This window comes from Serratia sp. 3ACOL1 (assembly GCF_003668775.1).
Classification (GTDB): Bacteria; Pseudomonadota; Gammaproteobacteria; order Enterobacterales; family Enterobacteriaceae; genus Chania; species Chania fonticola.
Genome location: NZ_CP033055.1, coordinates 57672 through 115342, shown reverse-complemented (window position 1 = coordinate 115342; position 57671 = coordinate 57672). Strand labels below are relative to the sequence as shown.

Annotated in this window: 55 protein-coding genes, 1 other RNA gene and 1 other annotated feature (2 of these 57 cut by a window edge); of the genes, 23 read left to right on the top strand and 33 right to left on the bottom strand. The window is 54.5% G+C overall.

Annotated elements, in window-relative coordinates:
• From D9980_RS00555 to D9980_RS00530, 6 genes are all read right to left on the bottom strand, one after another.
• Window positions 1–521, bottom strand: partial view of a putative allantoin permease gene (locus D9980_RS00555; protein ID WP_121606082.1) — the start only. It extends 934 nt beyond the left edge of the window; the window shows 521 of its 1455 coding nt (coding positions 1–521); it begins with the start codon at window positions 519–521; its stop codon lies beyond the left edge, outside the window.
• A 204-nt stretch (window positions 522–725) separates the two neighbouring features.
• Window positions 726–1607, bottom strand: a complete 882-nt coding sequence (gene glxR / locus D9980_RS00550) for a 2-hydroxy-3-oxopropionate reductase (protein WP_121606081.1) — start codon at window positions 1605–1607, stop codon at window positions 726–728.
• A gap of 10 nt (window positions 1608–1617) precedes the next feature.
• Window positions 1618–2397, bottom strand: a complete 780-nt coding sequence (hyi, locus tag D9980_RS00545; protein WP_021180091.1) for a hydroxypyruvate isomerase — start codon at window positions 2395–2397, stop codon at window positions 1618–1620.
• Window positions 2398–2408: 11 nt separating this feature from the next.
• On the bottom strand, window positions 2409–4190 hold the full coding sequence (gene gcl, locus D9980_RS00540) for a glyoxylate carboligase (protein WP_121606080.1): 1782 nt from the start codon (window positions 4188–4190) through the stop codon (window positions 2409–2411).
• 134 nt (window positions 4191–4324) lie between these two features.
• Window positions 4325–5140 carry an HTH-type transcriptional repressor AllR gene (gene allR, locus D9980_RS00535; protein WP_121606079.1) on the bottom strand — a complete coding sequence of 272 codons (816 nt, stop codon included), beginning with the start codon at window positions 5138–5140 and terminating at the stop codon, window positions 4325–4327.
• Window positions 5141–5208: 68 nt separating this feature from the next.
• Window positions 5209–5700 (bottom strand): ureidoglycolate lyase, encoded by a 492-nt coding sequence (locus D9980_RS00530; protein ID WP_121608920.1) that lies wholly within the window; start codon window positions 5698–5700, stop codon window positions 5209–5211.
• 352 nt (window positions 5701–6052) lie between these two features.
• Between D9980_RS00530 and allS the strand changes: the two genes are divergently transcribed.
• On the top strand, window positions 6053–6976 hold the full coding sequence (allS, locus tag D9980_RS00525; protein ID WP_121606078.1) for an HTH-type transcriptional activator AllS: 924 nt from the start codon (window positions 6053–6055) through the stop codon (window positions 6974–6976).
• Window positions 6977–6985: 9 nt separating this feature from the next.
• Here allS and D9980_RS00520 read toward each other — a convergent pair whose 3' ends face one another.
• On the bottom strand, window positions 6986–7327 hold the full coding sequence (locus D9980_RS00520) for a hypothetical protein (RefSeq protein ID WP_121606077.1): 342 nt from the start codon (window positions 7325–7327) through the stop codon (window positions 6986–6988).
• A 350-nt stretch (window positions 7328–7677) separates the two neighbouring features.
• Here D9980_RS00520 and D9980_RS00515 point away from each other — a divergent pair, with 350 nt between their 5' ends.
• The 4 genes from D9980_RS00515 (at window position 7678) to D9980_RS00500 (ending at window position 9841) form a co-directional block, all read left to right on the top strand.
• The gene (locus D9980_RS00515; protein ID WP_121606076.1) at window positions 7678–8103 is read left to right on the top strand and encodes a hypothetical protein; all 426 of its coding nucleotides are present in this window, start codon (window positions 7678–7680) and stop codon (window positions 8101–8103) included.
• 5 nt (window positions 8104–8108) lie between these two features.
• Window positions 8109–8324 carry a hypothetical protein gene (locus tag D9980_RS00510; protein ID WP_121606075.1) on the top strand — a complete coding sequence of 72 codons (216 nt, stop codon included), beginning with the start codon at window positions 8109–8111 and terminating at the stop codon, window positions 8322–8324.
• Window positions 8325–8474: 150 nt separating this feature from the next.
• The gene (locus D9980_RS00505) at window positions 8475–9380 is read left to right on the top strand and encodes an SPFH domain-containing protein (RefSeq protein ID WP_021180096.1); all 906 of its coding nucleotides are present in this window, start codon (window positions 8475–8477) and stop codon (window positions 9378–9380) included.
• 2 nt (window positions 9381–9382) lie between these two features.
• Window positions 9383–9841: an NfeD family protein gene (locus D9980_RS00500; RefSeq protein ID WP_024484422.1), complete on the top strand. Its 459-nt coding sequence runs from the start codon at window positions 9383–9385 to the stop codon at window positions 9839–9841.
• Here the strand turns inward: D9980_RS00500 and cueR are convergent.
• Window positions 9838–10239, bottom strand: coding sequence for a Cu(I)-responsive transcriptional regulator (cueR, locus tag D9980_RS00495; RefSeq protein WP_121606074.1), 402 nt, complete (start codon window positions 10237–10239; stop codon window positions 9838–9840). The genes D9980_RS00500 and cueR overlap by 4 nt on opposite strands.
• A 398-nt stretch (window positions 10240–10637) precedes the next feature.
• On the opposite strand from cueR, the gene D9980_RS00490 reads away from it, so the two are divergent.
• From D9980_RS00490 to ybaK, 4 genes are all read left to right on the top strand, one after another.
• A complete protein-coding gene (locus D9980_RS00490; RefSeq protein ID WP_121606073.1) occupies window positions 10638–11201 on the top strand; it encodes a DUF1440 domain-containing protein in 564 nt (187 codons plus the stop codon).
• A 235-nt stretch (window positions 11202–11436) separates the two neighbouring features.
• Window positions 11437–14148 carry a copper-exporting P-type ATPase CopA gene (gene copA / locus D9980_RS00485; RefSeq protein ID WP_121606072.1) on the top strand — a complete coding sequence of 904 codons (2712 nt, stop codon included), beginning with the start codon at window positions 11437–11439 and terminating at the stop codon, window positions 14146–14148.
• Between the two features lie 148 nt (window positions 14149–14296).
• On the top strand, window positions 14297–15100 hold the full coding sequence (locus tag D9980_RS00480; protein ID WP_121606071.1) for a TraB/GumN family protein: 804 nt from the start codon (window positions 14297–14299) through the stop codon (window positions 15098–15100).
• Window positions 15101–15321: 221 nt separating this feature from the next.
• Entirely contained in the window at window positions 15322–15801 is a 480-nt protein-coding gene (gene ybaK / locus D9980_RS00475) for a Cys-tRNA(Pro)/Cys-tRNA(Cys) deacylase YbaK (RefSeq protein ID WP_021805445.1), read from the top strand.
• 43 nt (window positions 15802–15844) lie between these two features.
• On the opposite strand, the gene ushA is transcribed toward ybaK, so the two are convergent.
• Window positions 15845–17497 (bottom strand): bifunctional UDP-sugar hydrolase/5'-nucleotidase UshA, encoded by a 1653-nt coding sequence (gene ushA, locus D9980_RS00470; RefSeq protein WP_121606070.1) that lies wholly within the window; start codon window positions 17495–17497, stop codon window positions 15845–15847.
• 251 nt (window positions 17498–17748) lie between these two features.
• Between ushA and D9980_RS00465 the strand changes: the two genes are divergently transcribed.
• Window positions 17749–18969, top strand: coding sequence for an MFS transporter (locus D9980_RS00465; protein ID WP_121606069.1), 1221 nt, complete (start codon window positions 17749–17751; stop codon window positions 18967–18969).
• Between the two features lie 225 nt (window positions 18970–19194).
• Window positions 19195–20886, top strand: coding sequence for a YbaL family putative K(+) efflux transporter (ybaL, locus tag D9980_RS00460; RefSeq protein WP_024484415.1), 1692 nt, complete (start codon window positions 19195–19197; stop codon window positions 20884–20886).
• Window positions 20887–20936: 50 nt separating this feature from the next.
• On the opposite strand, the gene D9980_RS00455 is transcribed toward ybaL, so the two are convergent.
• The 12 genes from D9980_RS00455 to D9980_RS00400 all read right to left on the bottom strand — a co-directional run bounded on the left by D9980_RS00455 (window position 20937) and on the right by D9980_RS00400 (window position 34405).
• Window positions 20937–22241, bottom strand: coding sequence for an inosine/guanosine kinase (locus D9980_RS00455; protein WP_121606068.1), 1305 nt, complete (start codon window positions 22239–22241; stop codon window positions 20937–20939).
• Window positions 22242–22410: 169 nt separating this feature from the next.
• Window positions 22411–23373 (bottom strand): ferrochelatase, encoded by a 963-nt coding sequence (hemH, locus tag D9980_RS00450; RefSeq protein ID WP_121606067.1) that lies wholly within the window; start codon window positions 23371–23373, stop codon window positions 22411–22413.
• 127 nt (window positions 23374–23500) lie between these two features.
• Window positions 23501–24649, bottom strand: coding sequence for a glycerate kinase (locus D9980_RS00445; RefSeq protein WP_121606066.1), 1149 nt, complete (start codon window positions 24647–24649; stop codon window positions 23501–23503).
• A 135-nt stretch (window positions 24650–24784) separates the two neighbouring features.
• Window positions 24785–25918, bottom strand: a complete 1134-nt coding sequence (locus D9980_RS00440; RefSeq protein WP_024484411.1) for a sugar diacid recognition domain-containing protein — start codon at window positions 25916–25918, stop codon at window positions 24785–24787.
• Between the two features lie 112 nt (window positions 25919–26030).
• Entirely contained in the window at window positions 26031–26675 is a 645-nt protein-coding gene (gene adk, locus D9980_RS00435) for an adenylate kinase (protein WP_021805452.1), read from the bottom strand.
• A 247-nt stretch (window positions 26676–26922) separates the two neighbouring features.
• Window positions 26923–28788 carry a molecular chaperone HtpG gene (gene htpG, locus D9980_RS00430; protein ID WP_037375256.1) on the bottom strand — a complete coding sequence of 622 codons (1866 nt, stop codon included), beginning with the start codon at window positions 28786–28788 and terminating at the stop codon, window positions 26923–26925.
• Between the two features lie 143 nt (window positions 28789–28931).
• Entirely contained in the window at window positions 28932–29537 is a 606-nt protein-coding gene (recR, locus tag D9980_RS00425; protein ID WP_121606065.1) for a recombination mediator RecR, read from the bottom strand.
• Complete coding sequence (locus tag D9980_RS00420) at window positions 29537–29866, bottom strand: YbaB/EbfC family nucleoid-associated protein (protein ID WP_021180123.1); 330 nt, start codon at window positions 29864–29866, stop codon at window positions 29537–29539. Before D9980_RS00420 ends, recR begins: the two co-directional genes overlap by 1 nt.
• Before the next feature lie 40 nt (window positions 29867–29906).
• Complete coding sequence (dnaX, locus tag D9980_RS00415; protein ID WP_121606064.1) at window positions 29907–31859, bottom strand: DNA polymerase III subunit gamma/tau; 1953 nt, start codon at window positions 31857–31859, stop codon at window positions 29907–29909.
• Window positions 30510–30574 (bottom strand) — a sequence feature (DnaX frameshifting element). It overlaps the preceding gene by 65 nt.
• A gap of 325 nt (window positions 31860–32184) precedes the next feature.
• Complete coding sequence (locus D9980_RS00410) at window positions 32185–33135, bottom strand: Rpn family recombination-promoting nuclease/putative transposase (RefSeq protein WP_121606063.1); 951 nt, start codon at window positions 33133–33135, stop codon at window positions 32185–32187.
• Window positions 33136–33325: 190 nt separating this feature from the next.
• Window positions 33326–33877, bottom strand: a complete 552-nt coding sequence (gene apt, locus D9980_RS00405; protein WP_021180126.1) for an adenine phosphoribosyltransferase — start codon at window positions 33875–33877, stop codon at window positions 33326–33328.
• A gap of 147 nt (window positions 33878–34024) precedes the next feature.
• Window positions 34025–34405, bottom strand: coding sequence for a DUF454 family protein (locus D9980_RS00400; protein WP_059200032.1), 381 nt, complete (start codon window positions 34403–34405; stop codon window positions 34025–34027).
• 147 nt (window positions 34406–34552) lie between these two features.
• Here D9980_RS00400 and priC point away from each other — a divergent pair, with 147 nt between their 5' ends.
• A complete protein-coding gene (gene priC / locus D9980_RS00395; protein WP_024484404.1) occupies window positions 34553–35089 on the top strand; it encodes a primosomal replication protein PriC in 537 nt (178 codons plus the stop codon).
• Between the two features lie 132 nt (window positions 35090–35221).
• The gene (gene rsmS, locus D9980_RS00390; protein ID WP_121606062.1) at window positions 35222–35401 is read left to right on the top strand and encodes a pleiotropic regulatory protein RsmS; all 180 of its coding nucleotides are present in this window, start codon (window positions 35222–35224) and stop codon (window positions 35399–35401) included.
• A 30-nt stretch (window positions 35402–35431) separates the two neighbouring features.
• Here the strand turns inward: rsmS and mscK are convergent, their stop codons facing one another.
• The 3 genes from mscK to acrR all read right to left on the bottom strand — a co-directional run bounded on the left by mscK (window position 35432) and on the right by acrR (window position 39943).
• Complete coding sequence (mscK, locus tag D9980_RS00385) at window positions 35432–38824, bottom strand: mechanosensitive channel MscK (protein WP_121606061.1); 3393 nt, start codon at window positions 38822–38824, stop codon at window positions 35432–35434.
• 96 nt (window positions 38825–38920) lie between these two features.
• A complete protein-coding gene (locus D9980_RS00380; protein ID WP_024484402.1) occupies window positions 38921–39274 on the bottom strand; it encodes a DsrE/DsrF/TusD sulfur relay family protein in 354 nt (117 codons plus the stop codon).
• Window positions 39275–39295: 21 nt separating this feature from the next.
• Window positions 39296–39943, bottom strand: a complete 648-nt coding sequence (acrR, locus tag D9980_RS00375; RefSeq protein ID WP_024484401.1) for a multidrug efflux transporter transcriptional repressor AcrR — start codon at window positions 39941–39943, stop codon at window positions 39296–39298.
• Between the two features lie 142 nt (window positions 39944–40085).
• Here acrR and sdeX point away from each other — a divergent pair, with 142 nt between their 5' ends.
• From sdeX to ykgO, 4 genes are all read left to right on the top strand, one after another.
• Window positions 40086–41267: a multidrug efflux RND transporter periplasmic adaptor subunit SdeX gene (gene sdeX / locus D9980_RS00370; protein WP_121606060.1), complete on the top strand. Its 1182-nt coding sequence runs from the start codon at window positions 40086–40088 to the stop codon at window positions 41265–41267.
• Window positions 41268–41284: 17 nt separating this feature from the next.
• Window positions 41285–44431 (top strand): multidrug efflux RND transporter permease subunit AcrB, encoded by a 3147-nt coding sequence (acrB, locus tag D9980_RS00365; RefSeq protein WP_121606059.1) that lies wholly within the window; start codon window positions 41285–41287, stop codon window positions 44429–44431.
• 159 nt (window positions 44432–44590) lie between these two features.
• A complete protein-coding gene (locus D9980_RS00360) occupies window positions 44591–44848 on the top strand; it encodes a type B 50S ribosomal protein L31 (protein ID WP_024484398.1) in 258 nt (85 codons plus the stop codon).
• Between the two features lie 12 nt (window positions 44849–44860).
• Window positions 44861–45001 carry a type B 50S ribosomal protein L36 gene (gene ykgO / locus D9980_RS00355; RefSeq protein ID WP_071784952.1) on the top strand — a complete coding sequence of 47 codons (141 nt, stop codon included), beginning with the start codon at window positions 44861–44863 and terminating at the stop codon, window positions 44999–45001.
• Between the two features lie 109 nt (window positions 45002–45110).
• Here ykgO and D9980_RS00350 read toward each other — a convergent pair whose 3' ends face one another.
• From D9980_RS00350 to D9980_RS00340, 3 genes are read right to left on the bottom strand one after another with little or no spacing between them, the layout of a single operon-like run.
• Window positions 45111–45989 (bottom strand): metal ABC transporter substrate-binding protein, encoded by an 879-nt coding sequence (locus D9980_RS00350; RefSeq protein ID WP_121606058.1) that lies wholly within the window; start codon window positions 45987–45989, stop codon window positions 45111–45113.
• Between the two features lie 25 nt (window positions 45990–46014).
• Window positions 46015–46872, bottom strand: a complete 858-nt coding sequence (locus D9980_RS00345; RefSeq protein ID WP_121606057.1) for a metal ABC transporter permease — start codon at window positions 46870–46872, stop codon at window positions 46015–46017.
• The gene (locus tag D9980_RS00340; protein ID WP_121606056.1) at window positions 46872–47564 is read right to left on the bottom strand and encodes a metal ABC transporter ATP-binding protein; all 693 of its coding nucleotides are present in this window, start codon (window positions 47562–47564) and stop codon (window positions 46872–46874) included. The genes D9980_RS00345 and D9980_RS00340 overlap by 1 nt, the downstream gene beginning before the upstream one ends.
• Before the next feature lie 379 nt (window positions 47565–47943).
• On the opposite strand from D9980_RS00340, the gene D9980_RS00335 reads away from it, so the two are divergent.
• From D9980_RS00335 to D9980_RS00325, 3 genes are all read left to right on the top strand, one after another.
• Window positions 47944–48297 (top strand): hypothetical protein, encoded by a 354-nt coding sequence (locus D9980_RS00335; protein WP_121608919.1) that lies wholly within the window; start codon window positions 47944–47946, stop codon window positions 48295–48297.
• 157 nt (window positions 48298–48454) lie between these two features.
• Complete coding sequence (gene tomB / locus D9980_RS00330; protein WP_021180141.1) at window positions 48455–48823, top strand: Hha toxicity modulator TomB; 369 nt, start codon at window positions 48455–48457, stop codon at window positions 48821–48823.
• 50 nt (window positions 48824–48873) lie between these two features.
• Window positions 48874–49077 carry an HHA domain-containing protein gene (locus tag D9980_RS00325; RefSeq protein ID WP_021180142.1) on the top strand — a complete coding sequence of 68 codons (204 nt, stop codon included), beginning with the start codon at window positions 48874–48876 and terminating at the stop codon, window positions 49075–49077.
• Window positions 49078–49158: 81 nt separating this feature from the next.
• Here D9980_RS00325 and D9980_RS00320 read toward each other — a convergent pair whose 3' ends face one another.
• Window positions 49159–50085, bottom strand: coding sequence for a LysR family transcriptional regulator (locus D9980_RS00320; protein ID WP_024484393.1), 927 nt, complete (start codon window positions 50083–50085; stop codon window positions 49159–49161).
• A gap of 136 nt (window positions 50086–50221) precedes the next feature.
• Here D9980_RS00320 and D9980_RS00315 point away from each other — a divergent pair, with 136 nt between their 5' ends.
• The gene (locus tag D9980_RS00315) at window positions 50222–52009 is read left to right on the top strand and encodes an adenine deaminase (RefSeq protein WP_121606055.1); all 1788 of its coding nucleotides are present in this window, start codon (window positions 50222–50224) and stop codon (window positions 52007–52009) included.
• A 72-nt stretch (window positions 52010–52081) separates the two neighbouring features.
• Here D9980_RS00315 and ffs read toward each other — a convergent pair.
• Window positions 52082–52178, bottom strand: an RNA gene (ffs, locus tag D9980_RS00310) — signal recognition particle sRNA small type.
• 232 nt (window positions 52179–52410) lie between these two features.
• Here ffs and D9980_RS00305 point away from each other — a divergent pair.
• Window positions 52411–52725 carry an MGMT family protein gene (locus tag D9980_RS00305; RefSeq protein WP_024484391.1) on the top strand — a complete coding sequence of 105 codons (315 nt, stop codon included), beginning with the start codon at window positions 52411–52413 and terminating at the stop codon, window positions 52723–52725.
• 51 nt (window positions 52726–52776) lie between these two features.
• Here the strand turns inward: D9980_RS00305 and D9980_RS00300 are convergent, their stop codons facing one another.
• Window positions 52777–53265: a YbaY family lipoprotein gene (locus D9980_RS00300; RefSeq protein ID WP_121606054.1), complete on the bottom strand. Its 489-nt coding sequence runs from the start codon at window positions 53263–53265 to the stop codon at window positions 52777–52779.
• Between the two features lie 234 nt (window positions 53266–53499).
• Here D9980_RS00300 and tesB point away from each other — a divergent pair, with 234 nt between their 5' ends.
• Window positions 53500–54363 (top strand): acyl-CoA thioesterase II, encoded by an 864-nt coding sequence (gene tesB, locus D9980_RS00295; protein ID WP_024484389.1) that lies wholly within the window; start codon window positions 53500–53502, stop codon window positions 54361–54363.
• A 53-nt stretch (window positions 54364–54416) separates the two neighbouring features.
• On the opposite strand, the gene amtB is transcribed toward tesB, so the two are convergent.
• The 3 genes from amtB to D9980_RS00280 all read right to left on the bottom strand — a co-directional run.
• Window positions 54417–55703 carry an ammonium transporter AmtB gene (gene amtB, locus D9980_RS00290; RefSeq protein WP_121606053.1) on the bottom strand — a complete coding sequence of 429 codons (1287 nt, stop codon included), beginning with the start codon at window positions 55701–55703 and terminating at the stop codon, window positions 54417–54419.
• Between the two features lie 37 nt (window positions 55704–55740).
• Window positions 55741–56079, bottom strand: coding sequence for a P-II family nitrogen regulator (gene glnK, locus D9980_RS00285; protein WP_004949337.1), 339 nt, complete (start codon window positions 56077–56079; stop codon window positions 55741–55743).
• A gap of 273 nt (window positions 56080–56352) precedes the next feature.
• Window positions 56353–57671 carry the 3' portion of a SmdB family multidrug efflux ABC transporter permease/ATP-binding protein gene (locus D9980_RS00280; protein WP_121606052.1) on the bottom strand. It continues 460 nt past the right edge of the window, so the window shows 1319 of its 1779 coding nt (coding positions 461–1779); its start codon lies beyond the right edge, outside the window; it ends in the stop codon at window positions 56353–56355.

Genomic DNA, 57671 nt, shown 5'->3' with positions numbered 1-57671 from the left:
ACGTTCACCGCCCAGAAGATCAGGAAGGCAATCAGCCCAGGCAGGCCGATCCCCAACAGGTTGAAATCCCCACCCAAGGTCAGAAACTGTGGCCACAGTTTGCCAATCAGGATCAGGAAGGCCAGCGAGCCTGCGTAACACTGCAAGCCAAACCACATGATGGCGGCCACGCAGCCTCTAAGGATCCCTGGAAACAACGCGCCACGCACGCCATAGGAGGCACGTAAGATCATGGCAAAAGGAATACCGTATTTCGAACCGGCAGCGCCGTTCATCACCATCACAAAGGCAATAATAAAGGCACTGAGAATAATGGCGGCCATAATGCTTAAGGTGGAAAGCCCCAGAATAAAGAAGCCCCCGACGGCGACATAGTTGGGAACGTTATGTACCGATCCCATCCACAAGGTAAAATAGTTAATTCCCTTCCAGGTTTTCTTATCTGCTTCTTTGGGTAATAGATCCTCATGATAGCCGCGCCGTTGGTAAATCTCTCTCTGTTTATTGCTAATAGATTCCATGACAGGTCCTTCTTATATTAAATAAGAAAATAGCGTAGAGTGTTTTTGCTTATTATCTTTACAACAAACTGATGTGCTAATCTTTCTATTAGTCAAATACCAATACGGCCAAGACAGACAGGAATATAACCATTAAACAACTATACGATAACCAGAATTCAAGTTGCAGGCGGAAAGCACCTGCAACTTGTTATGCCTTACTCTTTAGCCAGCCACTTTATGGTTAGCCATAATTTCCAACGCCTGTACCAACGCGGAATGGTCGAGATCTTTGGCCCCATTGGCCGCACAGAGGTTGAATAGCTCTTGGCAAGTGGCAGTATTAGGCAAACTGAGCGCTAACGACTTCGCCCCCTGCAGCGCCAGATTAAGATCCTTTTGATGCAGGGAGATACGGAAGCCCGGCTCAAACGTCCGTTTGATCATCCGCTCGCCGTGCACTTCCAGAATGCGCGATGAGGCAAAACCGCCCATCAGCGCTTCACGGACCCGTGCCGGATCGGCACCCGCTTTGGAAGCAAATATCAGCGCTTCGGAAACCGCTTCAATCGTCAGGGCCACAATAATCTGGTTGGCAACCTTGCAGGTCTGACCGTCGCCATTGCCGCCGACCAGCGTAATGTTTTTCCCCATCAGGGCCAGCAACGGTTTTACACGCCCAAATACGCCTTCGTCACCGCCGACCATAATGGTCAAGCTGCCCTGCTTGGCCCCCACTTCACCACCGGATACCGGCGCATCCAGATAATCGGCACCCAGTTGGTTGATGCGTTTGGCAAACTCCTTGGTCTCCAGCGGCGAAATAGAACTCATATCCACCAGGATCTTGTTTTTGAGCGGTGCTTCGGCACAGCCATTGGCGGCAAACAACACCTCTTCCACCTGAGGCGTATCTGGCACCATAATAAAAATAACGTCAGCCTGCTCGGCCACCTGCTTGGGAGTAGCACAGGCGATGGCCCCTTTTTCCACCAGCTCCGGCGGAACCTTATTCAAGGTGTTGGCATACAGTTGATGGCCGCCTGCGATCAGCTTTTCAGCCATTGGCGTGCCCATGATCCCTAAACCAATAAAGCCTACTTTCATGATATGTCCCTCAATGTTGATATTGCTTAATCCATGACAGGCCGGCAGCCGTCGTTGTCGCAGGTTTGTATTCACAGCCGATCCAACCGCGATAGCCCATCTTGTCCAGCGCGCGGAACAGATAGTCGTAATTGATTTCCCCAGTGCCTGGTTCATGGCGCCCCGGATTATCGGCAACCTGGATATGCGCGATTTTCTGCAACAGCGTTTCCATGGTTTGGGCCAGTTCGCCCTCCATGCGCTGCATGTGATAGATATCGTATTGAATAAACAGGTTAGGGCTCGCGACCCAATCCATCAGCTCCAACGCCTGACGAGTGGTTTGCAGATAGAAGGCGGGCATATCGTATTTATTGATCGGTTCAACCAACAGACGGATATTGGCCTTGGCCAACTCCCTTGCTGCATAGCTAAGGTTAGCGACCACGATCTCATCGGTCTTATGCTGTGCGACGGATTTATCCGGGTTACCGATCAGGCAGTTGATCTGCGCACAGCCCAGCGCACGGGCATATTCCACCGCCAGACCTACGCCATCACGAAACTCAGACTCGCGCCCAGGCAAGCAAGCGATGCCACGCTCACCCGCGGCCCAATCCCCGGCAGGCAGGTTTTGTAATACCTGCGTGAGTTGATTCTCTTCCAGAGCGCCCCTCAAGGCCTGCACGGAATAATCGTAGGGAAACATATATTCAATCGCGGTGAATCCCTGCTCTTTGGCACAGCGAAACCGCTGCATAAAATCGACTTCATTAAACAACATCGATAAGTTGGCTGAAAACTTCGGCATGAGCCTGCTCCTTACTGATAGTTGAAGTAGCTGACCGAGGTCGGCGCATCTTCTGGCGACTCGGCAACGGGTTCGAATTCAGTGACGTTATCCAGCTCAGTCCCCATCGAGATATTGGTGACCCGCTCGAGGATAATCTCCACCACCACCGGAACCTGATGCAGACGCATCAACTCTTGTGCCTGTTGGAAGGCCGGAGCGATATCCTCAGGCTTGACTACACGGATCGCTTTACATCCCATCCCTTCGACCACCTTGACGTGATCGACACCGTATTCGCCCCCTTCCGGGTTGTTGATGTTTTCATAGGACAGTTGGACGCAGTAATCCATATCGAAACCGCGCTGCGACTGGCGGATCAGCCCCAGGTAGGCGTTGTTGACCACCACGTGGATATACGGCAGCTTGAACTGCGCGCCAACGGCCAACTCTTCGATCATGAACTGGAAGTCGTAGTCACCCGACAGCGCGATCACTTTGCGCTGCGGATCGGCGGCACACACGCCCAAAGCAGAAGGAAGAGTCCAACCTAATGGGCCAGCCTGCCCGGCATTAATCCAATGGCGCGGTTTGAACACGTGCAGCATCTGTGCCGCTGCAATCTGCGAAAGCCCGATGGTGGTGACGTAGCAGGCATCACGCCCGAACGCTCGGTTCATCTCTTCGTAAACGCGCTGAGGTTTGATTGGCGCGTTATCGAAATGCGTTTTACGCAGCAGAGTTTGTTTGCGCTGGAGGCAGGTTTCCACCCACTGTGAGCGATCTGGCAGCGTCCCTTGATCCGCACGTTCACGAGCTCTTGCCACTAACATTTGCAGGGCGATTTTGGCATCGGAAACAATGCCCAGATCCGGGCAGATCACGCGGCCAAGCTGGGTTGGTTCGATATCGATGTGGATCACCTTACGCCCGGCGGTGTATTTATCTACCGAACCGGTATGGCGGTTAGCCCAACGGTTACCGATGCCAAACACCAGATCCGAATCCAGCAGGTTGGCATTACCGTAACGATGTGAGGTTTGTAACCCGGCCATCCCTGCCATCAACGGGTGATCGTCCGGGATACAGCCCCAGCCCATCAGCGTTGGGATCACCGGTACATTGCAGGTCTCCGCCAGCTCTTGCAGCAGGTCAGCCGCGTCCGCGTTGAAGATCCCGCCACCGGCGATGAACAACGGTTTGCTTGCGGCACACAGCATGTCCAGGGCTTTGTCGATCTGCGCTTCTGTGGCCGCCGGTTTGTAAGCCCCCAGCGAGGAATAGGTGTCCGGATCAAACTCAATCTCGGCCATCTGCACGTCATAAGGCAAATCGATCAGCACCGGGCCAGGGCGGCCAGAGCGCATCAAGTGGAATGCCTGCTGCAACACGCGTGGCACCAGCGCCGGTTCCATGACCGTCACCGCCATTTTGGTGACCGGCTTGGCGATCGATTCAATATCTACCGCCTGAAAATCTTCCTTATGCAAACGCGCCCGAGGAGCCTGGCCGGTGATGCACAAAATGGGAATGGAATCGGCAGAGGCGGAGTAAAGCGCGGTGATCATGTCCGTTCCCGCAGGCCCCGAAGTCCCGAGACACACCCCGATATTGCCGGGTTTGGCCCTGGTGTAACCTTCCGCCATGTGGGAAGCGCCTTCAACATGACGCGCCAGATAGTGTTTGATGCCGCCGTGTTGACGCATCGCGTTATAGAAAGGGTTGATCGCCGCGCCAGGCACGCCGAATGCGGTATTCACGCCTTCCTTCGCCAACACGTACATTGCCGCATCTACTGCTCGCATAATAGCCATCTAAACGTTCTCCTAAATATTGGAAAAATTTTCCAAACTTAAAATGAGTTCAAAAAAACCCGTTTAGGTGATAAACGGGGAGGTAACCTCATCCTGCAGCCGCGATCGCAACCACAGGCTTTACTTTAAACGTACTATTTCTTGCTGCGCGACTCACCTAGCGCGGTACTGATGTCGTTGGCTACGTCACGCACCAACTCCCCCAGTTCCTTGAAACGATCGCTGCTAACGCGCGAACTAGGCCCTGAAATAGAGATGGCCGCAATGACGTTGTTGCTACGGTCAAAAATCGCCGAAGCCAGGCAATTCAGGCCAAGAGCGTGCTCTTCAGCATCAACGGTATAGCCCTGCGCCTGCGATTGCGCTAAATCCTTACGTAATAAATTTACGCTGGTCAGGGTCTTCGGGGTAAACGAGTGCAGCCCCGAACGTACGAACAAATCCAGCATCTCCTCTTCCGCCAGCGGATACAGCAGCGCTTTCCCAGCCCCGGAGGCGTGCAGCGGTAAGCGGCTGCCAAGTGGCGCACACATCCGCACCATGGCCTGGCACTCACATTGACGGATCAGCACGGCGTCAAAGTTATTCCTGATGGCCAGATTGGCGGTTTCGCCTGATAGCAACATCAGCCGCCGCATATAAGGGCCCGCCACCGAGACCACGTCCCTGTCATTCATATAAGCCGCACCGACGGTAAACGACTGGATGCCGATATGCCACCAGCCAAGCTGCGGATCCTGAAAAACGAATTCCGATTTTTCTAATACTTTCAATAATCTGAAAGTCGTTGATAGCGGTAACTCCAACTTTTCGGATAGCACGGAAACGGACGAGCTTCCTCCGGCATTGGCCAGAAATTGCAGGATCTCCAACCCACGATCCAACGCCTGCGCGCCTTTCGTCGCCCCTGCTTCTGTCGTTGGTCTTCCCTTTCTGCGTACTTCGTTCATTCAGGCTTTCCTTATTTAGCTCAAGGTTTCTCCGCTATAATAAACAGCCTATGCGCTTGGGGACAGCGCTATCCAAGCACAACCCGGTAAGTCTCCGGCAATGTTTTGACGATACAGTTGTCGGCACCGCCACGATCGACCGTGAAGAAGTCGGTGATCGCGCCATAAGCAAACAGCGGGTGGTGCCAAACATTGCGGTGGTAGTTCACCCCTTGCTTACCGTTGGTGATAAAGGCGCGCAAAGTATGTAACGGAATTTCTTCCCCTTCCCCGGGTTCAGCAACAATCACCACGAAGCGTTCCCCCTTCATTGGCATAAAAGCCTGCGAGGACAACGGATGTTTCTCCAACACGGAGAACTCCAACGGCAGATCGCAAGGCTCAGATCGGTTGATGCTGACCAGCACCCGATGATCATCGGCCACTTCTACATTGGCAAGATCATGATATCGTTCTGTTTTACCACCATTAATATGGAAAAAGGGCGCCCCCTCGATCTGCAATACATTCCCATAGGGTGCAAAGGCTTCAGGCGTTAACTCAACGGCAATCAGGTCCATCAGTTTCTCCAGGATCGTTTCAAAAAGGAACATTACCGAATGGGTTCACTCTAGACAGGTCGCCTGAAATTTAAAAGTTAATATTGGAAAAATTTTCCACAACACGATCTACTGCACATTTTTTGTGCCGAGTTGAAAACATTTAATTAATAATCAAGGCATTAAAAAACAAACCGCAGCGATACAGTTCGTTAACAGAGTTGTCACTTTCAGCGGTGTGCAGCAGAGGAAGGGCAATAAAACGTGAGCGAGATCACGGGAAGCGGCTTTATGACTAACCCAAGGCAACTAAGGTAAGTAAATTCTTTTGCAACACTAGGAACACGATGGCCGCACCGGTTAAGGAATCGATATGCTGGATCACGAAACAATTCGATCGTTTATCAAAGTCGCGGAATGCCAGAGCTTTTCCCGCGCCGCCGAATTACTGCACAAGACCACTGCTACCATCAGTTACCGCATCAAAACGTTGGAAGAAAGCATCGGCACCCAACTGTTTATCCGCACCACCCGCAGCGTAAACCTGACCCCTGCCGGTGAATACCTGCTGGAACGTTGCCGCCAATGGCACAACTGGCTCGACTCCATGCCCGATGAGCTACGCCAGATCAACGACGGCGTGGAGCATCAGGTCAATATCGTGATCAACAACCTGCTGTACAACCCGCTAAGCGTCGCCCGGTTGTTGGCCTACCTGCAACAGCGTTATCCCTTCACGCAGTTTCATATCTCGCGTCAGGTGTATATGGGAGTATGGGATTCGTTGTTGCACGGGGATTTTCAGCTGGCCATTGGCACCACCGGATCTGAATCACTGGCTAATGACGTCAGCGTCTTGAAATTGGGGGGGATTAGTTGGGCTTTTGTGGTTACACCAGATCATCCGCTCGCGGCCTGCCAGGACATGGCACTGCATGAAGATCGGCTGCGCAGCTACCCGGCGATCAACGTGGAAGATACTTCGCGCAACCTGACCAAACGCGTTGCCTGGCTGCTGCCCGGCCAAAAAGAGATCAAGGTGCCAGACCTGCGCAGTAAACTCGAATGCCACCTGCAGGGGCTGGGCGTAGGGTTCTTGCCGAAAAATCTGTGCCAGCCCTATCTGGATAGCGGCCAGTTGATCACCCGTGAAGTGGTCAATCAGCGGCAACCGTCACCGCTCTCCCTGGCCTGGCGTAACGACTGTGGTAAAGCCGTGGAAGAAATTGTCACGCTGTTCCAACGGCGCGATGAACGCATCGCCGGCTTTCTTCAAAGTATTGATTTACCGGTTTAACACGCGATTTTATCGCTTCTGGGCCGCCACCTGGGCCCGGAGTTTCTTAATCGGCGGTGACGGCTCCCGCTTCAGAACGTGCAGGAATTCATACGCCTTGTCATTGGTCGCGTACTCTGCTGGCACGCCAAAGTCCTGGATCATCATCCAGCGCTGGAACAGCTGCGGATCGGACTCTCTGATAAACCACAGCATTTTGACCGCAGTCGTGGCGATGGCCGGGATTGCGGTTACCGTGCCATTCACCCATTTATTCAGGGTGCTGCGCTGCACCCCCAAGAGTATGCACAGTGCAGGCTGCTCAATGCCTAATCGTTCCAGATAGCTTTTAAACTCTGCTTGATTATCCACCCTGCGATTTCCTCTTGCTCTCTACAGACATGCCGCAGTTTAGCACATTAATTCCGTCCCCCACAGCTACGCAAATTCCGACACAGAGTTAATTTAACTCAAATTAAGGAGCTAATAGCTACATATAAATGGTTTTTGAGATCTGTTCTCAGTAGCTGACAAAAATTGACATTGGTCAACAGAATGGTTAAAACGTGATGCTTGTCTAAGAATATTCTGTAGCATCAGTTCAGTAAATCAACAAACCAGGCTAAACATCGCTTTATTTAGTAGCTAATAGCTTCTAAAAAAATGCATAAATAAACACAGGAACACTCCGGTGCCATCCTGACTAACTCGAAGAACTAAAAATGATAATTAGGACACTGTCTACCGTGGTGATTGCCATCTTGCTGGCTGGCTGCACTTCTACGGCGTCGCGCATGGCTGAATGTGAAGCACAGGGCGTTTCCAAAGATACCTGCTATCTGGCCGAACAAAACCGTCAGACCGCCATTTACGCTGCGGCAGAGAAGCAGGCGTTGGAAAATGCGGCAAAACAGTACGCGCAGTCGGCAAAGAGCAAAACACTGCAGGCACGCATTGCCGGGATAGAAATCAAGATCTCGCCGGATATCAAGCAGGGCTACATTGAGCAAACGGCAGCCGCGTTGACCGAAGAAAACCAGTATGCGCAGGTTTATCAGAAAGGTGTTTACACCGCCATCTGGTACCGGCAGAAACACAAGATTGTGTTGCTGCGTGATGGCCAAATCGTCGGCAGCGCCAAAGGATAGCCCTCTTGAAAAAATCACAAACCGACAGATTCAAACATTTGCCCGAGATGCAGCAATTCGTTTGTCTTAAAGCGCTTCAGCACATCGAGCAGGCCGATCTGCAGTCCGGCGTGATCGGCATGGCGGTTAGCGTGTTGCTGACCGACGGCCACACGGTGACGCTGAGCAAATTCGATGCGGATCCTGAAGAAGTCTCCATTATCACTTCATGGCAGCGTTAAGCCAGCTCTTGGCAAACCCGGTTAAAACGGCCCATTCGCGGTGAGATGCTGGCGTTTTCTGCAAAAAATGGCCTTATCCTGGTGATACATTAGGCATTCCCCCTGTCGCTGGCGTAATATCTAGTAATATGTCTGACAGGAGGTTGTGCCATGTTTACCATTATTCCGATCGTGATCGTTGTCGCGCTGATTATCGTCTTCTCGAGCATCAAAATTGTCCCGCAGGGCTTCCAATGGACGGTAGAGCGCTTCGGCCGTTATACCAAAACGCTGATGCCGGGTTTAAACCTGGTAGTGCCTTTTATGGATCGTATTGGCCGCAAGATCAATATGATGGAGCAGGTGCTGGATATCCCTTCCCAGGAAATTATCTCGCGCGATAACGCCAACGTGTCAATCGATGCCGTTTGCTTTATCCAGGTGGTCGATCCGGCTCGTGCCGCCTATGAGGTCAGTAACCTCGAGCAGGCGATCGTTAACCTGACCATGACCAACTTCCGTACCGTGCTCGGTTCCATGGAGCTCGACGAAATGCTGTCACAGCGCGATAGTATCAACAGCCGCCTGCTGCATATCGTCGATGAGGCCACCAACCCTTGGGGCGTCAAAATTACCCGTATCGAAATCCGTGACGTTCGTCCACCGGCCGAACTGATTGTGGCGATGAACGCCCAGATGAAGGCCGAACGAACCAAACGTGCCGACATTCTGGAAGCGGAAGGGGTACGCCAAGCCGCGATCCTGCGCGCCGAAGGGGATAAGCAATCACAGATCCTGAAAGCCGAAGGCGAGCGCCAGTCGGCGTTCTTGCAGGCAGAAGCGCGTGAACGTGCCGCCGAAGCAGAAGCACGGGCAACCCAGTTGGTATCTGACGCCATCGCCACCGGTAATATCCAGGCGATTAACTACTTCGTAGCCCAGAAATACACCGACGCATTGCAGAAGATTGGCTCGGCCAATAACAGCAAAGTGATCATGATGCCGCTGGATGCCAGCAGCCTGCTGGGCTCTATCGGCGGTATTACCGAATTGCTGAAAGACAGCAAAGGTAAGTAATTATGCTGGAACAGATCGCAGCAAACCCACAATGGTTCTGGATCTCGCTAGGCGGGTTGCTGTTGGCCGCGGAAATGCTCGGTGCCAGCGGCTATCTGCTGTGGAGCGGCGTTTCTGCGGTGATTGTCGGGGTGATTATCTGGCTGCTGCCGGAGTTGAGTTGGGAGTGGCAGGGTTCCCTGTTTGCCGTGATGACTATTGCCGTGGCCTACCTGTGGTGGTACTGGCTGCGCAAGCGGCCAGCGGCAACCAGCGGTTCGCCGGTGCTCAACCAGCGTAACCGTCAACTGATCGGCACCCGCGCCACGCTGACCGAAGCGATGCATAACGGCCATGGCCGCATCAATATCGCCGACAGCAGTTGGCGCGCGCAAGCCAACGAGGATCTGCCAATCGGCACCGAAGTTGAAGTGGTGGCGGTCGAAGGCACCACCTTGGTGATCCGCGCCATTACGCGCTAGCCTTTGTGGCAGCAGCCTGCCAGATTATTAATGATCGGGCAGTCTGCGCCTTCATCACCAGGGCATTGTTCCGCCAGCGCCAACAGGCGTTGGCGCATTTCCCCCAGTTCGCTGATGTGCTTTTCGATATCGGCGACTTTCTGCAGCGTGCGGGCTTTGACATCCGCACTGTGCCGCGCCGGATCGTTGAACAACGCGACCAGTTCACGGCATTCGTCAAGGTTGAAACCCACCTGACGAGCCTGACGCAATAACGTCAGTTCTTCAATATGCCTGGCGCTGTAGCTGCGGTAGCCGTTGTCCGTACGGATCGGGGCGGTCACCAATCCTTTCTCTTCATAAAAACGGATGGCTTTGCTGGTCAAACCGGTTTTTTTGGCAACGTCGCTGATATTCACTTTATCCCCCTTGACCTTACCTTTGCTGGAAGGTCCATGTACCCCACTGCACCCAAGTGACAGTAGTAACTCAATAAATTATAACCCCATTACTCCCCAATTACCCCCTTTTGACCTTCTGTCTGTGGACGCATAGGGACATGCTAGTAAGAGGATTTAAACTTACCGCATCCGCCCGGATCCTCGTGTTTTGATAATATCGTCAACCTCCTGGGAAATAGGGTTGCGGCAACGAGGGGCGAAGACACTGGGCAACAGCTCACCAAATACAGTCCGTATATCGCCTGACGGGGCTGTACCTGAAAAAATTGTCATATCTCGATGCTTTCAGTAATACGCAGCAACACGCCCGTAACATATAATTAGGGCTCATTTTTCCTTTTCACGGACGTGGAGTTATGAACATTTGTAGTAAAGTTAATTTACGTATTTTTTTGTGGGCAACTTTCATCGGTGGTGCGATCAGCTCGCTGGTAAAGTCAGGCTCTGAGGCCAATATGCCGCCGCGCATCGTCGGTGAGGCATCGCCGCCGGCCCTTAACATTGATGCCTGGCTTGGCTGGCTGGGAATTAACTCCCATTCTATGGATTATGTTTACCAGAGCGTAACGATCCCCGGCGCAGTGATGCTTTATCACTGGATGTTCAGCTTCATCTTTGCGGGCCTTTACGTTCTGGTTTCAGCTTATACGCCCAAAATCAGGCTCTGGTATGGTGCGGCTTACGGTATTGTGATCACGCTGGTCATGCACGGTTTCCTTATCCCGGCGCTAGGATTCAGGCATCCGGCCTATCTCTCAGGTGAAACTGGCTGGCTCTGGAACCTGAATGGGTATGAGTTCTGGAGTGAAATGATCGGTCACATTTGCTGGTCAATCTCCATTGAAGTGAGCCTTATCGCTGTGCTGGCGTTGTTTGCCCGACCAATCACGGGAATGTGGTCAGCGAACAACATGAAGTAAAATATTGCTAAAACGCTTAAACCAGCCTTCGGGCTGGTTTTTTTATACCCAAAGAAAACCCCGCAAAATTCGGGCCTTATGTCGAAGCGTGGCTGCGTTGTGGACAGCGTTAATAAAAATCCTTTTCTATCAATGTAATATTCTATTGACCTTACCCTTGCTGGAAGGTTTAAGATCATTCTCAATGAAAAGAACCTAGGCGGTCCACCGCCATTATTTTGCGAGGAAAACCATCATGTCACAAACTACCGTGCTGGCGTTGCAGGGACTCTCCTGCATGAACTGCGCGCAAAAGGTGAAAAAAGCCTTGGAAAGTCGCGCAGATGTCGAACAGGCCAACGTCAACGTTCACTACGCTAAAATCACCGGTGCAGCCCCGGCTGCCGAGCTGATTGACAGCGTCGTTGCCGCTGGCTATCAAGCAGAAATCGCCCATCAGGCAGACACCGAGTTACAACTTTCCGGCCTCTCCTGCATGCATTGCGTGGGCAGCACCCGCAAAGCGCTGGAAGCGGTGCCGGGCGTGATCGCCGCCGACGTTACCCTTGAGGGCGCCAAAGTCTATGGCGATGCCACTCCAGAGCAGCTCATCGCTGCGGTCGAGGATGCGGGCTATCACGCCAGCCAGGCGGGAGCCAATAGCCACCCAAAAAATGAGCCGCTGACTGAATCTGCCCCAACCTTGCCGGAAACCCTGGCAGCGGCCCCGTCTTCCCTTCCGGCAAACGAGACTGACGACAGCATCCAGCTGTTGCTCAACGGTATGACCTGCGCCAGCTGTGTCAATAAAGTCCAGGCGGCGTTACAGAACGTCCCGGGCGTTGAGTTGGCGCGGGTAAACCTGGCGGAGCGCAGCGCACTGATCACCGGTAAGGCCACACCGGAGGCGTTGGTCGCTGCGGTAGAAAAAGCTGGTTATGGCGCCGAGATGATCCAGGACGAAACCAAGCGTCGTGAACGCCAACAGCAAACCGCACAGGCTAATATGAAACGCTTTCGCTGGCAGGCCGCATTAGGCTTGGCTGTGGGCGTGCCGTTGATGGCCTGGGGCGTGTTTGGCGGCAGTATGTCGCTGACGCCAGAAACCCAGCTGCCGTGGCTGATGGTTGGTATCATTACCCTGGCGGTGATGGTGTTTGCCGGTGGCCACTTCTACCGCAATGCCTGGCGATCGTTGATGAACGGCAGCGCCACTATGGATACGCTGGTCGCCTTGGGGACAGGTGCCGCCTGGCTGTACTCCATCAGCGTCAACCTGTGGCCAGACTTCTTCCCGATGGAGGCACGGCATCTGTATTACGAAGCCAGTGCGATGATCATCGGCCTGATCAACCTTGGCCATGCCATGGAGCAGCGCGCGCGGCAGCGTTCTTCCCAGGCGCTGGAACGGCTACTGGATCTCACTCCGCCAACCGCCAGGCTGGTCACAGAACAGGGGGAGCAAAGTATCCCGCTGGCAGACGTGCAATTGGGCATGACGTTGCGTCTGACGACTGGCGATCGCATCCCGGTTGACGGTGAAATCGTGCAGGGCGAAGTGTGGATCGATGAAGCCATGCTGACCGGCGAAGCGTTGCCGCAGCAAAAAAGCGTCGGCGATACGGTGCATGCTGGTACGGTGGTAGACGACGGCAGCGTGCTGTTTCGCGCGGCCGCCATTGGCACCCAAACCACGCTGGCACGTATTATCAAGCTGGTGCGCCAGGCGCAAAGCAGCAAACCGGAAATCGGTAAGCTGGCAGACCGCATCTCGGCAGTATTTGTGCCCACCGTGGTCGCCATCGCCCTGTTCAGCGCCGCCATCTGGTATTTCTTTGGCCCACAACCGCAGTTGGTCTACACCCTGGTGATCGCCACCACGGTGCTAATCATCGCCTGCCCTTGCGCTTTGGGGCTGGCCACGCCGATGTCAATTATCTCTGGCGTTGGCCGGGCCGCGGAGTTTGGCGTGCTGGTGCGTGACGCCGATGCGCTGCAGCAGGCCAGTAATCTCGATACGCTGGTGTTCGATAAAACCGGTACGCTGACGGAAGGCCAGCCGCGCGTGGTGGAAATCATCACCTTTAACCAGGTGGATGAACAGCAGGCCTTACGTTGGGCCGCCGCGCTGGAACAAGGGGCTAACCACCCGCTGGCACGTGCCATCGTCGAACAGGCTAAAGGGCAGACACTGCCTACGGTAGAGCAATTCCGTACTTTGCGCGGCTCCGGCGTCAGCGGCGAAGTTGAAGGTGTTCAACTGTTGCTGGGTAATGCCAAGCTGTTGCAAGAGAATCAGATCGCGACTGATGAGCTCACACATCAGATACAGCAACAGGCTGAACGCGGTATCACACCGGTACTGTTGGCCGCCAACGGCAAACCTGCCGCGTTAATCGCCATCCGCGATCCGTTACGCAGTGACAGCGTGAGCGCACTACAGCGCCTGCATCAGCAAGGTTATCAACTGGTGATGTTAACGGGCGATAACCCGGTGACCGCTAACGCGATTGCCAAAGAGGCCGGTATCGACCGCGTGATTGCTGGCGTGTTACCCGACGGTAAGGCCGAAGCGATCAAGCAGTTGCAGGCTCAGGGCCACCGGGTAGCTATGGTCGGTGACGGCATCAATGACGCCCCTGCTCTGGCTCAGGCCGATGTCGGGATCGCCATGGGCGGCGGCAGTGATATCGCCATCGAAACTGCGGCGATCGCCCTGATGCGTCACAGCCTGAACGGCGTGGCGGACGCGCTGGCCTTGTCGAAGGCGACGCTGCGTAATATGAAGCAGAACCTGCTCGGGGCATTTATCTACAACGCACTTGGCATTCCCATTGCTGCCGGTGTGCTGTACCCGCTGACGGGCACCCTGCTCAGCCCAGTGGTCGCTGGCGCGGCAATGGCTCTCTCCTCCATTACCGTGGTCAGCAACGCCAACCGATTACTGCGTTTTAAACCCAAGCAGTAACCCTCAACCGGGGCGCAACCCATCGCGCTCCGGCCTTTTGAGATAATTCCCCTGCCCTCGGGCTTTATTGTCAGCCACTTAGCGTTTAGCATGGGGAAAAACCAGCGGCCATCCTGCACGCTGGTGGAAAGGATCAGGAGCCAGCTGTATGGGTCAACTGTTACGCCGCATTGCTACCTTTCTCGGTATTATTTCCCCGCAGAGCTACACCTACCCAGCCCTGGACATCAGGCTAACGGGAAATCGCCAACTGCATTTGGTCGGCAGCATTCATATGGGCACCGTCGATATGTCGCCCCTGCCTGCCCGGTTGGCCGCACGCCTGCGCCAGGCCGATGCGCTGATCGTTGAGGCCGATATCACCGGCTCCTCTTCGCCATTTGGCCACGCCGAGCCCCAACTCGAACTTGAACAGCGTCTTGGCGATGAAGAATTCCAACGGTTACGGGTGCTATGCCAGGAGCTGGGGGCGGATGTAGAGAGCTTCTCTGCCCTTCCCGGCTGGCAAGTAGCGCTGATGATGCAAGCACGGCAGGCACAGCGGCTGGGTTTACGCGCCGAATACGGGATTGATTACCAGCTATTGCAAGCCGCTAAAGTACAGCAGATGCCAGTGATCGAACTGGAAGGGGCCGAGGAACAGCTGAGCATGCTGGAACAACTGCCAGAAGGCGGTATGGCCCTGCTGCACGATACGTTAGAGCACTGGCACACCAACGCCCGTTTGCTGCAAACCATGGTGAGCTGGTGGCTGGACGCTAAGCCTAACACCACGTTGGAAACGCTGCCCTCCACCTTCAGTGCCGAGCTGTACGACGTCTTGATGCACCGCCGCAATCGCCACTGGCAGCAAAAGCTGGAAGCGTTACCTCCGGGAAACTATGTGGTGGCCGTCGGCGCTTTACATCTGTATGGCGAAGACAATTTACCGGCCATGCTGCAGGCACGATAAAAAAGTGGCCAATATCGCTATTGGCCAGTCAAAGAGGAATTTTTCATATTTTAGTTATACGCATTGTAACCGTGTTAACGATTACAATAGACAGGGTAGCAACCTGACGAACCTATTGGCAACTGCCTTTCATCTTCATGGGCACAGGTTGCTCATTCGGCTCTATTTTTATCGTTTCGTTGCCACCGATGACAACTTCCCTCTGTTTTGGATAAGAAATTATGACACCCGCAGTGGTTCTGCTTGAAAAACAAAAGGTGGCCTTCACCCTCCACGCGTATCACCACGATAGCGAAGAAACCAACTTTGGCGACGAGGTGGTAAAAAAGCTGGGGCTGAACGCCGAACAGGTCTACAAAACGCTGTTAGTGGCCCTCAATGGTGATGCAAAGAATCTGGCCGTCGCGGTAACGCCGGTCGCGACCCAGTTGGATTTGAAGAAGGTGGCGAAAGCGCTAGGGGCCAAGAAAGCCGAAATGGCCGATCCGACAGTCGCTCAACGTGTGACGGGTTATCTGGTTGGTGGGATCAGCCCGCTCGGGCAAAAGAAACGCTTGCCCACGGTGATCGATAGCCCAGCGCAACAGTTTGCCACCATTTTCGTTTCCGGCGGCAAGCGCGGGTTGGATATTGAATTGGCGGCTAGCGATCTCTGCCGCTTACTGTCCGGCACCTTCGCCGAAATCGCCAAGCGGGACTGAACACAGTAGGCCGTTACCTTACTCAGCAACGGCCTATGTCACCTTACTTGTAAACGATCTCGCCTTTAGGCTCGTACGCCGCCGCATCCAGCGGTGAGTGCTTCTCGATATACTGCTTGAGCACTTCCGCATCGATAAAGCCGGTATTGACGTAGCTTGGCAGGGTATCAATCTTCGGATAACCGTCGCCGCCCAGGGCGTTGAAGTTCAGCGTCGCCATACGATAGGTCTTGTCTGCCTGCAAAGGTTCGCCCTTGATCTTGACGTCGCTAACACCTTTACCGTCCGCCACCAGGCTGACGTTGGCGAACTGTGCATAGGCACCGGAATCCACCTTCATGTTGGCTACCGCTGCCAGATACGGTTCAACCTCGCTGCCTTTCATATCGACATACACCAGCGTGTTACCAAACGGCTGCACCTTGAGCACGTTTTTATAGGTGATATCACCGGCATCGATCGAGTCACGCACGCCACCACCGCTCATCACGGCGAAGTCTGCGTTGGCACGCTCCATCTGCGCGGCTAGCAGCACGCGCGAAAGGTTGGTCTGCACGAAGCGGACTTTACTGCGATCCCCTTCCAGTTTGCCGTTGACGCTGCCCACCTTCACTTCCAACTGGGCCTTGCCCTTGTCCTGGAACGGCGTCAGCAGCTTCATCATCGACGGATCTTCCTGGATCTGCTGGGTGTAATACACCCGCTCGCTGGTGCCGTCGGCTTTCTCTACCTTTTTCTTCAGGTTGATCGGGATCAGCTGATAATGCATCAGTTTCAGCTCGCCGTTGCGGAACTGGAAGTCGGCACGGCCGACGTATTTACCCCATTCATGAGCCTGGACGATCCAGGTACCGTTTTGGCGATCTGGTGCGCAAGGCGTACCCGGTACGTAATCCACCTGCTTGTGGTTTTCACTCGCCATACAGACCGGATCTTGCGAATGCCCACCGACAATCATATCCAGGTAGCCCGCAGGCAGGCTACGTGCCATCTCTACGTCCCCCGGCGCGTTGGAGCCATGATTACCATCGTCGTAGTGGCCCATGTGGGTGGCAGCGATAATCACGTCCGGCTTTTCATCTTTGCGCAGCTGATCCACCACCTGCTTGGCTTCTTGCGCCGGAACATGGAATTCGATATCGGTAAAGTATTCCGGGTTGCCGATTTTTGCAGTGTCATCGGTGGTCAGGCCGATCACCGCAATCTTCACCCCTTGCTTTTCAAACAGGGCATAAGGCTTGAACAAGCGTTGCTGGGTGCTTTTTTGATAAATGTTGGCGGACAGTAGCGGGAAAGAAGCCCACTTCTCCTGCTGGCGCAACACGCTGAGCGGGTTGTCGAATTCGTGGTTGCCGATCGCCATCGCGTCGTAGCCGATCAGCGTCATGCCACGGAAATCGGGTTCTGCATCCTGCAAATCCGACTCTGGCACGCCGGTATTAATGTCCCCACCGGACAGCAGCAGCACGCTGCCACCTTTCGCCGCCACTTCCTGACGGATGCTGTCCACCAGCGTCTTCTGTGCCCCCAGGCCGTACTCACCATGATCGTTCTGCCAGAAATGGCCGTGATGATCGTTGGTGTGCAGGATGGTGATATCGTAGGTTTTATCCTTTTCCCAGGCACTGACCGTTCCTGAAAACAACGTCAGGGAAACAGCCAACGCACATGCGGTGGTGTGAAGCGAAAAGCGCATGGCAGATCTCCATTGTTAATAATGGGTATTTTTTGATAAGGACGAAATTGTAACGCGAATCGACTGCAACAAATTTCAAATTTTTGGGACATACGTCAAATTATGTCAGAAAGGCACGGCCGGTCAGAATTTTATCGGCGATCTGGATAGCACATAATGATCGAGAGAGAATCAGCTACCCCGTTGTAGGACGAAAGATGAACGTTATAAGATGTCGGCTCTCTCCTCTCACTTACCAGGCTAATAATAATATGACTGACCGTAGTGAAACGGATATTCCACCGGTAACCAGCAGCGCGGCCAAAGGCACGGCGTTCTCCATTCTCGGTGCTATCAGCGTTTCTCACCTGCTCAACGATATGATGCAATCGCTGATCGTGGCGATTTACCCGATTTTGCAAGCCGATTTTAGCCTCAGCTTTGTGCAGATCGGGATGATCACCCTGACCTATCAGCTCACCGCATCGCTGCTACAACCGCTGATTGGTTATTACACCGACAAGCACCCGCAGCCTTATTCGCTACCCATCGGCATGGGATTCACCCTGTCGGGATTGCTGCTGCTTTCGGTGGCCAACACTTTCCCTCTGGTGCTGCTGGCGGCCGCTTTGGTGGGCACCGGTTCCTCCGTATTCCATCCTGAGTCATCCCGCGTGGCGCGCATGGCATCCGGTGGACGGCACGGTTTGGCCCAGTCGCTGTTCCAGGTGGGCGGCAACTTCGGCAGTTCCCTCGGCCCGCTGTTGGCCGCGCTGATTATCGCCCCCTACGGCAAGGGCAATATCGCCTGGTTCTCACTGGCTGCGCTGCTGGCCATTGTGGTCTTGTTGCAGGTCAGTAAATGGTATCAGCAGCAACATCGGGCAGCCCAAGGCAAGCCAAAAGCCGCTTCCTTGGTCAAAACGCTGCCAAAACGTACCGTTGTGTTCTCCTTAGGCATCCTGCTAGTGCTGATATTCTCAAAATACTTCTACTTGGCGAGCATTAGCAGCTATTACACCTTTTATCTCATACATAAGTTTGGCGTTTCGGTGCAGAATGCCCAATTCCATCTGTTTGCCTTCCTGTTTGCCGTTGCAGCAGGAACCATCATTGGCGGGCCTTTGGGTGATAAATTCGGGCGTAAATATGTCATTTGGGGCTCCATCCTGGGTGCTGCCCCCTTTACCCTGGCTTTACCCCATGCTTCTCTCTACTGGACCGGGATTTTGACGGTGATCATCGGGGTTATTCTGGCCTCAGCTTTCTCGGCCATTCTGGTGTATGCGCAAGAGCTGATCCCCGGCAAAGTGGGGATGGTTTCCGGGTTATTCTTCGGTTTTGCTTTCGGTATGGGCGGGTTAGGCGCGGCAGTTCTTGGTTATGTCGCCGATTTGACCAGCATCGAGCTGGTTTATCAAATCTGTGCATTCCTGCCGCTTATCGGCATTATCACCGCATTGCTACCAAATATGGAGCATAACCAGCATTAACCCTGACATTACCCCGGTTTAGCGCAGAAGTTAAACCGGGTTATCTACTCCTAAACCCCATTTAATCCGGCTAATTACGCCATAATTCTCCTTCCTTCTGCCAAAATAGACGAATAGTCTGGTTTTTTACACAAAACCCTAAATTAGCTAAGCAATGAAAGCACAAATGCAATAAACTAAATGTATCCTTTCGTAACATCCGTGAGCACAACCAGAGGAGTATGGATGCATAATTCAACACCCTTGATCACCACTATTGTTGGAGGGTTAGTACTCGCCTTCCTCTTCGGAATGCTGGCAAACCGCCTGCGCATCTCCCCGTTGGTAGGGTATCTGGCCGCAGGCGTACTTGCCGGCCCGTTTACCCCCGGTTTCGTCGCTGATACCTCGTTAGCGCCGGAACTCGCGGAGATTGGGGTGATCCTGCTGATGTTCGGTGTTGGTCTCCATTTCTCGCTTAAAGATCTCCTCGCAGTAAAAAATATCGCTATCCCCGGGGCCATTGCCCAAATCGCCGTCGCGACGGTGTTGGGGATGGGGTTGTCCAAACTGATGGGCTGGGATTTGGTTTCCGGCCTGGTGTTCGGCCTGTGTCTGTCCACCGCCAGTACCGTGGTACTTCTGCGCGCCCTGGAAGAACGGCAACTGATCGACAGCCAACGCGGGCAGATCGCCATCGGCTGGCTGATTGTCGAAGATTTGGCCATGGTGTTGGCCCTGGTGCTGCTGCCAGCATTTGCCAATATGCTCAACAGCGATACCGCCAGCACCACGCAACTGCTCACCGAGTTGGCCATCACCATTGGCAAGGTTATCGCCTTTATCGCGCTGATGATTATCGTTGGCCGCCGAGTAGTGCCTTGGATCCTGGCAAAAACCGCCAGCACCGGCTCACGCGAGCTGTTTACGCTGGCGGTGTTGGCACTGGCGCTAGGTATTGCCTACGGCGCTGTCGGCCTGTTTGACGTCTCATTTGCCCTAGGTGCCTTCTTTGCCGGTATGGTGCTGAACGAATCGGAACTGAGCCACCGGGCGGCGCACGATACGCTGCCGCTGCGTGACGCCTTTGCGGTGCTGTTCTTTGTCTCGGTCGGTATGCTGTTCGATCCGATGATCCTGATCAACCAACCGCTGGCGGTGTTGGCAACGCTGGCGATTATCCTGTTTGGTAAATCGGTGGCGGCCTTCGCGCTAGTCAAAATGTTCGGTCACTCCAAGCGTACCGCGCTGACCATTTCCGCCAGCCTGGCACAGATTGGTGAGTTCGCCTTTATCCTGGCCGGATTGGGGGTCACGCTAGGCATGATGGATCAGCATGGCCGTAATCTGGTGCTGGCCGGGGCGATCCTGTCAATCATGCTCAACCCGCTGCTGTTTACCTTGCTGGAGCGCTATCTGGCCAAGACGGAAACCATCGAGGATCAGATCCTGGAAGAAGCGGTGGAGGAAGAGAAGCAGATCCCGGTCGATATCTGCAATCATGCCGTCGTCGTGGGTTATGGCCGGGTTGGTAGCCTGTTAGGGGCCAAGCTGACCGAAGAAGGCGTCTCGATGGTGGTGATAGAAAACTCTCGCCCACGGGTTGAAGCCCTGCGTGCTCAAGGGATCAAAGCGGTGTTAGGCAACGCGGCTAATCCTGAGATCATGGAGCTGGCAAGGCTCGACTGCGCCCGCTGGCTGCTGCTGACCATTCCCAACGGTTATGAAGCCGGTGAGATCGTGGCCTCGGCCCGCACCAAGCGCCCTACTCTGGAGATTATCGCCCGCGCTCATTACGACGACGAGGTTTCGTATATTTCCGACCGGGGTGCCGATCAGGTGGTGATGGGTGAACGCGAGATCGCCAACAGCATGTTGAATATCCTCAAGCTGGATTCGCTGTCGGACGAAGAGAAGCTGGCCGCCTGCCCAATCTGACGCCATTAAGCCGGTAAGAGCGCTAAAACAGCGCTCTTACCGGTTGTTGGTTACCGTTCCCAGTAAGACTCTTCCAAACTGTCTTCCCGCTCCGGCAGCCCACGGGTCAAACGTGGCGAGTGCTGGTTAAGTACCTGATAGCTAACTCGGTTGGCATATTTGCATACCTGCGCCAAAGACGAATAGGTCAGGTAGCTACGCACATGCTTGCTGGAGTTTGGCACGTTGTTGCGGTGATAGCCGTTAGCAGCAATATCGTGCAGCAGAGCAGACAGCGCACCGTCGCCCGCACCGTTGGTATTCATGATCTTTTCCGGGCCGCCCATATACGGGGCGATATGCGAATAGACCTTGAGCGCGTTTTCGCAGCTTGCACGGCGCATCGCACGGCTGAATTCGAAGCGGTTAAACTCGGCGATATGGCCCGGTAACAGCGGATGCTGGGTCTCACGCTTGTTGGCCTCTTCGGTGTAACCCGCCATATACAGGCCGTTGGGCCCAGCGGTACACAGCACCAAATCTACCCAGTCCAATGCCATCTCTGAGGCCATTAGCGGATCGCTCAACCCAGTGAGTTCCAACGCCTCATCTTCATTCATCGCCAGAATGGAAACATGTTCCCTGAGAAAATCACGCCACCACACCGGGTTATCCGCAATAACGTACTTGGTGCCCAGCGTCAGCACTACCGGTACATCATGCTTTTTGGCAAACGCGATCGCCTGCATGGTGGCTTCCGGCATCGGCTCACCGGGTTTGCAACGCACCAGATAGGAGGTTAGTACCAACGCGGCAGCCCCTGCGATCACCTCTTCAGGAATGCTTTCCGGGCGTAGCTGGTTCATCTGCCCTGGGCTGATGGCAAAGGTGCGTTCGCCGCTCTCGCTAATCAGCGTAAAACAGCGGCCAATGGCCCCATCCACCGCTTGCAGGTAGTTAAGATCGGTACGGCTGGAGGTGTTACACAGATAACGATAGGCATAGCTGCCAATTTTGACGTTGCTGCACATCACGCCGAGCAGCACGGAACGATCGTCCGCCAGTACCGAGTAGTTGTGCAGGGTGTTACCGATAGTGCCACCGGCAAATTGATGAGTGATCAGGTTATTGTCGTTCAGTTCCTGATACAGCACCTCGGCAACATCGTCTTCAATGACCAGCGAATGGCCCAGGCTAAGGCCGTAGCGTTCGACAAACGCGTCATCCACTTTAGCTTCGATATCCACCAGCGTCTGATCGATACCGACGACATAAGAGGTACTGACTTCATTTTCAGGCTGTGTCTGCTGCAATAGCGGATCGCGTGCGTTAACCGGAAAATAATGTTTGGATTTACGTTTACCAGGAAATTTCATGTGATTGGCGGTGAGTTGCGGTGAACAGGCAGGAATGTTAGCACATTCCTGCCCGAGGCTGATGACAAAGTAGCAATGTTACCGAATTTGTAGAGGCACCCGAACTAACGCGTTGATATCTGAACGGGCGCAGCATGCAGCGCCCCTACAGTAGGGATCTGAGCCTGATTTACAGCCGTTGCCCCACCAGCTGTTGCATCATATCGATATGGGCGGCGTCATCATTAAGTGCCGGTATGTATTCAAACTTCTCGCCCCCCGCCTCCAGGAAGATTTCGCGGTTCTGCTCTTTGATCTCCTCCAGCGTTTCCAGGCAATCCGCCGAAAAGCCGGGGCAGATCAGTTGGATATGCTTCACACCTTGCACTGGTAAACTCTTCAGGGTTTCATCGGTGTACGGCGTCAGCCAAGGCTCCCGACCGAAGCGCGATTGATAGGTCATCATCACCCGATCTGGAGCCAGCGGTATGGCCGCCGCCAGCGCGCGGTAGGTATCTTCGCAGCGTTGCGGGTAATCGTCACCCAGAGTGGCGTAGCGTTTGGGAATCCCGTGGAACGACATCACCAGGCGGTCGGGCTTACCGTGTTCGGCGAACGCCCGCTCAACGCTTTGCTGCAAGGCCAGGATATACGCTGGGTGCTCGGCATAGTCACGGATAAAGCCGATAGATGGCAGGCGGCGATAGCCTTTCAGCACCCGTGCAACACCATCCCAGACTGCGGCGCTGGTCGAACACGAGTATTGAGGATACAGCGGCAACACCACCAGATTGGTCACGCCCTGCGCTAATAGGCTGTCGATCGCCTGTGCCAGGCTGGGTGAACCGTAGCTCATGCCCAGTTCCACCGGGGTATTCGGCATACGCGCTGCCAGCTCCCGCTGTTGGCGGCGGCTATAGACCAGCAACGGCGAACCTTCGTCCATCCAGACGGATTGATAAAGTTTTGCCACACGCGGTGAACGGATCGGCAGAATGATGCCGTTAAGAATTGGCCACCAGATCAGCGGCGCAGTGTCGACCACCCGGTTGTCACTGAGAAATTCTTTCAGATAGCGTTTTACCGCCTGCGGGGTAGGTGCCTCTGGCGTACCCAGATTCACCAGCAATACCCCGTGTTTCTCTTGCTTCATTCCGATCCCCTTGTCCTTCCCGGCAAATACCCTGTTATTTCTCAGCGTATTAACAGCCACTCATGCGGCCTATTGTAACGGAAAAGCGCCGGACCGGAACCTATATCAGTAACAGGTAAAACGGGGGTTATTTTTGCGCCAACTGCCAGACGGCAGCCACGTTGCGCGCCGTGACTTCCAGGTTATGGGCCGCGTCCGCCAGCGCCTCTGGCAGCGTCACGATGCGGTCGATCACCGAGAAAGCGGCATCGATGCCGTGTTGATGCACCACCTGATAGTCTTTTGACAGGCTACCGGCAATGGCAATCACCGGTAATTGGTGGCGCTTGGCTACCCGCGCAACGCCGATCGGGGTTTTGCCGTGGATCGACTGGCTGTCGAGCCGCCCTTCGCCAGTGATCACTAAGTCAGCATTACGTACCGCGTCTTCCAGATGCAGCGTTTCGATTACGATTTCGATGCCTGGCCGCAGCTCAGCTGCCAGAAAACCGATCAGTGCCGCTCCCATGCCCCCGGCAGCACCCGAGCCTGGCACCTGCAATACCTTGCGCCCGGTGCTCTGCTCCAGGAGCGTGCCGTAATGGTGCAGCGCCTTGTCCAGTTGCCGCACCTTCTCCGGCGTGGCCCCTTTTTGTGGGCCGAAGATTGCTGAAGCCCCGTGATCGCCACACAGCGGATTATCCACGTCGCAGGCTACCGTGATCTTCACCTGCTGCAAGCGGGGATCCAGTTGGCTGAGATCGATATGCGCCAGTTGCGCCAACGCCGCGCCACCGGGCTGTAATTCTTGATTGTGGTGGTCGAGGAGCTTAGCGCCTAGCGCCTGCATCATGCCCGCCCCACCATCATTGGTTGCGCTGCCGCCGATCCCCAAAATAATCGAGTCTACACCGCGTTGCAGTGCTGCCAGGATCAGCTCACCGGTGCCAAAACTGGTGGTCACTAACGGATCGCGTTCGTCACCCGCCACCAGATGCAGCCCAGACGCGGCCGCCATTTCGATAACTGCGGTTTTCCCTTCCCCGAGCAGACCATAAAATGCTGCTGTAGGTTTACCCTGCGGCCCGCTCACCTGCACATTGATGATTTCCCCACCGGTGGCGGCCACCATCGCATCGACGGTGCCCTCGCCTCCGTCCGCCATGGGCAGCAACACATAGTGCGCCTGCGGATAGATTTGCCGGAAACCACGCTCGATCGCTTCTGCGACACCCTGAGCACTCAGGCTCTCTTTAAAGGAGTCGGGGGCAATTACCACTTTCTGTAGGGTGTTCATCGACAGTGCCTTAATCTTCAGAGGATGCCACTGCATCGGTTAGTGAATACCATACCTTGCCGACAACGGAAATTCTTTAGCGATAGACACAAACAAAAGGGTAAAAAAGAACGTTATTTTGTGCATTCACACAATTCAATCCTGCATCAACATACCGATATACAGTTGCAAGACATCCGCCAATTGATTGATCTTCAGGCCAGTCGTTTTTTCTACGCGCTGTAGGCGGTAACGCAGGGTGTTAACGTGAATATGCAGCTGTGCCGCAGTCTTGGTTTGGTCACAATTCTGATTGAAATAGTGGCGCAGCGTGTTTCTCAGCATCCCTTTTTCATCCTGGGCGCTCAATTGCCGCCAGGGCCGTGAAAGCTCCTGGGCTCGCCAATCCTCCCCTAAATCGCACAGCAGCGAGGGTAGAGGATAGTCATCATAAAACAGCGTATGCTGGACCAGTTTGAGACGGTGCGCCATGGTTTGCACTGCCCTTGCGGTCTGGATAGAGCGGTAGACGCCTTCCTCACCACTGTAAAAGCCACCGACGATCAACCGCAGGCCAAAACGTTGCTGGATCTCATGCTGGAGCTGCTGGGCCAGCTTGCGCTCCTGCTGCACATCCCACACTCCCTGTTTCATACAGGCCGGACGCAAGAGCACCAGTTCATTAAAGCTGGTCATGGTGATAAGCGCCTCACGCTGAGTGATCTCCAGCTCTGCCAGCAAGCCTCTCAGCACCTGCGGCTGCGGTTCATACAGCTCAAGCAGCCAGACAATGCGTGGCTGTTGCAGATCCAGCTCTAAATAGGCCGCCATCGCCTCGCGCGAACCGGGTTCACTGTGCCCTTGCAGCAGTTGGTTGGCCAGCTCTTCCCGGTAACGCTTTTCCCACTGATGTTGATCGAGCATCGCAGCCTGTTCCACCATCAGCTCCGCCGCCATTTTTACCAGTTCGCCATAGGCTCGCACCTGGGCCGGATCGCCGGAAACCCCAATCGCGCCCACCAGTTGATTACGAAAGCTGAACGGCAGATTGATGCCGGGCTGCACGCCCTTCAGATGTTGTGCCGTGGCCTCATCTATCTCCACCACCCGGTTTTCGGTCAGGGCCAATACCGCCCCTTCGTGGCGCTGATACAGGCGCGAGGCGTTGCCGGAAGCAATGATGACGCCGTTGCTGTCCATCACGTTGACCGAATGGTGAATGATGCTCATCGCACGTTGCACGATCTGGCGCGCGGTCGCTTCTTGCAAAAAATTTGTCTGCCTGGGCATGCGGCTCTTCCTGTCGAGCGAAACGGTGGCACCTGTAAGCTATCATGAAGCGGCAAAAAAAAACGCCGGGCAGCAACAGCAAGCCCAGCGTTTTCTACAGCCTTGACACCGATTAGCCCAGAATGGCCGCCAGCTCAGCGCTCACTTCCGTCACCTTACGGGTGCCATCGATCTTGTGGTAAGACGTATTACCCGCCTCGGCTTCTTTATGATAGTAAGACACCAGCGGCGCGGTCATCTGATGGTATTCCACCAGGCGCTTACGCACGGTCTCTTCCTGATCGTCTTTACGGGTGGTCAGCTCTTCGCCGGTGGCGTCGTCTTTCCCTTCCACCTTCGGCGGATTGAATTTGATGTGGTACACGCGGCCAGATGGCGCATGCACGCGGCGGCCAACGATACGATCGACGATCAGTTCGTCCGGCACGTCGAACTCCAGCACGTAATCCACTTTAATGCCGGCTTCTTTCATCGCATCGGCCTGTGGAATGGTGCGTGGGAAACCGTCCAGCAGGAAACCGTTACGGCAGTCTTCCTGGGTAATACGCTCTTTGACCAGCGCAATAACCAGCTCATCGGTCACCAGCTTGCCGGCGTCCATGATTTCTTTCGCCTTTTTGCCCAGCTCAGAACCGGCCTTAACGGCTGCGCGCAACATATCGCCCGTGGAGATTTGCGGAATGCCGTATTTCTCCATGATGAATTGAGCCTGAGTGCCTTTACCAGCGCCTGGAGCGCCCAGCAGAATGATACGCATTGCGTAAATCCCCTTGCTATGTATTTCCCTTCATTCTTCGGGCCGCGGCCGGAAGTCTATCGGGTTTGAGTTTTTATTAAATTTCGAAAACACTCAACCTTACCATTTCTGAGGGGGGTGGCTCAAGGTAGCGAGAGGAAATCGGTTGCGGAAAGATCGGGCTGAAACGAGGCAAGCAGGAGAAAAATTTGACGGGAATAGAAGAGATTACGCCCCAAACCCTAGGGTCTGGGGCGTATTTTGCTGATTAAGCGGACAACAGCTTATTCATGCGGCGGATAAACTGGTTTGGATCTTCCAGCGTCCCACGCTCTGCCAGCAGGGCCTGATCCAACAGCAGATCGATCCATTCGGCAAATTGTTCGTTATCGCCCACATCGGATGCGCGTTTGACCAACGCATGCTCTGGGTTCAGCTCGAAGATATACTTCACTTCTGGCGCAGCTTGCCCCGCAGCGGCAAACAGTTTGGCCATCTGGGTGCTCATCTCGTCGGCATCGGTGGTGACGATGGCCGGAGTATCCGTCAGGCGGTGCGTCAGACGCACGTCCTTCACGCGCTCACCCAACAGCGTCTTGACCCGCTCGATAAACGGCTCCAGCTGCTTCTCGGCTTCTTTCTGCTCTTCGGTTTCATCCGCCAGTTTATCCAGCGCTTCATCCGCTTTGCTGACCGACTGGAACACCTTACCGTCAAACTCGGTCAGGTAGCTCATCATCCACTCGTCGATACGGTCAGACAGCAGCAGGACTTCGATGCCTTTCTTGCGGAACAGCTCCAGGTGCGGGCTGCTCTTGGCGGCGGCATAACTGTCGGCGGTGATGTAGTAAATCTTGTCCTGGCCTTCGGTCATGCGGCCAACGTACTCTTCCAGCGAGACGGTTTGCGCCGAGCTGTCATTGTGCGTAGAAGCAAAGCGCAGCAGTTTGGCGATGGCCTCTTTGTTGCCGCCGTCCTCCGCTGGGCCTTCTTTCAGTACCATACCGAATTGCTGCCAGAACTTCTGGTAGGCTTCCGCGTCGTCTTTCGCCAGCTTGTCCAACATCTGCAACACGCGTTTGGTCAGCGCGCCACGCAGGTTCTGGGTAACACGGCTGTCCTGCAGGATTTCACGCGAAACGTTCAGTGGCAGATCGTTGGAATCGATCAGGCCGCGAACAAAGCGCAGGTAGTTCGGCATGAACTGCTCGGCGTCATCCATGATAAACACGCGCTGAACGTATAGCTTCAGGCCGTGTTTGTGATCGCGATTCCACATATCCCACGGCGCCTGGGCCGGGATGTACAGCAGGCTGGTGTACTCCTGCTTACCTTCCACCCGGTTGTGGCTCCAGCTCAGCGGATCGGTAAAGTCATGGGCAATGTGCTTGTAGAACTCTTTGTACTCTTCTTCGGTCACGTCAGCTTTGCTGCGAGTCCACAACGCTTGCGCCTTGTTGATTTTCTCCCAGGTGACGGTGCCGTCTTCTTCATTCTTGGTTTCGATCTCTACCGGCAGCGCAATGTGATCGGAATATTTGCCAATCACCGAGCGCAGACGCCAGCCGTCGAGGTATTCGTCTTCGCCTTCACGCAGGTGCAGGGTAATTTCGCTGCCGCGATCGGCCTTGCTGATATCGGCGATGGTGTAATCACCTTCACCGGCAGACTCCCAGTACACCCCTTGATCTTCCGCAGCACCTGCCGCGCGGGTACGTACAGTGACTTTGTCCGCCACGATGAACGCCGAGTAGAAGCCCACGCCGAACTGACCGATCAGTTGGCTGTCTTTCGCCTGGTCGGAGCCGATAGACTCCAGGAAGGCCTTGGTACCAGACTTGGCAATCGTCCCCAGGTTTTCGATCACTTCTTCGCGGCTCATACCGATGCCGTTATCGGCAATCGTCAGGGTACGCTTCTCTTTATCGAAGGACAGACGCACACGCAGCTCGCCATCACCTTCATACAGTTCCGGTTTGGAAAGCGCGCGGAAACGCAGCTTGTCCGCCGCATCGGAGGCGTTGGAGATCAGCTCACGCAGGAAGATTTCTTTATTGGAGTACAGCGAATGGATCATCAAATGAAGCAGTTGTTTGACTTCAGACTGGAACCCACGGGTTTCTTGACCTTTCATACTCATTGATTACCTCAAAGACAGTAATGACCAAATCATGCAATGAGGATCAGATGGGGTTAACTCTGTGGTTTTTCAAGCGGCTGGCGGAGAATTTTTTGTCAACTGAATGACGGGGCAGAGGGCTGCCCCGTACAGAATCATCAGAATTTGATCGCGTGGCGTCCGGCCAGGGAGTGTGACAGCGTGGTGCCGTCCACCATTTCCAGTTCACCACCTACCGGAACTCCGTGGGCAATGCGGCTGGCAAGCACGCCATACTGGCCACACATCTCGGCGATGTAGTTGGCCGTGGCGTCCCCTTCCACCGTCGGGTTGGTGGCCAGGATCACTTCGGTGATGGTTTCCTTCTCCAGCCGTTGCTCCAGCCGATCCAGGCCGATATCGCCAGGGCCGATGCCGTCTAACGGTGACAGATGGCCCATCAGCACAAAGTAGCGCCCGGCAAACTGGCCGGTCTGCTCGATGGCGTGAATATCCGCCGGGCTCTCCACTACGCAAATCTGGCCGTTTTGCTGGCGGCGCACATTACTGCAGATGGTGCAGGTATCCTGCTCGGTGAAGGTACGGCAATCGGCACAATGGCCGATCTCCGACATGGCACGGGTCAGCGCCTGTGCCAGCCGCATCCCGCCGCTGCGATCGCGCTGCAGCAGTTGGAACGCCATACGCTGCGCCGACTTCGGGCCAACGCCCGGCAGGCAGCGCAGTGCCTCCATCAATGATTCAAGGAGCGGGCTGGTTTGCATCAGAACGGCATCTTAAAGCCTGGCGGCAACTGCATCCCGCTGGAAACCGACGCCATCTTCTCTTTCTGGGTTTCTTCGATGCGACGTGCTGCGTCATTGAAAGCGGCAGCGATCAGATCTTCCAGCATCTCTTTGTCGTCTTCCATCAGGCTTGGATCGATTTCTACCCGGCGGCAGTTATGCGCACCGTTGATGGTCACTTTCACCAGGCCTGCGCCGGATTCACCAGTCACTTCCAATTTGGCAATTTCTTCCTGCATCTGCTGCATCTTTTCTTGCATTTGCTGGGCTTGCTTCATCAGGTTACCCATACCGCCTTTACCAAACATAGTCGTCTCTCATAGCATTGGCCGCGCACCGTGCGCCGCGTTAAATAGGGCGAATACTCTCTTCATCCAGATCTGCATCGAAGAACCGACGCAGGGTCTGGATATTGGTATCCGCAACGATGGACTGGCGAGCCTGCGCCAGTTTTTCTTCATAAATGGCTTGCCGCCACTCCAGCGGAGTCCGCTCCGCCGGATTATCGTCTTCCACCACGCTGAGTTCAACCGTGCGGCCATGTAACTCACTGAGTGCCTGCGCCAGCGTCTTCTGCGCCGAAGGCGAATTCAGATGACGCTGCGAAGACCGCAGGTGGAGACAAATGCTGTCCGGTGCCAGCTGCTGCTTAAAGGCGTTTAACGCCAGTTGCTGCACCAGTTTCGGTATTTTTAGCTGGTCGATCTCTGCCGCCCAAGGATCGCGCTCGATGGACTCAACCACCAGTTTAGCCGACAGCTCAGGCGTTTTTTCATGTTCGAGCGCCGTACGCAACGCTTTTGGCGTGGCCAGCGGTTCCGGCGCGGCTTCAGGTTCGGTAAGCGCGCGCCAGCGATAGGCCTCCGGCTTGGCCGGTTTCTCCGTCACGATCTTTTCGGCCTGACGCTTCTGGCTGCGTTCGGTTACCGAGGCTAAACGCTCTAGTGCCGAGTTAGCCGGCCGCGCTATTCCTGGCGCCGCCGGCTCATTCTTTTTTGCGGTGGATGCCCCCTGTTGCCGCAGCAACTGGGTTCGCGCTTTAAGTAATTGCGCGGTAGCATCCGGTAAATTGGTTGGTTGAGTATTCTGCGGCGGCGCAGCCTGCCCTAAGGGAGGTGGGGCATCCGGATAGGGTGAAGGTGGCGCAACGGCCATATTCCCCTGTGGCTGTGCGGGCGCGATCTGCACCATGGCCACCGGCTCTGGGATCACCGCTTTGGGGTGAAACGCCAGCGCGCGCAGCAGGGTCATCTCAACGCCCATACGGCGATCCGGCGCATAGGCCAGCTCTTTGCGGCCAACCAGCAAGGTTTGATAATAAAGCTGTACGTCCGTTGGCGGCAGGGTGCGCGCCAGCTCACGTAACCGCTGCTCAATGGCAGCGTAATGGTTATCCAGCACCGCGGGTAGCAGTTGTACCATCGCAATGCGGTGCAGCAGCGCCAGCGTTTCCACCAGCAGGTTTTCCCAATCCACGCCGCGTGACGCCGCCTGGGCGACCTGCGCCATTACTTTTTCACCGTCGGCACTCACCAGGGCTTCCAGGATGGCCAGCGGCTGCTCATCATCCAACGTTCCCAGCATCTGGCTGACGGTGTCGGTCGTCACCTGCCCTTGCCCCATGGCAATCGCCTGGTCGGTCAGGCTGAGGGCATCACGCATACTGCCATCGGCGGCGCGCGCCAGCAGTTGCAACGCGCGGGCATCGCTGGTGATGTGCTCTGCCAGCAAGACGGTTTCCAACTGCGTGCGGATCTGTTCCACGTCCATTGCTTTAAGATGGAATTGCAGGCAGCGGGAAAGAATAGTGACCGGCAGCTTCTGCGGATCGGTGGTCGCCAGCAGGAACTTGACGTGTGCAGGCGGCTCTTCCAGCGTTTTCAGCAACGCATTGAAGCTGTGGCGCGAGAGCATGTGGACTTCATCGATCAGGTAAACCTTGAAACGGCCACGCGCCGGGGCGTATTGCACGTTATCGAGCAGATCGCGAGTATCTTCCACTTTGGTTCTGGAGGCGGCATCGATCTCGATCAGATCGACAAAGCGCCCCTGCTCAATCTCACGGCAGTTATCACATTGGCCACAGGGCGTCGCGGTGATGCCTGTTTCGCAGTTCAAACCTTTGGCCAGCAGCCGCGCAATGGTGGTTTTACCCACGCCGCGCGTGCCGGAGAACAGATAGGCGTGATGGATCCGCCCCAGAGAGAGGCCATTAGCCAGCGCCGTCAGGACATGCTCTTGTCCGACAACCTCTGCAAACGTTTGGGGGCGCCACTTACGGGCAAGAACCTGATAGCTCATTAAGACTTCATCACTGATTTATGGAGTAATTTCAACCCAAGTAGTACATCACAACGTCGAGGACATTGCCATGTGAGCAGCCTGCTGGGTACCGAGGTTGAACCGATACCCTTTATCGTCCGATGGACACTCACACTTTAGTGTAACAGTACGCCCGCCGTCATTCCTATAACTTTGCATCATGCCTGCCAGACGCGAGCTTGGTGGCCAGTCAATGACAGGAAAACACCTTGGCGAAGGTTAACCACCTGAAAGAATTTATACTGTGTTTGACAGGGAAGAGCTATCGAGTTGAAACGGCCAACGAACGCCAGCCGTTAAAGTTTTAGTGACGAATCTGGGCCAGCTCGTCTTCGGTCAAACCCGTTGCCTCAAGCACGGCCTCACGAGCCATGCCCATTTTGAGTAGGCTACGAGCGACGTCCAGCTTACCTAGCAGAACACCTTCTTCGCGGCCTTCTTCACGTCCTTCTTCAAGCCCAGCAATTCGGCCCTCTTCTCGACCTGCAATTCTGCCTTTCTGCTCCAGCTGTTGTGCGATAGTCATTAGTTCGTCTCCGTGTTCGGGCACTCGTTGTGCCAGCTCGCGTACAAAGGCTTCGGCGTCAGCGGTTTCGCCAGCCTGTACTAAATAGTGTACCAACGATATCACCTGTTGCGAAGAAAGATATCCCGCCAGCAGGATGGTCGCTAGCCGGTCGGTCAGTTCTGTGATGTCGCGTTGGTGGATATGTTTCTGCAACAGCGTCAGTGCGGCCATGCTGCGGTGATTCATAATTTCATCATCGGGAATAACGGTGACATCCACCACAGGAAAATCAGCACCGTAGAGTTTTTTCGCCAGCTCAGGAGCGTCAAACTCCTGCAACCAATTGGTTGAATACGGGTACGGGCTACGTTTGCCAGCGTAGAACAGTATAGGAATAACCAGTGGTAGCTTTTTGTGCCCGGCCACAAGATGACGCTGCATGGCGGCGATGGCATAACGCAGCAGCCTGAAGGCCATATGTTGATCTGGCGTTGACTGATGTTCGATAAGTACATGAATGTACCCATAACCCGCCGTCGTTTTCAGGCTATAGAGAACATCACTGAAATACTGTCGTAGATCGTCCTCAACAAAAGAACCGGATTCAAGCTTCAGAGTGCTGAGGTCGCAAATCTTACGTAGTTCTGCTGGCAGATGGATTTCGAGGAAATCCTGTGCTGTCCCTGGGTGCATTAGAAACTGTTTGAATACCGCATCGTGTAAATTGAGTTTGCTGTTTTTTTTCATAATCGCTCGCTTTTCAACCAAACCTGAATGAACCTTATCATATGAAGCCGCAGGTTAAAATGTTGTCGCGAGCCAAAATATTGGCGTTTTCAGTAAGGAAATTATGAGGATAGAAGGCAGTAGAGCGCGCGGGGATGTGTCTGTTATACGTCAACCCCGCAGCGAACCGCGGGGTTGTCTATCGAAGGTATCAATGCCCGGCGAAGTCGAGCAGGCAGTAGCAATTAATACCCAGATTATTCAGGCGCGTTTCGCCCCCGAGGTCCGGCAGATTGATAATAAATGCCGCGTCGGTCACTTCACCACCCAAACGGCGGATCAGCGTGGCGGTGGCTTCGATCGTGCCACCGGTGGCCAGCAGATCGTCAACGACCAGTACTTTGTCGCCAGCAACGATGGCATCGGTGTGAATTTCCAGCTTGTCGGTGCCGTATTCCAGCTCATAGCTTTCGCTCAGCGTTGCACGCGGCAATTTGCCCGGTTTGCGTACCGGCACAAAGCCAACGCCCAGCGCCAACGCTACCGGTGCGCCGAACAGGAAACCACGCGCTTCAGTACCCACCACCTTGGTGACGCCCGTATCGCGGTAACGTTCGACCAGCAGTTCAATACTGGAAGCATACGCCAGCGGGTTTTCCAACAGGCTGGTCACATCACGGAACAGAATACCCGGCTTCGGGTAGTCGGGAATGGTTTTGATACTGTCTCTAATATACTGAAGCTGTTGCGCAGTCGCGGTCATAGTTATTGCCTGATAAAACTTCCTGGTAACTTCCACACAGGCCATCAACTGCCACGCCTTGAACAAAAAAACGGCGGGAGGAAACCTGCGCACGAAAACGCCCAAATCTATGCAAAAAGGCGGATAAATGCAACTGACGCCGCACGATCAGCGCTGTTTTTGTTGCGGCAGGTCAATAACTGGCAGCCGGAGCATAAAGGTCAGCAAAATAACCAGGATCGCCAGCAGTACACCTCGCACCCACCAAAGGTTCACCAACCAGAGGGAAGCGGCAAAAGTCAGTACAATAACCAGCACCGCTTTCCACTTGGCTCCGGGCGGTAACGCCTTATGCTGTTGCCAATGGCGCAAATAAGAACCGAACCAGGAGCGATACAGCAACCAATGATGAAAACGCGGTGAAGAACGTGCAAAGCACCAGGCAGCCAGCAACAGAAATGGGGTCGTTGGCAGCAGTGGCAGCACCACGCCCAACGTTGCCAGCACCACGGCTAACCAACCCAGTATAATCAACAACCAACGAGTCATGCCTGTCCTTACCTATCATGATGGCCCGTTTACTGTAGCATCCTTGGCCATAATGCTGCCAGTTGGCGGCTTTATCCATCCGGAGCTTGTCTGATCGCCCTTTCACGGGCAAGCTTAGGCACTTACTGCCTTATCGAAGGATCTCACGTGACTACGCACCGCTTATTACAGGCGCTTGAACAACAGATCGCCGCCCTGGCCAGCGAAATCCAACCGCGAGGTGATACCCCTATCTCGCAGGCGCGGTTTGACGTTGCCCTGTTCTCCAACCACGGCACGCGGTTACGAGATTATCTGGCCGAGATACAAAAGAACTTTGCCCAGCTACAAACGGCGGTAAAAGACAACCGTACCGCTCACGTCGCCTTTCTGGCAGAAAAGCTGGTGGCACAGCTCACCGCGTTACAGCGCGAGATGGCGACCCAGACAATACGGCGTAAAAATCAGCCAAAGGAAGTGGCGGTGGTCGATTTGTACCATAAGCTCGCCGAACATCAGGACTATGAGCGCCGCCTGATAGCCATGATCCAGGACCGTGAAAGTCTGTTAGGGCAACAGACCACCTTCGCCGCGCAGAAGAAATTACAACAAGAACTGGCCGCATTCGAGGGCAGATTAGTGCGTTGTCGGCAAGCGTTGGCGCGCATAGAGCGTAGTATTGAGAGAAAAGAAAACGGTTTTTGAATATTTGTCACATTATTTTAATGATTATTCCCCTCCCCGCGCCAGGTTCACTATACTCAGCCAAAGCACAATCTCGTCTCTCCCGCGTTTAAAACACGGGAAGAACCCTTTACTAACACAAACGTTGGACTTATGTCGCTAGAGAATGCCACCCCAGAATTACAACTGGCGGTAGACTTGATTTACCTGCTGGAATGCAACGAGATCGATCCGGCAACGGCGCTGGCCGCGCTGGATATCGTCAGAAAAGACTATCAGGAAAAGATGCAGCGTGCGGGCATCACCTCACCGTATTTGCCCGCGGGCCAATGATCTTGGCCCGCTAGCGTTCTTGTCAGGTTCCTACACCGCGGGTTGATCACCGATGCCTGGAACCTGCGTCCGCTTGACCTCCTGCACTTCGTTGCCCTGCTGATTATGCAGATACACTTCCAACTGGTTGAAGGCGATATTAATGTCGTTCTCACGGCATAGGCGGTCAATCGCCCGGTTCAGTTCATCCACGGTATAGCTACGATCGCGCAGCTCACGCACGTATAACCGCAGCTCATGATCCAGCGTGCTCGCGCCAAAGTTGAGGAAAAAGACCATCGGCTCAGGATCCGTCATCACGCGCGGGTTTTCATGCGCGGCTTGCAACAGCACCGCCTTGACCTTGTCCAGATCGGAGCCATAGGCCACCCCCACTTTAATCAGCACGCGGGTAATGGTGTCTGACAGTGACCAGTTAATCAGCCGCTCGGTGACAAACGCTTTGTTAGGGATGATCACTTCTTTGCGATCAAAGTCCGTAATGGTGGTGGCGCGAATACGGATCTTGCTGACCGTCCCGGAGTACGTGCCGATGGTGATGGTATCGCCGATCCGCACCGGGCGTTCAAACAGGATGATCAGGCCGGAAACAAAGTTGGCAAAAATTTCCTGTAAACCGAAGCCCAAACCTACCGACAGCGCCGCCACCAGCCACTGGAGTTTGTCCCAAGAGACGCCCAGCGATCCTAACGCAGTGATGGTCCCCACCGCCGTGATCAGATAGGTCAGAATGGTGGTGATGGCGTAAGACGCCCCCTGTCGCAACTGCAGGCGGGATAACACCAGCACTTCCAGTAAACCCGGCAGGTTACGCGTCATGACATAAGCGACGATCACCGCCAGGACGGCCACCATCATATTGCCCAGCGTTACCGCCTGCGGTATCACACTGCCCGCCACACTGCTGGAGTAATGCCATAGGGTAACGCTGTCGAGGTAAGAGATCACCGTTACCAGATCCGACCATATCGCATAAAACGCACTGGCGAAGATCAGAAACAACACCATGGTGGTCAAACGCAGCGACTGCTGGTTGATTTGATCCAGCGCCAGAGGGGGTTCCTCTACCGGCTCGTTGCCTTCGGCTCCCTCTTTCTCTTTGGCCTGGTTTTGGCGGCGCGCCAGGGCACGGCGATAGGCCAACCGACGAGCTGCGACGCTCAGGCCACGGATCGCTGCCAGATAAACGATATTCCACAGGAAGTACAGATACAGGCTATCGATCCAACGGCCAGCCAAACGTAACGTGGTATAGAAGTAACCGGCAAACATCAGCCCTAGCAGGATCACCGGTGTGGCAGCCAGCGCGGTGACCATCAGCAACCGCACCTTATGGGAGTCTTTTTCACGCCAATGGTCGCGGCAGATGGGGAACACCAGCACCGCTAATAGCGCCAATGTCAGGATCACCACCACCTGGCCAATAACATCTTCGACCAATCTTAGCGGTGCTTTTTCTCCCAGCACTGACCAGAAGATCAGCGGTAACAGGGCAAGCCCCAACCTGAGGGTCTGGCGGCGATAGTGCGCACAGCGATCGGCCGGGATATTAAAATGCCGCTGCGAAATCCCCCCCGGAGCCAGCATGCGGAAAGTGAAGCCAAACACCAGCCAGAACAGCGCCAGCTGTTGTGACAAGGCCCAGATAAAGTCGCTGATGCTGAAATCGGCCCGATAGAACCAGAACCCGGCACCGAGCAGCAGTAAAGAACCCGGTAACACCTTTAATAAGGTGAGCAGAATGGCTTTCGGCGTATGCAGTTGGCTATCGCGCTTTAGCTGGCCGACGTCATTGGCCAGCTTTTGCAGATGCCTGTCAATCAGGCGGTAGCGCCAGCGCAGTAGGCCAATCACTACCAGCAATGGGATCAGGAACACCAGGGCATGCAGCCCGCCTAACAGCAACTGCCCGGGTTCGAATTTAAAATCCAGCCCAGCCAGTTGTTCTTTCACCGCGCCGGGCAGCCCCTTGAGCCAGGCGAAATCGATAGGTTTGTTGCTGTTAACCCAGAAAATCTGCTGGGTCAGCGTGTCCTGTACCGAGCTATAGACGCTGGTCAGTTGCTGCTGATTAATCTGCAGGTTGATAGCCAACGACAGTTGGTTATTGAGCTGTTTATTCAGTTGATCGAGCAGCTCACGACGCATATCGACAATTTCATTCAAGGCGTCAAGCACGTCACCGTTGGCCTTTTCCTTACTGTCCGCCACCAGTTTGTTGATGAAGTCATCGCCCTTGAACAACTCATCGCGCTGCTGGTTGATCTCAAACTGCTCCAACCGTAAGTCCGCAATATGAGTACTCATATCCGCTACCAATGTACCCGGCGGCAGGTTTTGCTGCTGCTGATAAAGAATGCGCGACAGCACCAGGCTCCCCTTCAACACCTGGATCTGCTCTTTCAGGTTTTGTTCCGATTGCAGGCCGCGATCGAGCCAGTTTTTCACCTGAATATTTTGCTGGAACAGGGTATTACTCTCTTGCGTGGCGGTGATCAGCCGCTGGCTGATTTGGCGGTTGATGTTCAGCTCTTTGCTCACCAGCTTGTCGCTCTGGATATCGCTGGCATCCTCCGGATTCTGCGCCTCTTTCGCCGTTTTTTCCGACAACGTCAGCCGTTTGCTGTTTACCACATCCTGTAATACCTGCACCCGACGATCCAGGGCGTCGATGTTCATAGTGGTGTAATCGCGCTGCTTCTGGAGCAGATCCTGTAGCGTGGTATTAGCCTCCAACCTTCTTCGTTGCAGGTCTATCTCGTCATTCAGCAACACCTGCTCCGTAGTAAGCATGACCTGTTGGGTGTTGCGTAACACCTCTTGCCCCGGCGCGCGATCGCTAAGGAGATTACGGATTTCCTGCAGGCGCTGGGAGGCGGTGTACATACTACTTTGCACACGTTCGGGCTGGGTCTGTAATGAGATGAGTTGGCTGTTGTAGGTGGAGAGGCTTTCTTGCGTGTCCTGCAGTTCGTCCAACGTTTGGTACAGGCGGCTTTCCAACTGACGCAGGGACAGCGGCAACAGTTCGGCTCGCGTCACCGCTTCATCAGCCGGGTTCTTCAGCGATTCCAGATCGCGCGTGACCTGCTGTAATTTGGCCGGTGCCTGCTGAACCTGCTGTTTAAGCTGATTGAGCTCTTGCTTGGTGCGATCGAGGCCGTCCAGCAACTCCATCGTGCGGGTTAAATCCTGCAGGGATAGTTTTTCAACCGGCGTCAGGTTTTTTTGCTTGTTCAGCGCCTCTATCTGGCTCTGAATGTCACTGCGCGCAGGGAGGTCGCCGCTCTGTGCCGCGAACGCGCCCAAAGGCAGAACCAGCGCCGCCAACAACAAAAACCATAGCGTAATAATGCGGAATTTATCCGCCGCGTAAGACAAGGAAACAGTTTGGACTACGGGGAGAATACGCCTGCGACTCATGATTTAACGTCGGTTTAACAATGAAGCGTCAAGGTTATCACGATCGCAGGTCAGCAATGAATAAGAAAAGCGTTGCAGTTGATGAACCGCAGGGGATCAGAAAGTCAGCACTTTCTCTGCCGCCAACGTCCACTGGGCCAATTCCACCAGCGTGCCAATTTCTACGCCATCGGCCAGCTTCAGTTGGCTGACGCCACGGGCATCGGCACAGGTTTTGCACAGTTTGACCGGCACCTGCTGCGCCGTCAGAATCTCCAGCATCTGCTGCAAATGATAGCCTTCACGCGGCTGCTGCCCGGCTATGCCCGCCACGACCGCATCGGACATCAAAAACAGTTTCAACTGCAGCTCGGGCTGCTGTTCTTTCAGGGTGATCGCCAGACGTAGCGCATTGAATAACGATTCCTGGCCATAAGCCGCACCGTTGGCAATCAGTAACAGAGATGACATTGGGATTCTCCTTATCGAGGTCTACAGGACTGGCGCGTTCACACGTAAAGAAGGGCTAAGCTGCGCCATTTCGAGGAAGCTGTCGACCAAGATACTCGCCTCGGCTTTGAGGTCAAAGCTTTCCGGCATAAACAGCCAGTTCTCCATCAGGCCGGTGATGTAAGCACGCAGGATGATTGCGGCCCGGCGGGTATGCAGATCGGCTGGGAGTTGCCCCTGATCCATGCTATTGCGTAAAACGCGTTCGATACGATCATAACCTTCAAGGTAAAGCACCTTGCGAGCGTCATGTAACGGCATCATTTCGCCGATAAATTCGCATTTGTGGAACACGATCTCCATCAATGCCCGGCGCCGACAGTCATCTACCGTAGCGGTCAGAATATAAATCAGAATTTCTCTTAAAATACGCAGTGGATTATCGGGATACTTTGCCTGATACTCTAACTCCAGATCGCCTATTTTCGATTCTGAGAGCTCCCAAACTTCATTAAACAGGTCTACCTTGTTCTTGAAGTGCCAGTAAATTGCACCACGTGTCACCCCTGCAGCGGTGGCGATATCTGTCAGTGAGGTTGCTGATACGCCACGTTCAGAGAATTCCCTCACCGCAGCGTCAAGGATCTGCTGTCGTGTTTCTTGCGCCTGCTGTTTGGTTTTTCGTGCCATGCTGTTGTTTTTTACAGGGAGTGTGATTTACATACATTCGCGAATGTATGTACCATAGCACGCAGATAAAATTAACGCAGCAATGGGTTTTAAAGCTTGTGATCCATTGATCAATTTGAAATCGGACACTTGAGGTTTTTCTATGAACAAAAACAGAGGGTTAACGCCTCTGGCGGCAGTTCTGATGCTTTCAGGCAGCTTAGTGCTTACAGGATGTAATGATAAAGAAACCCAGCAACAGGCCCAACACCCGGCTCCTGCCGTGGGTGTGGTGACGCTGAAGGCTGAACCTCTCAATATTACTACCGATCTTCCTGGTCGTACCGCAGCATACCGCATCGCCGAAGTTCGCCCTCAGGTTAGTGGCATCATCCTGAAACGCAACTTTACTGAAGGCAGCGACATCAAGGCGGGTGTTTCACTGTATCAAATCGATCCAGCGACCTATCAAGCCGCTTATGACAGTGCCAAAGGCGACCTGGCCAAAGCCCAGGCCGCAGCAGAAATCGCGCGTCTGACAGTCAACCGTTACAAGCCTTTGCTGGGTACTAGCTACATCAGTAAGCAAGACTTCGATAATGCCAACTCTACCCTGATGCAGGCTAACGCTTCCGTGGTCGCTGCCAAGGCCGCCGTGGAAACCGCCCGTATCAACCTGGCTTACACCAAAGTGACTTCCCCAATCTCTGGTCGTATCGGCCTTTCATCGGTAACCGAAGGGGCACTGGTGACTTCCGGTCAGGCCAATGCGCTGTCTACCGTGCAACAACTGGATCCGATGTATGTCGACGTGACCCAGTCAAGCAATGACTATCTGCGCCTGAAACAGGAATTGGCTAACGGCACCCTGAAACAGGAAAACGGCAAGGCCAAAGTGAAGCTGCTGCTGGAAAACGGCCAGGAATATGCACAAGAAGGTTCGTTGGAATTCTCTGACGTGACCGTGGATGAAACCACCGGTTCCATCACTATTCGTGCCATTTTCCCTAACCCGAACGATGCCTTGCTGCCAGGTATGTTCGTACGCGCCCGTCTGGACGAAGGCGTACGTACCGATGCCTTGCTGGTTCCACAACAGGGTGTCACCCGTAACCCGCGTGGCGAAGCTACCGCGATGGTTGTAGGTGCGGACGATAAAGTGGAAGTACGTACGCTGACCGCCGCGCAGGCGATTGGCGACAAGTGGTTGGTGACGGCTGGTTTGAAACCGGGCGATCGCGTGATTGTCACCGGCCTGCAAAAAATCAGGCCTGGCGTTCAGGTGAAAGCGCAAGAAGCTGATAGCAAGCCACAGACTGCGTCTGAACCCGAGAAGAAGTCATAAAAAGGAGCCGGTAATACATGGCTAAGTTCTTTATAGATCGCCCCATATTTGCATGGGTAATCGCCATCATCATCATGTTGGCGGGCATCTTGTCGATCATGAAGCTGCCTATTGCGCAATATCCGACCATTGCGCCACCAGCAGTCACGATCGCCGCCAACTACCCGGGCGCTGACGCCAAAACGGTGCAGGATACCGTGACGCAGGTTATCGAACAGAATATGAACGGTATCGATAACCTGCTGTACATGTCCTCCAACAGTGATTCGTCCGGTAACGTCCAGATTACGTTGACCTTCAACTCTGGTACCGACCCTGATATCGCTCAGGTACAGGTACAGAACAAGCTGCAGCTGGCAATGCCGCTGCTGCCACAAGAAGTACAGCAACAAGGCGTTAGCGTTGAGAAATCAAGCAGCAGCTTCCTGATGGTAGCGGGCTTTATTTCCGAAGATGGCAGCATGACGCAAGAGGATATCGCGGACTATGTAGGTTCCAACATCAAGGATCCTATCAGCCGTACCTCTGGTGTGGGTGACGTTCAACTGTTCGGTGCCCAGTACGCGATGCGTATCTGGCTTGATCCCAACAAACTGAACAACTACCAACTGACCCCGGGCGATGTTATCGCTGCGATCAAGGTTCAGAACAACCAGGTTGCTGCAGGCCAGCTCGGTGGGACTCCCCCGGTGAAAGGCCAACAGTTGAACGCCTCGATCATCGCGCAAACCCGCCTGACCTCGCCGGAAGAATTCAGCAAGATCCAGCTGAAAGTCAACCCGGACGGTTCGCAGGTGCGTCTGAGTGATGTGGCCAAAGTTGAACTGGGCGGTGAAAGCTACAACGTTATTGCTCGTTATAACGGTAAGCCTGCTGCCGGTATCGGTATCAAGCTGGCAACCGGTGCCAACGCCCTGAACACGGCGTCAGAAGTCAAGGCAGAACTGGCCAAACTGGAACCGTTCTTCCCTGCAAGTCTGAAAGTTGTTTACCCTTATGACACCACGCCGTTCGTTAAGATTTCCATTAACGAAGTGGTAAAAACCCTGATTGAAGCGATCATCCTGGTGTTCCTGGTGATGTATCTGTTCCTGCAGAACTTCCGCGCTACGCTGATCCCAACGATCGCCGTGCCGGTAGTATTGCTGGGGACGTTCGCCATCCTGGCAATGTTTGGCTTCTCGATAAACACCCTGACGATGTTCGGCATGGTGTTGGCGATAGGCCTGCTGGTGGATGACGCCATCGTGGTGGTAGAAAACGTTGAGCGTGTCATGGCCGAAGAAGGCCTGCCGCCAAAAGAAGCCACCAAGAAATCGATGGAACAGATCCAGGGCGCATTGGTGGGTATCGCCATGGTGCTGTCAGCGGTATTTATCCCGATGGCCTTCTTCGGTGGGTCAACCGGGGCAATCTATCGCCAGTTCTCGATTACCATCGTTTCCGCCATGGTGCTGTCGGTATTGGTCGCGTTGATCCTGACGCCTGCGCTGTGTGCCACCATGCTCAAACCGATCCCGAAAGGCGATCACGGCATCAAGACCGGCTTCTTTGGCTGGTTCAACCGCCTGTTTGAGAAGAGCACCCATCACTATACCGATAGCGTAGCGAACATTCTGCGTAGCACCGGGCGTTATCTGGTGATCTACCTGCTGATCGTGGTTGGTATGGCAGTACTGTTCATGCGCTTGCCTTCCTCGTTCCTGCCGGACGAAGATCAGGGCATCCTGCTGACCATGGTGCAAATGCCAGCGGGTGCCACTCAGGAACGTACCCAGAAAGTCCTGGACGAAGTTAACCGCTACTACCACGAGAAAGAAGGCGACAACATTAACTCGGTGTTCACCGTTAATGGTTTCGGCTTCAGCGGCCAGGGTCAGAACACCGGTTTGGCGTTTGTCAGCCTGAAAGACTGGTCTGAGCGTAAAGGTGAAGAGAACAAGGTGCCGGCAATTGCTGCCCGTGCAATGGGAGCTTTCTCGCAGATTAAAGACGGCTTGGTATTTGCCTTTAACCTGCCAGCGATTGTGGAACTGGGGACGGCGACCGGCTTCGACTTCCAGTTGATCGATCAGGCTAACCTGGGTCATGAAAAACTGACAGCAGCACGTAACCAGCTGTTGGGCATGGCAGCAGAGCATCCTGATTTGCTGGTCGGCGTGCGCCCGAACGGCTTGGAAGACACGCCTCAGTTCAAACTGATCATCGATCAGGAGAAAGCACAGACGCTGGGTGTTTCCCTGAGCGATATTAATACCACCATCGGCACTGCGCTGGGTGGCTCGTATGTGAACGACTTTATCGACCGCGGTCGTGTGAAGAAGGTTTACGTACAGGCTGATGCCCCGTTCCGTATGCTGCCGAATGATATTGATAACTGGTTTGTTCGTGGTAGCACCGGGCAGATGGTACCGTTCTCCTCCTTCGCCACGGCGAAATGGGAATATGGTTCACCGCGTCTGGAACGTTACAACGGCCTGCCATCGATGGAAATCCTCGGCCAGGCAGCACCGGGTAAGAGTACCGGTGAAGCGATGGACATGATGGAAGAGCTGGCGGCGAAACTGCCAAACGGCGTCGGCTATGACTGGACCGGTATGTCCTATCAAGAGCGTCTGTCCGGTAACCAGGCTCCGTCACTGTACGCCATCTCACTGATCGTGGTGTTCCTGTGTCTGGCGGCTCTGTATGAGAGCTGGTCGATTCCGTTCTCCGTTATGTTGGTTGTGCCTTTGGGCGTCATCGGTGCCCTGTTGGCCGCGACCATGCGCGGGCTGGAAAACGACGTTTACTTCCAGGTAGGCCTGTTGACAACCATTGGGTTGTCGGCGAAGAACGCGATATTAATCGTAGAATTCGCCAAGGACCTGATGGATAAAGAAGGTAAAGGGCTGATCGAATCAACGTTGGAAGCGGTGCGTATGCGTCTGCGTCCAATCCTGATGACATCACTGGCCTTTATCCTCGGGGTTATGCCGCTGGTTATCAGCAGCGGCGCAGGCTCTGGCGCTCAGAACGCGGTAGGTACCGGCGTAATGGGCGGGATGGTGACAGCTACCGTCTTGGCAATCTTCTTTGTACCGGTGTTCTTCGTGGTGGTTCGCCGCCGCTTCAGCAAAAAGACTGAAGATCTGGAACACGCCCATCCGGTTAAGCATCACTGATGCTTTCCTGCTGACAACCAAGGCCGCGCAAGCGGCCTTTTTTTTGCCTGCCATTTAGCCAATAAGTCCAACTCTGATTAACGCTATTTTGGGGGTTGATCCCGATCCCAGAGAGGTGCATAATAATTGTTATAGTATAACATAACACTTGAGAGCATCATGAAAACAGGCATCCATCCAGACTACCGTACCGTGGTATTTCACGATCTCAGCGCCGATACCTACTTCAAGGTGGGGTCGACCATCAAAACCGATCGCACTATCGAGCTTGAGGGTAAAAGCTGGCCCTACGTCACCATAGACGTCTCTTCCGCTTCGCATCCTTACTACACCGGCAAGCAGAAAGAGTTCTCAAAAGAAGGCAGTACCGCGCGCTTCCAGCAGCGGTTTGGCCATTTGGTTAACAGCAGAAAGTAATCGGGGTTGATGATGCAAGTATTGAGTTCACTGCGTTCGGCGAAGAAACGCCATCCGGATTGCAAGGTTGTGCGCCGCCATGGCCGCATCTTTGTAATTTGTAAGTCCAACCCGCGTTTTAAAGCGGTACAGGGACGTAAGAAGAAACGTTAAGCCAAAGTGTCATTAGTAGCCAAAGCCCCGTTGCTGCTCAACGGGGCTTTTTTTATTGCCAAATGCCACTGCAAAGAGAAAAGCCCACCGCACGCGGTGGGCATAAAATCTACTTCATGCTGCTAACAATGGCCTCGACGTTGTGTTTGAATGCCTGCACATAGCTGGCCGCCGGGCCTTGCGGTTTGGATAGTGCTTCAGGATACAGCTCACCTCCCGCTTTCGCCCCCGTTGCCGCCGCGATCTGCCGCACCAAACGCGGATCCGTTTGGTTCTCAATAAAGTAGGCATGGACTTTTTCCTGCCTGATCTGCTTGATCAACCCGGCGACATCGCTGGCACTGGCTTCAGCCTCGGTAGAAAAACCGACCGGGGCAAGGAAGGTGACGCCGTACTCTTGACCAAAATAGCCGAAAGCATCATGGCTGGTCAGCACCTTGCGTTTTTGCTGTGGCACCGCCGCGAACTGGGCTTTGGCCCAACCATCGAGCTGTTGAAGCTGTTGAATATATTCACCGCCACGTTGGCGGAAATAGGCGGCGTCTTCAGGATCTGCAGCAATCAGCGCATTCATCACGTTGGTCGCATACTGCACGCCATTGTTCATGCTGTTCCAGGCGTGTGGATCGGTGACCTGTTTGCCCTCTTCTTCCATACTGCGCGAGTCGATCCCTTTGGATGCGGTGATCACCGGCCCCTGATAACCGGAAGCCTTCACCAACCGATCCATCCAACCTTCAAGCCCCAATCCGCTGACAAACACCACATCGGCCTGCGCCAGTTGCTTGCTGTCTTGCGGCGATGGCTCAAAACTGTGCGGATCGCCATCCGGGCCAACCAGCGTACTGACCTTCACATGTTCGCCCCCCACCTGCTTGACGATATCGCCAAGAATAGAAAAGCTGGCCACGGCCTCAACGGTTTTCGCCTGCGCTAACGGGCTGGCGAGCAGAGCAGCTGCCACCAGCGTTATGGGTAAAGATTTCATGTTTTCTCCTTGCAGATAGCACTTCTCAATGACGCGCACGGCGCAACATCCCGCCACGCGTCCCAAACAAAATCGAAATTAAAAACATCACGCTGGCGCTGAGGACAATCGCCGGGCCTGCGGGCAATGAAGCGTAGTAGGACCACTCCAGACCAACCAGGCTGGCGAGCAACCCAATCCCCATCGCCACGGCCAATGTTTGTGGCAAATCTCGCGCCCAGAACCGGGCGCAGGTCGCCGGTAGCATCATCAGCCCCACCGACATCAGGGTGCCAAGGATTTGAAAACCGGCCACCAGGTTGATCACCACCAAGGCGAGAAAAAACCCGTGGATCCACGCCAGTGAGCCTGGTGCACTGACGCGTAAAAAAGTGTTGTCAAAGGATTCAATCACCAGAGCCCGATACAGCACTGCCAGCATCATCAGCGAAATACTGGCGATAATGCCGACCATAACAAGCGCCTGCGCATCCACCGCCAGGATCGAGCCAAACAATACGTGCAGCAGATCAACGCTCGATCCGCGCAAAGAGACCAGTGTGACGCCCAACGCCAGCGACCCCAGATAGAAACCCGCAAAGCTGGCGTCCTCTTTTAACGGGGTTTTGCGGCTCACCAGTCCGGACAGCATGGCTACCGCCAACCCGGCAATAAATCCCCCTACGCCCATGGCTACCAGCGACATGCCTGAAATCAGATAGCCAATTGCTGCACCGGGTAATACCGCATGAGAAAGCGCATCACCCACCAGGCTCATCCGGCGCAGCAATAAAAACACGCCTAGTGGTGCAGCGCTCAGCGATATTGCCAGGCAGGCAACCAATGCACGGCGCATAAATCCGAAAGAGACAAAAGGATCGAGCAGCAGATGGAGTAGCGTCATTACGCGGCCCCCCTCTGATTAGCCGCCGTCGAATAATGCGCTAACACACGCTCAGCGTTATCCCAATGGCAGCGTTCGGGGGTGAGCAACAGCGCTTCGGGGAAATGGTTGGCTACGGTAGACATATCGTGCAATACGGCAATCACCGTTCTTCCCTGCCGGTGTAACTGCGCAATGACCTGCAGCAAAAGTTGAGTGGTTGCCGCATCGATGCCGGTGAAGGGCTCATCCAGTAAAATTAGTGGCGCTTGCTGGACCAACAGACGGGCAAATAGTACGCGTTGCAGCTGCCCACCGGATAACTCCCCTACCGCCTCACGCGCCATGGAACTCATGCCCACGGTGTCCAACGCACCTGCAATTTGCTGCATGGAGCATTTATTCACACCGCCAAACAGGCCGCTTTGCGGCCAGCAACCCATAGCGACCAAATCCTGAACCAGAATAGGAAATTGACGATCCAACTCCGCCAGTTGTGGCAAATAGGCCATCGCCGGAGCCTTCCCGCCCGCAAAATGTAGCTTGCCGCCCAGCAGCGGATGCAACCCGGCCAACGACTTCAATAACGTAGATTTGCCGGCGCCGTTAACACCAATCACCGCCGTTAATGAACCGGCGGCAAAACAACCGCATAACGGTGGAAACAAAGGGGTACGGCCATAACCCACGATGGCATTTTGCAACGTTATCATGGCAGCACAACCGCCCACGCAATGGCTAGCCATAGTAAGGCCAGCAATACGCCAACGGCTGTGCAGCGCAAAATCGCGGCTGAGGTAAACAGGGTAACGGGAAGGAAAGGCAGCATGGTGATCGCCATAAGGATTACACAAGTGTAATAATATAACATCACACAAACTAGAGATCCTCAAGTCGTTCAAGTGCCAATAATGCAACGGAACGTAACATTTTCAGGCTATCGAGCCGGTGCTGCTGGGTGAGTGGCAGAACTATCGAACGGTAAAAATCTCAAAGCTGGGTAAAAAAGCGTTATTCAGTGAAAAGTTTGCCCATCAAGGCTGGAAAAGGAGTAAGATAGAGGCATAGAATGTGATACAACCAGATATCCAAATGCTAGTGACGCTAAGCCGTTGTTCCGAAGTAGACACACTTTCTGTGAAACAATTAAGGAAAGTGGTCGGTAATCAATTATCTGACTTGGTACCGGCGCTCACCAGTAGGCTAAGCTTTTACTCCGAGAATGCACGCTATGTGGAAGGCTCATTAGAAATCATTGAGATTAACTGCATCGGTAATAGCGAGTATTCAATGAGTTACCGCTATCAGTGGTCGATTTTTAACGCATGCCTGGATATCAGTGGTGACGAATACATAAATGATTCTGTCACTTTTACCCTGACGGAAAAGGGTTTGGTGTTTGAGGTTATCGACAACTCACGGCCATCAACCGCTGACGAATTGTAAGTTTCGGTAATAGTAACAAGCTAGATGGCAAAAAATGATTTATATTTAATATGCTGAAAGTTTATTAAGCCTGAGCTAAGCTTTACAGCATATGATGTTAAGTCAATGTACTCACAGAGTGTTATCAACACCGAAATTAAGACTGACGGGGGATGATATGGATGAGTATTCGCCTAAAAGGCACGATATTGCTCAACTCAAATTCTTATGTGAAAATTTGTACGACGAAGGCATCGCTACCTTGGGTGACAGCCACCACGGCTGGGTTAACGATCCAACGTCCGCCGTCAATCTGCAGCTTAATGAGCTGATCGAACATATTGCTTCGTTTGTAATGAGTTTTAAAATTAAATACATGGACGAAGGTGATTTATCGGAACTGGTCGAAGAGTACCTCGACGATACCTATACCCTGTTTAGCAGCTACGGTATTAATGACTCCGATTTGCGTCGCTGGCAAAAAACCAAGGCACGCACATTCAGATTGTTCTCAGGAGAGGGCGTCTGTACCACGATGAAAACTTAGGGGATAATTATCCTCAAATAATTTTATGGTTAATAAGACTAAAGGTTATCATGACAAAAATTGACTATCTGATGCGTTTGCGTAAATGCACCACGATTGAAACCCTTGAGCGAGTGATCGAGAAAAATAAGTACGAACTCTCTGACGATGAGCTAGAGCTGTTCTACTCTGCCGCCGATCATCGCCTGGCCGAACTGACCATGAACAAGCTGTACGATAAAATTCCGGTCGCCGTTTGGAAATTTGTAAGATAATCAAAGTAGCCTTGCGTTGAGCCGATAATATTATCGGCTTCAATGGTCGCGCAGATTAAGCATTATCTTAAAAATTCAAGTTTACTTGCCTCTGAGCTGAAAATCGTGCAGTAGCAACTGGAAACAGTTTTCAATTAAAGGCGAGTGATTTTGTTTTGCGCTGCGCATAAGTGCCACAGTGCGGCTAAGTAATGGCTGTTGCAATTGAATAACGGTTAATTCTTCATCGTTTAAATGCGTCGTATAAAGCTGCGGCAAAATAGCCACCGCTAATTGTGACCGCACCAAACCATACAGCGTTTCCAGAAAATCCACCTGATAACGCGCCGTTAAGTTCAGACGATGGCTTTCCGCCAGTGCCGACACTAATCGACTGCTATTCCCTTTCGAAAATACCGCAATATCTCTGTTAGCCAATTGCCGCCAGGGCAGATGATGTGGATCCGCCAAGGGATCGTCCCGGCGCATCACCGCCACAAACGGATCTTCCTGCAACGGATAAATCTCAAGCCGATCTGGCACCGAGCTGTCCAAAGCCCCTATGCCAAAATCTATCTGCCCATTTTCCAACTGTAGTAGCAGGGAATCATTGGTTTGGTCGTGGAATTCTACGCGTAAACGCGGGAAATGTTGCGCCAGCAATCGCGGTACCGCAGGAAACAGCAGGTTGCTCACTGAAGGCACCAGACCGATACGTAACGTGCCATCCCCTCCGGCCAACATGACGCGCTGCATATCATCAAAGGTAGCGTGAGCCACATTCAGCAGCCGTTGCGCATGCGGCAAGATCGCCGTGCCTAGTTCCGTCAGGGTCACCGCAGAGGCCGTTCGATTGACTAACTTCCCGCCAAGCACCGTTTCGACTTGCCGCAGCGCACTGCTTAACGCGGGCTGGCTGATCGCCAGACGGCTGGCGGTATCGGTGAAATGTCGTAACTGCGCCAGGGTCACAAAGTACTGAATTTGCTTGAGGGAAAGCGCGGGTAACCGTCGCCATGGCTCGGACATAGCCTAACCTGCCAGGAAAAGAGGTAAACGTTTGCCACAGCATAAACGTTTCTTATCACGCAATAAATTAAATCATCTGTGCAAAGCTTACGCCCCCGCCTACAGTAACTCCCTTACTCTTATTCTGGGGATTATCATGACCACCTTTTCTGTCAGTAACGGTGAGCGCCAACGTGCCGTACAGGCTGCGCTGGGTAATACGCCGTTTGATCTCTTGCTGACCAATGCCAACCTGATCGACATGGTCACCGGGGAAATCCGCCTGGTTGATATTGGCATTGTCGGCCCGCTGATTTCCAGCGTTCATCCTTGTGGCTCCTTGCCAACGGCACATCGTACACAAGACCTGGAGGGAGCCTACCTCAGCCCAGGTCTGATCGATACCCATGTGCACGTTGAGAGCTCCCACCTGCTGCCAGAACGCTATGCCGAGATCGTCGTCGCGCAAGGTACCACCACTATCTTCTGGGATCCGCATGAATTGGCGAACGTGCTTGGCGTAGCGGGAGTGCGCTACGCGGTGGATGCCAGCCGCAACCTGCCTCTGCGGGTGATCTGTGCGGCCCCCTCCAGCGTGCCTTCGACGCCTGGGCTGGAAATGTCCGGTGCCGACTTTGGCGGCAATGAGATGGATACCATGTTAGCCTGGCCCGAAGTGGGCGGCGTGGCGGAAGTGATGGATATGCACGGCGTGCTGCACGGCAGCGAACGGATGCAGGAGATCCTTAACGCCGGGCTTAACAGCGGTAAATTGATCGAAGGCCATGCGCGTGGTTTGAGCGGCCCGCAGCTGCAAGCCTATCTGGCTGCAGGCGTGACCTCCGATCATGAACTGACCTCTGCTGCCGATGCTCTGGAGAAACTACGCTCCGGGTTGACGCTTGAGATCCGGGGCTCTCATCCTTATCTGCTGCCTGAAATTGTTGCGGCATTAAAATCGCTACCGCATTTCTCCTCCCAAATCACCATCTGCACCGATGATGTGCCACCCGATATGCTGCTGGAGAAAGGCGGCATTATCGCCCTGCTCAATCTGCTGATTGAACACGGATTACCGGCCACCGATGCGCTACGGATGGCTACGCTCAACGCCGCCATTCGCTTGCAACGTAACGATCTGGGCCTGATTGCTGCAGGAAGGATCGCCGATCTGGTCGTCTTTGATTCCCTGGAACACCTCCAGGCCCAGCGGGTTTACGTTGCTGGCCAGTGTCTGGCAGAGCAGGGAAAAATGCTGGCTCCAGTGCAAACCGCACCTGGCGTATCAGCACCGCGTGACACGCTCCATCTGCCACCATTGGCCGCAGATGATTTCATCATGCGCGTTGCGGCCATTCATCACGGCCAGGCCACGTTGCGCCATATCAAAGGGGCACGTTTCACCCAATGGAATGAAACCACGGTAGAAGTGCGCGACGGCAAGGTACAGCTCCCGCCGGGGTTCAGTCTGATTTGGGTACAGCATCGCCACGCCCGGCACCCAGCCAAGCCTCAGTTGGCATTGCTGGAAGGTTGGGGCGAATTACGGGGGGCGATTGCCACCAGCTACTCTCATGATTCGCATAATCTGGTGGTGCTGGGCCGCGATCCTCATGACATGGCGCTGGCCGCCAACTCGCTGATCGCCACCGGCGGCGGCATGGCTCTTAGCCAGAACGGTGAAATATTGGCGCAGGTGGCCATGCCGATCGCCGGTATGCTTTCCGATCTCCCCGCCGCACAGCTGGCGCAGCAGTTTAAAAACCTGCGCGATCTGAGTGCCAAGGTTGCAGACTGGGAACCGCCCTACCGGGTGTTCAAGGCGATTGAGGGCACCTGCCTGGCATGCAATGCCGGACCGCACCTGACGGATTTGGGCCTGACCGACGGCACAACACGCCAGATCGTCGATCCGCTGGTTGCCTGCTGGGAAACCCAGGCATAAACATCAAATAGGTAAGGCATCGGCAGATTGTCGGTGCTTTTTTTTGGGGGGGAGGCTAGAAATTGGTGGAGGCCCTGCCAGCTACATCCCGGCACACACGTCACTCGCTACGGCTGCTTCCTTCCGGATCTGACCGAGTTCACCAGTTAGTGTTGCGGGAGAACCAACAGGGCCCCCATTGACGGCTTCTTGAATTGCGAAGCGGTGGGCATTATCGGTGATGGCCAAGCAAATAGCAAGCCAACCGGGAGCAACCGCTGTTTTCTTACCCATCTTCCCTGTGGCACACTAGTTAATATTGATGACCCAGTGGAGATATTGCTCAATGGGTAGGGGCGCCGCATGCTGCGCCCGTTTTGCTGTATGCCGCGTTTCCACACATCGCACAGGATAAAACAGCCATGCAACCAGAAGATGCTACCTTCAGCCAACGCGTATTCCATATCGTGGCCGCCATTCCTCCTGGCAAGGTAACCACCTACGGCGAAGTTGCGCGGCTGGCAGGCTCACCCCGTGCAGCACGTCAGGTTGGTGGTGTATTACGGCGTTTACCAGAGGGCAGCACCCTGCCCTGGCACCGGGTCATTAACCGCCACGGGCAAATCTCACAGCAGGGTGAAGATTTTCAGCGCCAACGGCAGGCGTTACTGGCAGAGGGAATTATTTTCGGCCCGCAGAGCACGATTGATTTTGAACTGTATGGCTGGCACTGGTAAAAACAGCCTTTGGCCAAAGGCGCAAAGGCTGTCAGATGCAGGCATTGCTGCTTACGGAGCTGGAGTCGGGGCGACCTGAACCGGAACGTTTTGTACCGGTACCAATAGCAGATCGGCCTGGGTCCCGTTGCGGTTGATCACTTCCTGAATGGTGTCAGTGATAAACATCAACTGGCCATTCACCGTAATCGCCGCACTCAGGATGATACGCGCATTAGGCTGAATGTCCGCAGGGTTATACGGTAGCGTAAAGCGGAACGGACTCTGCAGACCTTCGGTACGCATCGCCTGCTGTGAAATCACTCGTGAAGGGGCATCAGCAAGTGATGCATCGGACAGGGTCACGGTCAGTACCGCATCCGGTGGCAGCGCGATACGCTGGCGAATATTAACTGAGCCCTTCACCACCGGGCCTTGGATCTGCGTTTGCGAGGCCGCAGCGTTAGCCGTCTGCGTTGGCACATCCGCATTCTTGTGGGCACAGCCTGCCAGTGTGATCGTCAATGCGGCTGCTCCCCCTACCATTTGCCAGAGTTTCATGGGTCGGTCTCCTTTATTATTAGTCACATGTTAGTGGCTTAAACCACTACACTGATTAAACCTAGCACAAAATACTAACAACTGCCTATCGGACTAGGCCTAAATAGCCCTAAGGCCTCATGACAAAGACCCTGGCTGCGACAGCTGCCGCCGCAGAAATAACGCAATATATTGACGTCCTGCCATCATATTCAGCACACTGCGCAACATGATGACTAAAAGGATCGCCACTTTATGAGCCAGGCACTGCACAACCTCCTCGAACTGCTGGATTTGGAAAAAATTGAAGAAGGTTTATTTCGTGGCCAAAGCGAAGATCTGGGGTTACGCCAGGTCTTTGGCGGTCAGGTGGTCGGCCAGGCGCTGTATGCTGCCAAGCAAACCGTTCCTGCGGAGCGTATCGTTCACTCCTTCCACAGCTATTTCCTGCGTCCTGGGGATAGCAGTAAACCGATTGTTTATGACGTAGAAACCCTGCGCGACGGCAATAGCTTCAGCGCGCGCCGCGTTAGCGCCATTCAAAATGGCAAACCCATTTTCTACATGACGGCCTCTTTCCAAAGCCCAGAGCAGGGTTTTGAACATCAAAACACCATGCCGGATGTCCCACCGCCAGAAGGATTGATGTCGGAGTCAGAAATTGCACAAAAGCTGTCGCATATGCTGCCGGAAAAAGTGCGCGACAAGTTCATTGGCCCGAAGCCGATCGAAATGCGCCCGGTGAAATTCCACAACCCGTTGAAGGGCAGCGTGGAAGAGCCTTATCGCCATGTCTGGTTCCGCGCCAATGGCACCATGCCGGACGACCTGCGGATCCATCAGTATCTGCTTGGCTACGCCTCTGACTTCCACTTCCTGCTGACGGCGCTACAGCCGCATGGCGTCGGTTTCCTTGAGCCGGGCATGCAGGTTGCCACCATTGACCACTCCATGTGGTTCCACCGCCCGTTCCGCATGGACGACTGGCTGCTGTATGCGGTAGAAAGCACCTCAGCCTCCGGTGCCCGTGGCTTTGTGCGCGGCCAGTTCTACACCCGCGACGGTGTGCTGGTAGCGACGACGGTGCAAGAAGGCGTGATCCGCAAGCGCGATGTTTAATTGAAAAAGGGGCGATGTTTCCATCGCCCCCTCAGAGTTTAATTCAACATATTTTACTGGTTATAAGCATTCTCGCCGTGGCTGTTCACATCCAGGCCTTCGCGTTCCTGCTCTTCCGGTACGCGCAGCCCCACCACGGCCCCGGCGACCTTAAAGGCGATAAACGCGGCCACGCTTGACCACACCAGCGTCACAATAACGCTCAGCAACTGGATCCACACCTGATGCCCCATGGTGACGCCAGCGGCGTAACCCGTTCCACCCAGTGATGAAGCGGTAAAGACGCCGGTCAACAGACAGCCAACGATACCGCACACCCCGTGCACACCAAACACATCGCAGGTGTCGTCTACTTTCAGCCATTTCTTCAGCGTTACCACGCCCCATAGCCCCGCAACACCGCCTACCAGGCCGATAATCAGCGCACCACCTACACCCACGGTACCCGCCGCTGGCGTAATCGCAACCAGACCCGCGATACAGCCCGAGCAGGCTCCCAGCAGAGAAGGTTTACCGCGCACGACCCACTCGGCAAAGGTCCAGGAGAGGATTGCACCGGCAGTGGCTATTACCGTGTTGAGGAACGCCAGCGCCGCAATACCGTTGGCCGCACTGGCCGAACCGGCGTTGAAGCCAAACCAGCCGATATACAGGATAGAGGCTCCGGTAAATACCATCGGCAGGTTGTGTGGCTTGAAGGCCTCTTTGCCATAGCCAGCACGTTTACCCAACAGATAGGCCCCTACCAGACCAGCACTGGCGGCGTTGATATGCACCACGGTACCGCCCGCAAAGTCCAACGCGCCGTCAGCTGCCAGGAAACCACCGCCCCAAACCATATGCGCAATCGGCAGGTAGGAAATCGTGAACCAGATGGCGGCAAAAATAACCACCGCAGAGAAGCGGATGCGTTCGGCAAAGCCGCCCACCACCAACGCCACGGTAATACAGGCGAAGGAGCACTGGAACGCCACGTGGATCATCTGGCTAAAGGTGCCGGTCAGGCTGTCTATCCCGATCCCTTTGAGCATCACCGTCTGGAAGCCACCGAAGAAGGCGTTACCTTCGCTGAACGCCAGGCTGTAGCCGTAAATGACCCACAGTACACACACCAGGGCAAAGGTGACGGTCACCTGAGTCAACATTGAGAGGACGTTCTTCGAGCGCAGCAGGCCGCCGTAAAACAGCGCCACGCCCGGTAAGGTCATAAACAGCACCAGCGCGGTGCAAATCATCATAAAGGCGTTGTCCGCCTTATCTGCCACCGCCGGAGCGGCCAGTGCCAAAGAAGGAACCAGGGTTACCAAACTCAGGCCCAACGTGGATAACAGTCTTTTCATTATCAATCCATCCCCATACAGTTGACTGAGCCTGCGATCACAGAGCCGCTTCGTCGGTTTCGCCGGTACGAATTCGAATCACACGTTGCAATTCGGCAACGAAAATTTTGCCGTCACCAATTTTGCCGGTGTAGGCCGCCTTGCTAATCACATCAACCACTTCATCCAGTTGGTCATCGGCAATAGCGATATCAATTTTGACCTTAGGTAAGAAATTGACGCTGTACTCTGCTCCGCGATAGAGCTCGGCATGACCCTTCTGGCGGCCAAAGCCTTTGACTTCGGTTACGGTCAGCCCCTGAATACCTACAGAGGATAAGGCTTCACGCACGTCCTCTAACTTGAATGGTTTGATCACCACGGTAACCAGCTTCATATTGCCTCTCCACGATTAAGCCCAAAAACTTACCCCCGGTACGAGTCATATAAAGCAAAGGCTGTGCCACAAATTATTTTTCATTTAAATTCAATTAATTATATAGAAACACCCACGATCAGAGGCCAGCGCTGGACGAAAGCAGAGATCGCCACCTGGAGATTGCGCACCTTTTTGGTGCATTACGCGTTGGGAAAGTGCAGTAGGAGGGAGTTGAAAAGCGCTATTGCCTGTTGGTGGTGCGGGCTCCTGGAGCGGAGCCCTTGCTTAAGGTTATGCGGGTTGAGTTTCGTCGCGAGTCGTGGCTGCCAACTCTTCGCCCACCAGCTGTAGCTGATACATCTGGTAGTAGCGGCCCTGCAGTGCCAACAACTGCTGATGGTTCCCCTGCTCCACGGCATGACCGCGATGCAGTACCAGAATAGAGTCGGCATCCACAATGGTTGAAAGGCGGTGGGCGATCACCACCAGCGTCGTCTGCTCGCGGATCAGCCGTAAGGCACGCTGGATCGCCTGCTCGGTGCCAGAGTCAATGTTTGCGGTCGCTTCATCCAGGATCAGGATCTGCGGTGCCTGGACCAGCACGCGCGCCAAAGCCAACAACTGCTTCTGTCCTACGGACAGATTATTCCCCTGCTCCCCCAGGCGCGTATGGATGCCCTGTGGCAAGCTACGTACCAGTTCCCCCAGTTGCACCGTTTCCAGCGCCTGCCAGACCGCCTCTTCACCGATGGAGCGACCAAGCGTGACGTTTGCCAGCACCGATTCCGCCATCACCACCGGATCTTGCTGCACCATAGCAATGCCTTGGCGCAGGGTGCGATGTGAAAGGCTGGACAACGGACGACCATCCAGACGAATTTCCCCTTCGCTCAGCGGGTAATAGCCCATCAACAGGTTTGCCAGGGTACTCTTTCCGCTGCCGGTATGCCCCACCAGGGCAACAAAACCCCGTGACGGTACCTGCAAAGAGATGTGCTGCAGCACTTTCTTGTCGCTGCGGTAGGCAAAGCTCAGGTCGCTGATATCGATGCGGCCGCTCGCCAGCGGACGATCGTCACTGCCATAGCTCTGCTGGCTGCGATCCATCAGTTCGAAAATACGCTCACCGGCCACCACGGCCTGCTGCAATATCGATTGCTGGGCAGTCAGCTCAATCAACGGTTCGTTCAAACGGCCAAGATAGTTGATAAAGGCATACAGCACCCCCACGCCAATCGCCCCCTCACCGCTGAAACCAAACAGCATCAACAGGCCACATAGTACCAGGGCAGAGAACAGGCTAAGCAGCGGCCGCAACAGGAAACCATCCAGCCGCAGCGTCTGCATCCGGGCGGTATAATGCGAGCGGCTAGCCGCACTCATGCGCTCACCAAATCGCATCTGCTGGCGGAACTGCTGGATCACCCCCATGCCGCTGATCACTTCGTTGAAGCCATCGTTGATATCCGCCAGGTAGCTACGCATCCGCCGCACGATCGGCGTGCTGTAATATTGATAGATCCCCATCACCACCAGCACCGCCGGGAAGATGCAGATCGCCACCAGCGCCATGCGCCAGTCCAGGCTGAACATCGCCACCAGCATCGCAC

Excerpts from the sequence above, each read along its gene's own strand:
- glxR (WP_121606081.1), bottom strand. The coding sequence starts at position 1,607 with ATGAAAGTAGGCTTTATTGGTTTAGGGATCATGGGCACGCCAATGGCT.
- hyi (WP_021180091.1), bottom strand. The coding sequence starts at position 2,397 with ATGCCGAAGTTTTCAGCCAACTTATCGATGTTGTTTAATGAAGTCGAT.
- gcl (WP_121606080.1), bottom strand. The coding sequence starts at position 4,190 with ATGGCTATTATGCGAGCAGTAGATGCGGCAATGTACGTGTTGGCGAAG.
- allR (WP_121606079.1), bottom strand. The coding sequence starts at position 5,140 with ATGAACGAAGTACGCAGAAAGGGAAGACCAACGACAGAAGCAGGGGCG.
- D9980_RS00530 (WP_121608920.1), bottom strand. The coding sequence starts at position 5,700 with ATGGACCTGATTGCCGTTGAGTTAACGCCTGAAGCCTTTGCACCCTAT.
- allS (WP_121606078.1), top strand. The coding sequence starts at position 6,053 with ATGCTGGATCACGAAACAATTCGATCGTTTATCAAAGTCGCGGAATGC.
- D9980_RS00515 (WP_121606076.1), top strand. The coding sequence starts at position 7,678 with ATGATAATTAGGACACTGTCTACCGTGGTGATTGCCATCTTGCTGGCT.
- D9980_RS00505 (WP_021180096.1), top strand. The coding sequence starts at position 8,475 with ATGTTTACCATTATTCCGATCGTGATCGTTGTCGCGCTGATTATCGTC.
- D9980_RS00500 (WP_024484422.1), top strand. The coding sequence starts at position 9,383 with ATGCTGGAACAGATCGCAGCAAACCCACAATGGTTCTGGATCTCGCTA.
- D9980_RS00490 (WP_121606073.1), top strand. The coding sequence starts at position 10,638 with ATGAACATTTGTAGTAAAGTTAATTTACGTATTTTTTTGTGGGCAACT.
- copA (WP_121606072.1), top strand. The coding sequence starts at position 11,437 with ATGTCACAAACTACCGTGCTGGCGTTGCAGGGACTCTCCTGCATGAAC.
- D9980_RS00480 (WP_121606071.1), top strand. The coding sequence starts at position 14,297 with ATGGGTCAACTGTTACGCCGCATTGCTACCTTTCTCGGTATTATTTCC.
- ybaK (WP_021805445.1), top strand. The coding sequence starts at position 15,322 with ATGACACCCGCAGTGGTTCTGCTTGAAAAACAAAAGGTGGCCTTCACC.
- ushA (WP_121606070.1), bottom strand. The coding sequence starts at position 17,497 with ATGCGCTTTTCGCTTCACACCACCGCATGTGCGTTGGCTGTTTCCCTG.
- D9980_RS00465 (WP_121606069.1), top strand. The coding sequence starts at position 17,749 with ATGACTGACCGTAGTGAAACGGATATTCCACCGGTAACCAGCAGCGCG.
- ybaL (WP_024484415.1), top strand. The coding sequence starts at position 19,195 with ATGCATAATTCAACACCCTTGATCACCACTATTGTTGGAGGGTTAGTA.
- D9980_RS00455 (WP_121606068.1), bottom strand. The coding sequence starts at position 22,241 with ATGAAATTTCCTGGTAAACGTAAATCCAAACATTATTTTCCGGTTAAC.
- hemH (WP_121606067.1), bottom strand. The coding sequence starts at position 23,373 with ATGAAGCAAGAGAAACACGGGGTATTGCTGGTGAATCTGGGTACGCCA.
- D9980_RS00445 (WP_121606066.1), bottom strand. The coding sequence starts at position 24,649 with ATGAACACCCTACAGAAAGTGGTAATTGCCCCCGACTCCTTTAAAGAG.
- D9980_RS00440 (WP_024484411.1), bottom strand. The coding sequence starts at position 25,918 with ATGCCCAGGCAGACAAATTTTTTGCAAGAAGCGACCGCGCGCCAGATC.
- adk (WP_021805452.1), bottom strand. The coding sequence starts at position 26,675 with ATGCGTATCATTCTGCTGGGCGCTCCAGGCGCTGGTAAAGGCACTCAG.
- htpG (WP_037375256.1), bottom strand. The coding sequence starts at position 28,788 with ATGAAAGGTCAAGAAACCCGTGGGTTCCAGTCTGAAGTCAAACAACTG.
- recR (WP_121606065.1), bottom strand. The coding sequence starts at position 29,537 with ATGCAAACCAGCCCGCTCCTTGAATCATTGATGGAGGCACTGCGCTGC.
- D9980_RS00420 (WP_021180123.1), bottom strand. The coding sequence starts at position 29,866 with ATGTTTGGTAAAGGCGGTATGGGTAACCTGATGAAGCAAGCCCAGCAA.
- dnaX (WP_121606064.1), bottom strand. The coding sequence starts at position 31,859 with ATGAGCTATCAGGTTCTTGCCCGTAAGTGGCGCCCCCAAACGTTTGCA.
- D9980_RS00410 (WP_121606063.1), bottom strand. The coding sequence starts at position 33,135 with ATGAAAAAAAACAGCAAACTCAATTTACACGATGCGGTATTCAAACAG.
- apt (WP_021180126.1), bottom strand. The coding sequence starts at position 33,877 with ATGACCGCGACTGCGCAACAGCTTCAGTATATTAGAGACAGTATCAAA.
- D9980_RS00400 (WP_059200032.1), bottom strand. The coding sequence starts at position 34,405 with ATGACTCGTTGGTTGTTGATTATACTGGGTTGGTTAGCCGTGGTGCTG.
- rsmS (WP_121606062.1), top strand. The coding sequence starts at position 35,222 with ATGTCGCTAGAGAATGCCACCCCAGAATTACAACTGGCGGTAGACTTG.
- mscK (WP_121606061.1), bottom strand. The coding sequence starts at position 38,824 with ATGAGTCGCAGGCGTATTCTCCCCGTAGTCCAAACTGTTTCCTTGTCT.
- D9980_RS00380 (WP_024484402.1), bottom strand. The coding sequence starts at position 39,274 with ATGTCATCTCTGTTACTGATTGCCAACGGTGCGGCTTATGGCCAGGAA.
- acrR (WP_024484401.1), bottom strand. The coding sequence starts at position 39,943 with ATGGCACGAAAAACCAAACAGCAGGCGCAAGAAACACGACAGCAGATC.
- sdeX (WP_121606060.1), top strand. The coding sequence starts at position 40,086 with ATGAACAAAAACAGAGGGTTAACGCCTCTGGCGGCAGTTCTGATGCTT.
- acrB (WP_121606059.1), top strand. The coding sequence starts at position 41,285 with ATGGCTAAGTTCTTTATAGATCGCCCCATATTTGCATGGGTAATCGCC.
- D9980_RS00360 (WP_024484398.1), top strand. The coding sequence starts at position 44,591 with ATGAAAACAGGCATCCATCCAGACTACCGTACCGTGGTATTTCACGAT.
- ykgO (WP_071784952.1), top strand. The coding sequence starts at position 44,861 with ATGCAAGTATTGAGTTCACTGCGTTCGGCGAAGAAACGCCATCCGGAT.
- D9980_RS00350 (WP_121606058.1), bottom strand. The coding sequence starts at position 45,989 with ATGAAATCTTTACCCATAACGCTGGTGGCAGCTGCTCTGCTCGCCAGC.
- D9980_RS00345 (WP_121606057.1), bottom strand. The coding sequence starts at position 46,872 with ATGACGCTACTCCATCTGCTGCTCGATCCTTTTGTCTCTTTCGGATTT.
- D9980_RS00340 (WP_121606056.1), bottom strand. The coding sequence starts at position 47,564 with ATGATAACGTTGCAAAATGCCATCGTGGGTTATGGCCGTACCCCTTTG.
- D9980_RS00335 (WP_121608919.1), top strand. The coding sequence starts at position 47,944 with ATGCTAGTGACGCTAAGCCGTTGTTCCGAAGTAGACACACTTTCTGTG.
- tomB (WP_021180141.1), top strand. The coding sequence starts at position 48,455 with ATGGATGAGTATTCGCCTAAAAGGCACGATATTGCTCAACTCAAATTC.
- D9980_RS00325 (WP_021180142.1), top strand. The coding sequence starts at position 48,874 with ATGACAAAAATTGACTATCTGATGCGTTTGCGTAAATGCACCACGATT.
- D9980_RS00320 (WP_024484393.1), bottom strand. The coding sequence starts at position 50,085 with ATGTCCGAGCCATGGCGACGGTTACCCGCGCTTTCCCTCAAGCAAATT.
- D9980_RS00315 (WP_121606055.1), top strand. The coding sequence starts at position 50,222 with ATGACCACCTTTTCTGTCAGTAACGGTGAGCGCCAACGTGCCGTACAG.
- D9980_RS00305 (WP_024484391.1), top strand. The coding sequence starts at position 52,411 with ATGCAACCAGAAGATGCTACCTTCAGCCAACGCGTATTCCATATCGTG.
- D9980_RS00300 (WP_121606054.1), bottom strand. The coding sequence starts at position 53,265 with ATGAAACTCTGGCAAATGGTAGGGGGAGCAGCCGCATTGACGATCACA.
- tesB (WP_024484389.1), top strand. The coding sequence starts at position 53,500 with ATGAGCCAGGCACTGCACAACCTCCTCGAACTGCTGGATTTGGAAAAA.
- amtB (WP_121606053.1), bottom strand. The coding sequence starts at position 55,703 with ATGAAAAGACTGTTATCCACGTTGGGCCTGAGTTTGGTAACCCTGGTT.
- glnK (WP_004949337.1), bottom strand. The coding sequence starts at position 56,079 with ATGAAGCTGGTTACCGTGGTGATCAAACCATTCAAGTTAGAGGACGTG.